We start from the raw sequence: 54,563 nt of genomic DNA, 5'->3' as shown, positions 1-54,563 counted from the left end.
GGCTCGCGGGGCCCGATCCGCAGGACACGCCCCGGCCGTCGGCGCAACCGCGCCCACTACCCTGGCCGCACCACGCGAAGTCCGAGAACGAGCAGCGAGGAACCGGTACCGAGATGAGCGTCACCCCCGTCCCCACCGCCGACCTGTACGACGAGTACGGCGAATCCCTCGACATCTGTACCACCGGGTTCCACCAGTTCGGCGGCCGCCGGCTCTTCGCCGGCCCCGTGCGGACCGTCCGCTGCCACGAGGACAACGCCCTCCTGCGCGAACTCGTCCACACGCCGGGCGAGGGCGCCGTCCTCGTCGTGGACGGCGGCGGCTCGCCGCGCACCGCCCTGGTCGGCGACCTCATCGCCGGCGCCGCCGAACGCAACGGCTGGGCGGGCCTGATCATCAACGGCTCGGTCCGCGACAGCGTCGCGCTCGGCGGCCTCGACCTCGGAGTGAAGGCCCTGGGCACCGTCCCGCGCAAGAGCGGCAAGACGGGCGCCGGCGCCGTGGACGAGCCCGTGACCATCGGCGACGTCACGTTCCGGGCCGGGGACACCGTCCACGCGGACGACGACGGCGTGGTCGTCCTGCGCGGCTGACGACGAGGACTCCCGCCCGGCCGCCCGCGCGAACTCCCGCACGGCCGACGACGAGACTCCCGCCCGGCCGCCCGAACTCCCGCACGGCCACGACGAGAACCGGCCAGGGCCGACCCGCCGGCCCTGGCAGCCGCCCGGCGCGCCGGGTTTCACTGCCGGTCCATGAGACGACACAGGATCACGGGCCTGCTCGGCGCGATCGCGCTGGCCGCCGGCACCCTGGCCGCCGCGGGACCCGCGCACGGCCTGCCCCGGGCCGACCCGCCGCCCGCCGAGTTCGGCACCGACTGGCACGACCCCCTCACCGCCGCGCCACCCGTCGCACGACCCGCGACCCGGTCGTGCCGGGTGACCCTCGCCGAGGCGCAGTTCCGCGACTTCACCCCCTACCGCGGCGACTACGCGCCCCCCGCCGCCTGCGGCGCGGCCGACTGGGCCGCCGTGGTGCTCCGCCTCGACGGCAAGGTCAAAGGCCGCCAGTACGACCGGCTGGGCCACCTCTCCCTGGGCGGTGTGGAGATCCTGCGCACCTCCACACCCCAGCCCTCGCCCGACGGCATCACCTGGTCCGTCGAGAAGGACGTCACCCGGTACCGCGACACCCTGGCCCGCCCGCAGCCCGTAGAGATGCTCATCGGCAACGTCGTCGACGACACCTACACGGGCGTCATCGACGTCAAGGTGACCCTGACGTTCTACGCGGCCGAAGGGCGCACCCGGGCGCCCGACACCCCCGACCGCGTGCTGCCCCTCACCACCCCGGTGATCACCACGCCCCGCAACACCGAACGGCTGCTGGCCGAGGTGTATGCCACCGGCTCCGGCGGCGGCTGCGAGGAGTACTGGTACATGACCACCCCCACCGGAGCCCCGTACTCCTGCACGGCGGACGGCGGCCCCCACCGCGAGGTCCGCGTCCTGGTCGACGGGCGGCTCGCCGGCATCGCCGCACCCTTCCCCACCGTCTGGACCGGCGGCTGGTCCAACCCGTTCCTCTGGTACGTCACCCCCGGCCCGCGCGCCTTCGACGTCCAGCCGATCCGCTACGACCTCACGCCCTACGCCGCCCTGCTCAACGACGGGCGCCCGCACCGCATCGAGGTGGGCGTCGCCGGGCTGCCCGCCGGACAGAGCGGCTGGAGCACCCCCGCCAACCTGCTGCTGTGGCAGGACGGGGCCCGCCAGGTCGTCACCGGTGCCCTCACCCGGTACGAGGAGAGCGAACCGTCGGGCCACTCCCGCTGGACGCCCGCCGGCCCCGGCGGACAGCACCGGGTGGACACCGAGGGCGCACACCGCCTGACCGCCGCCGGGTACCTGAACACCTCGCACGGGCGGGTGGACACCACCGTCACCCGCTCCGTGCACCACACCTCCGCCCACCGTTGGACCGAGGGGGAGAGCATCGACGCGCTCACCGCGAGCTGGACCGACGAGGAGAGCGTGACGCAGGGGCCGACGAGCACCCGGACCGACCGCACCTACACGATGGACGGCGAGACCACCCTCGGCGCCGGCGACCGCCTGCGCACGGTCCTGACCCTCGGCGACCGCGCGGACACCGTCACCCTGCGCGGCGGCCGGACCGTCGACGCCTCCCGGCTCGACGACCGGTACACGGGCGACGCCACCTACACCGCGAACGTCCCCCGGGACCAGCGCCACGCGGTCGCCACCACCTCCGCGCGCTATCGGCTGTACGGGTCGCAGGTGCCCGGCGGGTGCTACGACCGCACGGTGGGCACCGCCCAGGGAACGGTCACGGTGGACCGGCGACGCTGCTGACGGCGGCGGCGCCTACGATGATCCGCCATGGACACGAGTGAGGCCGGCAGACAGCTGATCGACGGGCGCTTCGAACTGGTCGCGCCCCTGGGCAGCGGCGGCATGGGTACCGTTTGGCGGGCGCGCGACATCGCCCTGCACCGCGAGGTGGCTCTCAAGGAGGTGCGCCCGCCGGACCCGGCGACCGCCGCCGCCCAGCCCGGCCTCGCGGACCAGATGCGCGAACGCGCCGTCCGCGAGGCCCGCGCCCTCGCCCGTCTCGCCCACCCCCACGTCGTGACGATCCACCACATCGTCGAGCCCGCGGAGGGCACGGACGGGCACCCGTGGATCGTCATGGAGATGGTCCGGGGCGGCTCCCTGCACGACCGCCTGGAGTCCGGCCCCGTGCCGCCCGCGGAAGCGGTGCGCCTCGGCCTCGACGTGCTGTCCGCGCTGCGCGCCGCGCACGCCGAGGGGATCCTGCACCGTGACGTGAAGCCCGCCAACGTGCTGCTGCGCCCCGACGGGTCTGCCGTGCTGACCGACTTCGGCATCGCCGCGCTGCGCGACTCCACCGGACTCACCGCGACCGGCGTGCTGATCGGCTCGCCGGAGTACATCGCACCCGAGCGGGTCCGTGGCGAGGAGGGGCTGGCCGCCTCCGACCTGTGGTCGCTCGGCATGCTGCTGTACGTGGCCGCCGAGGGGGCCAATCCGCTGCGCCGGGCCACGAGCCTGGCCACGGTCGTCGCCGTGCTCGACGAGCCGATCCCCGCGCCGGTGCGGTCCGGCCCGCTGGGACCCGTACTGGAGCGGCTGCTCGTCCGGGACCCGGCCGCGCGGCCCGACGGCGCACAGCTGGAACAACTGCTCCGGGACGCGAGCGCTGCTCTCGGTGCTGGTGCTGGTGCTGGTGCTGGTGCCGCGCCCCTTGCCGCGCCGCCCGCCGCCTCCCCGGCCGTTCCGGGCCCGTACGGGCAGTTCGGCCCCTACGCGCCCAGGCCCACCAGCACCCCGCACGCCCCGCACACCCCGCCGCCGTACGGCTCGGGCGCCACCCCGTACGCGGCCGCCACCACGCCCGTCCCGGTGGGGTCCGCGCCGCGCCGGCGCCCGGCCCTGGTCGGTGCCGCGCTCACCGCGGTGCTGGCGGCCGGCGTGATCGGCATCGTCCAGCTGCTGCCCGACGGCAACTCCGGCGACGACAAGGCGAAGGGCGGCGCCGCCACCACCTCCGCCACCCCGCCGGCGCGGGACGCCTCCTCGGCCCCCGCCCCGAAGGCCAGCGCGCAGAAGGCGGACGCGCCCCGCGGCAGCATGATGACGCCGGGGAACGTCCGCACCGCCCTGGAGGCGTTCAAGAAGCAGACCGGCACGACCACCTTCGTCGACATGACGCTCTACGACGGCTACATCCTCGCCTCCATCCCCACGGCCGCCGGCGCCGAGACCGTCGACTCCTGGCAGTACCGGGACGGCGTGGCCGGCCGCACCGGCCCGGACGGCACGGTCAAGGAGGGGGAGCCGCTGATCGACATGGCCACGGTCAACTGGGACGCGCTGCCCGGCCTCCTGGAGCAGTCCAAGAAGGACCTCAAGGTCGAGAAGCCGACCTCGCGCCACGTCATCATCGACCCCTGGATGATGGACCAGACCCCCTCCATCCGCACCTACCTCAGCGACGAGTACGGGCGCGGCGGCTACGTCCTCTGGGGCATCGACGGCAGCCTCAGGAAGGTCTACGGCCCCTGAGACCCACGGCCCCTGAGCCGCGTGCCCGTACCGTCCCCCGCCCAGGCGTACACCGAGGAGCCCCACCCACCGTGCCCAGCTGGCGCACCACCCTCACGACGGCCGGGACGTCCGGCACCCGTCTGCGGGACGACTACACCCACGCCGCCCGCCGGGTGCTCCGTCGCGAACCCGCCCCGTATCTGGCGCTGCGACTGCTCGCCGCGCCGCCCCTGGTGCCGGCCCTCGCCGCCGGCCTCGCCTTCATGAACCTGGTCGACGACGTGGCCGAGACCGGCACCCCGCAGCAACGGGCCGCGGGCCTGGCCGCGTTGACCGAGCAGGTCGAGGCCGCCCTCAAGACCGGGGACAGCAGCGATCCCGTGCTGCGGGCGTACGCCCACGCGGTGGACTCCCGGGGCCTGCCCGAGCACTGGGTGTCCCGCTTCCTCGCGGGCGCCGCCACGGCGGAGGCCGCCTTCGACGGCTTCGCCGACGAGGCGGACTTCCAGGCCTACCTCGACGCGTACGCCTGGCCCGGCGTCCTCGTCTTCACCGGCCTGCAGTACCAGGGCGGCCCGGATCCCGAACAGGCCGCCGGCTGGCGCCGGTTCGTCGACGCAGCCCAGCGCGTCGACTTCCTCGCCGACCTCCACGGCGATCTGGCCGACGGCCGGCTGTGCCTCCCGCGCGCCCGCCTCGACGAGCACTCTGTGACCCGGGCCGACCTGGAGGCGGCCCGTGACACCCCTGCCGTACGGGCCCTCCTCGCCGACGAGATCCGACGTGCCCGCGCGGCCCTCGACGCCACCCGCGACATCCTCGACCTCGCCGAGCCCGGCCTGCGCCCCGTCGTCGCCACCATGGCGGACCTCATGGCGCACCAGCTGACCGCCGTCGAGCGGGCCGGCGCGGGCGCCCTGCGCCGGGACGTCGGCTACGGGATCGTCGCACCCCTGCGGATCCTGTTGCGCGCCGCCCGCCGCCGCCCGGTGGTCTAGGTCGTGTCGTCGAAGTCCCGCCTGGCCGGCGGGGCCTGGCACGCACTCCCTAGTAGGCGCCGTTGACGTTGTCGATGGAGCCGTAGCGGGCGGCCGCGTAGTTGCAGGCCGCGGTGATGTTGGCCACCGGGTCGTAGGAGTCCAGCGAAGTGCCGGGAACGTGATAGGCCTTGAAGGTCGGGTCGATGACCTGGAGCAGACCCTTGGAGGGGATTCCGTTCCGGGCGTTGATGTCCCAGAGGTTGATCGCCTTGGGGTTGCCCGAGGACTCGCGCATCACGTTGCGGTGAATTCCGTTGTAGCTGCCGGGAATACCGTGCTTGGCCATCACGTCGAGGGACTCGCGGATCCACCCGTCGAGATTGTTCGGGTAGGAGGACGCCGGCTTGGCGGCCGTCTTCACCGCGGTCTTGGCCGCGGTGGCGGCCTTCGCCTGGGCGCCGATGGTCAGTTTGAGACCGGGCCGGATGACCGACGGGTTGTCGCCGACGACCGCGCGGTTCACCTCGTAGAGCTGCTTCCATCCGCCACTGACGGAGTGGTCCGCGGCGATCTCCGAAAGGGTGTCGCCAACGACAACGGAATACGTGGCGGGAGGGGCGGTCACCGCGGTGACCGCGGTGACGGTGGTCACAGCGGCTGCCGGCGCGCTCGTCCCGGCCGCGCCCGCGGTGGTCGCGCTGATCAGCGGGAGCGTGAGGGCAGCGCCACCTGTGCCGGCAAGGGCCAGCTTGCGGGTGATCGGGTTCTGCTTCGGCCGACGGTGCTTACCCTTTGCAGGCATGGGGGAATTCCTCACGTGGGGGGACGGGAGACCCGGTCGGAAGCGCCGTATTCGGCAGCTCGCCACCTGGAGTGAGGTGACGGTAGGTGAGCCCGACGGGCGCGAACAAGCCCCGAATTCCACCCATAGATCGACATCCCGCTATCCGCCCCGGAAATGACCTTGTGGGCATCGCGACGAAAAGGTCGATTCCCTTTCCGGGAAAAGGGAATCGACCTCTTGTGGGAAATGATGTTGACGTGTTCCGCGTGACTGACATCACGGGGTGGCGGCCCGGGGGTCAATAAGGGCAAGTCCACTCTCTGTTGGCCTCATTCGGGCGACTCGTGCTTAGGGGTTAAATCGCCCATCCACGCTCTTTCCGGCGTGTGCGCCCTCCTCATGCCTCCCCGGTCACCGCCCCGGTCGCGGACTCGGTGAGGGGCTCGGAGAGCGCCGCCAGCCGCTTCAGGGCGGCCGTCACCGCCGCCTGCGAGGCCGGCAGCAGGGGAAGCCGCACGTCGGGCGTCGGGATGCGGCCCTGGGCGTGGAGCACGCCCTTGACGACGCCCGGGCTCGGCTCGGTGAAGGCCGCCGCCGACAGCCCGGCGAGCGCGTGGCCCAGCGTCCGGGCGTGTACCGCGTCCCCCGCCCGCCAGGCCGCGGCGAGCTCCGCGAACCGCTGCGTCGCCAGATGGGCCGAGGCCAGGATCCCGCCCGACGCGCCCAGCGCGAGCATCGCCGACACGTGCACGTCGTCCCCGGCCAGGACGTGGAAACCGGCCGGCCGGTCGCCGAGCAGTTCCACCGCGTCCTGGTCGAGGGCGCCGACCGCGTACTTCACCCCGACGACCCCGGGGAGCGAGCCGAGGGCCCGAAGCGTGGCGGCGTCCAGTGGCTGCCCCGTGCGGTAGGGGACGTGATAGACGAGGAGCGGTACGGGGCTGACCGCGGCCAGCCGCTCGAAGTGCGCCAATACCCCGGCCGCCGAAGGCCGTACGAACGACGGAACCGTGACCAGCGCGGCCCCCACCTGCGGCCACCGCGCCAGCCCGGCCAGGGAGGCCTCCGCGGCCCTGGTGCCGGACGCTCCCGCGCCGACGGTCAGCACCGCGCCGCGTTCCCCGCAGACGCGGGCGCACACGCCGGTGACGAGGTCGCGCTCCGCCGCGTCGAGGGCGGCGGCCTCCCCGGTGGTGCCGAGGGCGACGATTCCGGTGGCGCCCGCGTCGAGCACCTCGTGGGCCAATGCCTCCAGGGCCTCGGCGGCGACCGCCCCGGTGGGCGCGAAGGGCGTGACGAGCGGTACGTGGATCCCGTGGAGCGGGACCGCCCGCGCGAGGTCCTCCGGGGCCGCCCCCGCGATGCCCTGCGGGGCCGTTTCTGCGATGTCCTGCGTCGTGTCCTGTGCCATGCCCACGAGCCTGACCCGCCCCGAGCGGCAAATCCAGTTCACGTTCCTTACCCAACCCGTAAGCTGAGCCGATGCTCGACGTACGACGCCTGCGCCTGCTGCGCGAACTCGCCCGCCGCGGCACCATCGCCGCCGTGGCCGAGGCCCTCTCCTTCAGCCCTTCGGCGGTGTCGCAGCAGCTCGGCGTGCTGGAGCGGGAGGCCGGCCTGTCCCTGCTGGAACGCACCGGACGGCGGGTCCGGCTCACCCCCGCCGGGCAGAACCTCGTCCGGCACGCCGAGGCCGTCCTGGAACGGCTCGAACAGGCCGAGGCCGACCTTGCCGAAGCCCGCGGCGGCCTCGCCGGAGCCCTGCGCATCGGCGCCTTCCCCACCGCCTCCCGCGCGATCGTCCCGGCCGCGCTGGTGGCCCTCGCCCGGCGCCACCCTGGGCTGGAGCCGATGGTCTGCGAGACCGATCCGGCGGCGGTCGCCCACGCCCTGCGGGCCGGCGACCTGGACGTCGCCCTCGTCCACGCCTACGACTTCGTACCCGCCGAGCGTGAGCCGGGACTGACCACCGAACCGCTGTACGGCGAGGCGATGTACCTGGCCGAGCCCGCCGCGGGAACGCCCGGGGGCGTCAGGACGGCCGGGGCACTCGGGACGGCCGGGGCGCCCGCGCCCGACCAGGACGCGGTCCTGCGCGCGCACGCCGGATCGCCCTGGATCACCGCCAGCCCCGGTACCCTCTGCCACGCCATGACCGTGCGCGCCTGCCAGGCCGCCGGCTTCACTCCCCGGGTGCGCCACCAGGTGGACGAGTTCGCCACCGTGCTCGCGCTGGTCGCGGCCGGCCAGGGCGTGGCCGTCGTACCCCAGCTCGGGGTGACGGGCCCCGCCGACCCGTCCGTGCACCTCACCCGGCTGGCCATGCAGCGGCGCACCAACCTCGCCTTCCGCAGCGGAGCCGGCGCCCACCCGGCCGTGGCGGCCTTCGGCGCGGCGCTTCGCGCCGCCGTGCCACCGGATCTGGCCGGGTCGCGCGCCGAAGCGTGACACAACTCCCTTACCGGATGCCGTCCGTGTACGTTCGTTGATCCAGACCGAACCGATCAGAACGGGGTACGACGTGACGCATCGCGTACGAGGGGTCATCGCCCGGAGCAAGGGCGCACCGGTGGAGACGACGACGATCCTCGTGCCCGACCCGGGGCCGGGCGAGGCGCTCGTCCGGGTGCAGGCCTGCGGGGTCTGCCACACCGACCTGCACTATCGCGAAGGCGGGATCAACGACGAATTCCCCTTCCTGCTCGGCCACGAGGCCGCCGGCATCGTGGAGTCCGTCGGCCCGGACGTCACCTCCGTGGCCCCCGGCGACTTCGTCGTCCTCAACTGGCGTGCGGTGTGCGGCACCTGTCGGGCCTGCAAGCGCGGACGCCCCTGGTACTGCTTCGCCACGCACAACGCCACCCAGCCCATGACCCTGGAGGACGGCACCCCGCTCTCCCCGGCCCTCGGCATCGGCTCCTTCGCCGAGAAGACCCTGGTCGCGGCCGGCCAGTGCACCAAGGTGGACCCGGCAGCCTCCCCGGCCGCCGCCGGACTCCTCGGCTGCGGGGTGATGGCCGGTCTCGGCGCCGCCCTCAACACCGGCAACGTCGGACGGGGCGACTCCGTCGCCGTCATCGGCTGCGGGGGAGTGGGCAACGCGGCCGTGGCCGGTGCCCGGCTGGCGGGCGCCTCGCGGATCATCGCGGTGGACCTGGACGACCGCAAGCTGGAGTGGGCGCGCGGCCTCGGCGCCACGCACACCGTCAACGGCCGCACCGAGGACGTCGTCAAGGCCGTCCAGGCCCTCACCGGCGGCAACGGCGCCGACGTGGTCATCGACGCCGTGGGCCGCCCCGAGACCTACCAGCAGGCCTTCTACGCGCGCGACCTCGCCGGGACGGTGGTCCTGGTCGGAGTGCCGACCCCGCAGATGAAGCTCGAACTCCCGCTCCTGGACGTCTTCGGCCGCGGGGGCGCCCTGAAGTCCTCCTGGTACGGCGACTGCCTGCCCGAGCGCGACTTCCCCCTGCTGATCGACCTCTACCTGCAGGGCCGGCTCGACCTCGACGCCTTCGTCTCCGAGACCATCCCGCTGGACGGGGTCGAGGAGGCCTTCGCCCGGATGGGACGCGGCGAGGTGCTCCGCTCGGTCGTCGAGTTCTGACGCAGCCCCGCCGAGCCGGCCATCGGCGCCTGCCCGGGTGACCCGGCCACCGGCCTTCCGTGCGCTGCGGCCCCCGCCGCCGCACAGAAGGCCGGTAAGGCCCCCCGGGCCCCTGCGCCCCGGACGGGTCATAGACTCGGGCGGACCGCCGCGCCCGCCCGCGCCTCACCCGGCCGGGGTGCGCCATCTCCGTACCTCGTATCCCTGGGGGCCGTCCGTGACCGTCGTCCACAGCTACCGCCAGCCCGGCACGATCCTCACCGACCACCGGTTCTCCGTCCCCCTGGACCACGCCCGCCCGGACGGGGAGCGGATCGAGCTGTACGGCCGCGAGGTGGTCGCCACCGGCAAGGACCCGGAGTCCCTGCCCTGGCTGCTGTACCTGGAGGGCGGCCCGGGCTTCGGCGCCCGCCGCTTCGTCGGCCGGCAGGCCTGGCTGGAGCGCGCCCTGCAGGACTACCGGGTGCTGCTGCTGGACCAGCGCGGCACCGGCCGGTCCACCCCGGTGAACCGGCAGACGCTGCCCCTGCGCGGCACTCCCACCCAACAGGCCGACCACCTGGCCCACTTCCGCGCGGACTCCATCGTCCGTGACGCCGAGGCCATCCGCCCCGGTCTGACCGGCGGCGCGCCCTGGACCGTGCTCGGCCAGAGCTTCGGCGGCTTCTGCACGGTCCGCTACCTCTCCAGCGCCCCCGAGGGCCTCACCGCGGCCCTGATCACCGGCGGCCTCCCGTCGCTGACCGCCACCGCCGACGAGGTGTACCGGGCCGCCTACCCCCGCATCGAGCGCAAGAACGCGGCCCACTACGCCCGTTACCCCATGGACGTCGAGCGGGCCCGCCGGATCGCCGCCCACCTCGCGCGGCAGCCGGCCGAACTCCCCGGCGGCCACGTCCTGACGGTCGAGGCCTTCCAGTCCCTCGGCACCCTCCTCGGCGGCGGCGACGGCAGCCACCAGCTCCACTACCTCCTGGAGGACGCCTTCGTCCCGACCCCCGCGGGGCCGGCCCTCTCCGACGCCTTCCTGGAAGGCGCCCGCGCCCTCCTGTCCTTCGCCGGCCACCCCCTCTACGCGCTGGTCCACGAGGCGATCTACGCCCAGGACCCGGCCGCGCCCACGGCCTGGGCCGCCGAACGGGTCCGGGCGGAGAACCCCCGCTTCGACGCCCACAAGGCCCTCGCCGGCGACGAGCCCCTGCTCTTCACCGGCGAGACCATCCACCCCTGGCACTTCACCACCGACCCGGCCCTCGCCCCGCTGCGCGAGACCGCCGACCTGCTGGCCGCCCGCACGGGCTGGCAGCCCCTCTACGACCCGGAGCGACTTGCGGCCAACGAGGTGCCGGTGGCCGCCGCCGTCTACCACGACGACATGTACGTGGACACGGAGGACTCCCTGCGCACGGCCCGCGCCATCCGCGGCCTGCGCACCTGGGTGACGGACGAGTTCGAACACGACGGCCTCCGCGCGGGCGGCCCCCGCGTCCTGGACCGCCTGCTGGCCCTCGTACACGACGACGCCTGAGCGGAAGGGCTCAGCAGGGCTCCACGAAGGCGCGGGTCAGGTGGGCCGTGGCCAGGAGGGCGCCGCGTCGGGCCGCCTGCGCCAGCAGGTGCTCGCGGGAGGCGCGGGCGGCTGGCCGGTCGCGTTCGTGTGAGTACGCGACCGCCGGATTGCCCAGCTGCACGGCGTGCACCAGCACGTCGCCGGTGACCAGTACGTCCCGGCCGGCCGGGCCCTGCTCCACCAGCACCGACTGGTGGCCGGGGGTGTGGCCCGGCGTCGGCAGCAGCGTGATCCCCGTCCCCAGCCGGTGCGTGCCGTCCACCTCGTGCAGCTGTCCGGTCTCCCGCAGCGGGGCAACCGTCCACTCCCACACCGGGTCGGCCCGGTCCAGGGCGACGACCTCGGCCCGCTGGACGACATGGCGCGCGGCGGGGAAGAAGGGCTCGCCGCCGGGCCCCGAGGTCCAGCCCGCATGGTCCTCGTGCAGATGGGTCAGCACCACCGTCTCCACGTCCGCCGCATCGATACCGGCCTCCGCAAGGGCGGCCGGCAGCCGCCCGGGTACCGGCGCCCACCCGGCGGCGGGCCCGTCCGCCGGTCCGACGCCCGCGTCCACCAACACCCACCGGCCCCCCGGCCGCGCGACGGCGAAGCACCGGAAGTCCAGCCGCCAGGAACCGCCGGGACCGGCCGCGCCCGGATCCAGCAGCGCGGCGCGCGCCCAGTCGGCCTCGTCCGCGCCGGGGAACGCCGTTGCGGCGGGCTCGAAGAAGGTTCCCGTGGTATCCAGGAGGGCCACTACCAGTCCGTGTCGGTCCATTCACCTATGGTGCGACGTATGACCGAACAACGTGATCAGCAGGCCCCCTTGGAGCCGATGCCCACCGACTGGCAGCGCGCCCTCGCCGTCGTGGCCCACCCGGACGACCTGGAGTACGGGTGCGCGGCCGCCATCGCGGACTGGACGGACGGCGGCCGAGAGGTGGTCTACCTCTTGGCCACCCGCGGCGAGGCGGGTATCGACTCCCTGGCCCCCGCCGCGTGCGCCCCGCTGCGCGAGGCCGAACAGCGTGCGAGCGCCGCCGTGGTCGGGGTGTCCGCGGTGGAGTTCCTCGACCACCGCGACGGCATCGTCGAATACGGTCTCGGCCTGCGCCGGGACATCGCGGCCGCCATCCGCCGCCACCGCCCCGAGCTGGTCATCACCCTCAACCACCGCGACACGTGGGGTGGGGAGCAGGGCGGCGGCTACTGGAACACCCCCGACCACAAGGCCGTCGGCCGGGCCACCCTGGACGCGGCCGCCGACGCCGGCAACCGCTGGATCTTCCCGGAGCTCGTCTCCGAGCAAGGCCTGGAGCCGTGGAACGGAGTCCGCTGGGTGGCGGTGGCCGGCACCAGCACGCCCACGCACGCGGCCGACGCCGGCCCGGGCCTGGAGCGTTCGGTCCTGTCCCTGCTGGAGCACAAGGCCTACATCGCGGCGCTGACGGACCAGGACCCGGAGGAGTACGTCCGTACCTTCCTCACCGGCAACGCCGAACGGGTGGCGGCGCGGTACGACGGCCGCCCGGCGGTCGCGTTCGAGGTCTTCCCCCGCTGACCGCCACACCCCTAGTCTGACGGCCTGTCAGTACATGGGCAGCTGTCGAGCCGGGGGTGCGGAAAAGGTGATCGACACCATCTCCACGGAGATCGCGGAGGGTGAGGAGCGGATCCGCCTGGAGATCGCGGAGGGCGTGGCCGTCCTCACCCTCTGCCGCCCCGCCCAGCTCAACGGCTGGAGCTGGGAGTCCAGCCGCCAGCTGGGTCTGCTCGCCGACCGGATCCGCTTCGACCCTTCGGTACGCGCCGTGCTGCTGCGGGCCGAGGGCCGGGCCTTCTGCGCCGGCATCGACGTGACCGCGCCGGGCGGCGCCATCACGGGCGGATCCACCGCCGAACGCACCCGCAACTACTATGAGGGCATCCGCTGGGTCCACGAGCGCTTCACGGTCCTCGCCCGGCTCCCGCAGCCCGTGGTGGCCGCCGTCCAGGGCTACTGCCTGGGCTTCGGTTTCGAGCTGGCGCTGATGGCCGACGTCCGGGTGGCGGCGCGGGACGCCGTCTTCGCCCTGCCCGAGGCCCGGCTGGGCGTGGCGGTCGACGCGGGCGGCGACCTGCGCATCGCCCGCGAGGCGGGCGCGGGCTGGGCGAAGTTCCTGGCCCTCACCGGTCGGCGGATCGACGCGGCGACCGCCGAACGGCTCAACCTGGTCCAACTCCTCGTCGAAAGAGAGGATTTGGAGGAGGCCTCCCGCGCCCTCGCGGCGGAGGTCGCCGCCAATGCCCCGCTCGCGGTCCAGGGCATCAAGCGTGCGGTCGACGCCTACGCCGACGCCGCCCTCCCCGCGGCCCTCGACCGGGTGGCGATGACCGCGGCCCTCACGCTCGCCTCGGACGACGCCCGCGAGGGCTACACCGCCCAGGCGGAGCGCCGGCCGCCCCGCTTCACCGGCGGCTGACCCGCCGGGCACCCATGGAACCCTGGAGCGTGCGTGCCAGGCCCCGCCGGCCTTCGACGACACGACCTACGCGCCGCCCGCGGGCGGATCCGTCGGGCGGGGCCCGCCCGGCCGGGTGGCGAAGGGACCGCGCCCCAGCTGCTCCCGTACCGGGACGACCTCCGGACCGACCACCGTCCGGCGCTGCCAGTTGGCGCCGTCGACGACCAGGGTGTGGCCGGTGACGAACCGGGCGTACGGCGAGGCCAGGAAAGTCGCGGCCCAGCCCAGTTCGCGCGGCACCCCGACCCGCAGCGCCGGCTGCCGGGCGTCCCTGGCGCCGGGCGCGGCGTGTTCGAGGCCGCCCCGGATGTCCGCGGTCATGTCGGCGTGCGGGAACAGGCCCGGGACGAGCCCGTTGATCTGGATGCCGTAGGGACCCCACTCCACGGCGAGGGTCTCCACGAGGTTCTTGACCCCGGCCTTGGCGGCGGCGCTGTGGGCGAAGCCCGGCCCGCCCGTCCAGGCGTACGAGGCGCCGATGTTGATGATCGACCCGGGGGCGCCGACCGCGAGGTGACGGCGGCCGAATTCACGGGTCATGAACCACGTGCCGGTCAGGGTGATGTCGACGACCGCCCGCCAGGCGTTGGGCGAGAGGTCCTCCGCGGGGGAGGGGAAGTTCGCGGCCGCGTTGTTGACCAGTACGTCCGGCAGCCCGAGCGCCGCCTGCGCCGCGTCGAAGACCTCCGCGACCCGCTCGGGGTTCCTGATGTCGCAGACGGCGGAGCTCACCCGGCCCGCGCCCGGTACGGCCGCCAGCTCGTCCCGCGCCGCCCGGAGCTGCTCGGGGCGCCGGCCCGCTATCAGCAGATCGGCGCCGAGCCGGGCGAACTCGGTGGCCACGGCCTTGCCCAGCCCGGTGCCGCCGCCGGTCACCAGGACCACCTGCCCGGCGTACGTACCGGCGGGCAGGGCGGCGGCACCGAGGGGCGGCGGCGCGGGAAGGCCGTGCTGAGGGTTCTCCATGCGCCCATCGATAGCGCGCGGGCGCTCAGATCACCAGGGCGCGGACACCCCCTGGGGTGTCTCGCCGATCCCGCCGGGCTCGCGGCGCATGGCACCGCTCCCTGATCCGCCCTGACCGACAAGACACCCTTAGCTGCCCGGGTTGTACGCCTGCTGGGGCGCGCAGGTCCAGATCACCGGCTTGAGCCTGCCCTTCGCGTTCACGGCGGCCCCGCCGACGCGGTCGTCGTCCGACACCGCATCGGCCATGCTCGCCCCGCTCGCGGCCAGCCGCGGCAGGGCCTTGACCGGGCCGGAACCGGCACGCAGCAGCGCCTGGTCCGGCAGGGTCATCTCGTCCGGGTGGAACTTGGCCGTGCCGACGCTGACGTTCGTGGTCGGGCTGATCGCCTCGAACGTGGCGTACGGGTGCGAACTCAGGCCCCCGGGGCTGGTGCCTGGACCGGTGAGCGGGGGTTCCCAGACCCACGTCCGGTACTCGTGCCACGGCCCGGCCCAGTCGTAGCCGACGATCCGGCCGCTCTCGTCGAGGTCCTGGACGTAACTGTCGTTCATCGTGGGATCCAGCAGCCGGGCGGCGGTCCCGTCCCCGGGCCACAGCACCGGGTGGGTGCCCTCCAGGTGCGCTCCGGTCTCGGGGACCTCGTAGTCCTGGGTGGCCATGCCGAGGATGTCGCCCCGGTTGTTGATGCCCGTGACCATCGTGATCCGGGTGCCCGGGCCCGCGTCGGCCGGGACGGCCAGTTCCCGGACCTTCTGACCGTCCTTCCAGACGGTGCCGAGCCCGCCGTCGGAGCGGGAGACCACGTACCCGGCGTCGTTGACGTCGGCCTCGATGTCGTAGCCGTAGCCGTCCGGCAGCGGGGTGATCGCCGCGGCGCCCGCCTGGTAGGTGAACAGGGAGGCACCGCCGGAGCCGTGGAGGACGCCCACCATCAGTCCGTGCGCGTTGACGGCGACGACCTGCCCCGTCCGGTTCGGGTCGCCCAGCGGTACCTGGTGGACGGTGGTGCCGGTCCAGTACACGGGCTTGTGGCCCGACACGCCGACGGCGAGGCCGTCCGGGCCGAGGTCGAAGACGCCCTGGCCGCGCTGCATGTCGCGCACGTACGTCTCGTCCCCGATCGAGCCGAGCACCTGGATCTTCGGCGTGCACCTCGCGTCGGCCGCCACGGCCGGGCCGGCGGCGGTGATCAGGCCCGCCAGAACGACGGCGGCTGCGGCCGCGGACATGCTTCTTCTCATGTGGTGGTCCCCCTGGACAGGTGCAGTTCCCCGTTGAGTCATGACACGTGCACGCCACATATTGCCTGATGGTGGGTCGGATGCGGCCTGAAATGACGCCTGTTGTTTCGGACCGGGTGACGGTCCACTCGTCCCGGCGATTCACAGAAGGGCAAGCGACCGCTTAGTATGCGCTCGGAGCGTGATTCCTCGACGGCGGCTGGAGGCCCCGGATGCAGGCTTGGCGAGTACATACCCCCGGCGAGCCCCGCGAGGCCATGCGCCTCGAAGAGGTACCCGAACCGGTCCCCGGCGAGGGCGAGGTGAGACTCAGGGTGCTCGCCGCCAACGTGAACTTCCCCGACGCGCTGCTCGTCCGCGGGCAGTACCAGATCACACCCCCGCTGCCCTTCACCCCCGGCGTCGAGATCTGCGGCGAGACCGAGGACGGCCGCCGCGTCATCGCCAACCCGAGCCTGCCGCACGGCGGGTTCGCCGAGTACGTCACCGCACCGGCGCGCGCCCTGCTCCCGGCCCCGGAGACCCTGGACGACGCCGAGGCGGCGGCCCTCCACATCGGCTACCAGACCGGCTGGTTCGGCCTGCACCGGCGCGCCGGCCTCCGGGCCGGCGAGACCCTCCTCGTGCACGCCGCCGCCGGCGGCGTCGGCAGCGCCGCCGTCCAGCTGGGCAAGGCCGCCGGGGCCACCGTCGTCGGAGTCGTCGGAGGCAAGGACAAGGCCCGTACCGCCGAGGAGCTCGGCTGCGACCTGGTGATCGACCGTACGGCGGAGGACATCGCCGCCCGCGTCAAGGAGTTCACCGGCGGACGCGGCGCCGACGTCGTCTACGACCCGGTCGGCGGCGGCGCCTACACCGCGTCGACCAAGTGCGTCGCCTTCGAGGGCCGGATCGTCGTCGTCGGCTTCGCGAGCGGCACCATCCCGGCCCCCGCCCTCAACCACGCCCTCGTGAAGAACTACGCCGTGCTCGGCCTGCACTGGGGCCTGTACGCGTCCAAGGACCCCGCCGCCATCCTCGCCTGCCACACCGAACTCACCCGGCTCGCCGCCGAGGGCGCGGTCAAACCGCTGGTCAGCGAACGCGTCCCGCTCGCAGGCGCCGCCGACGCGGTGCAGCGCCTCGCCGACGGGACCACCACCGGCCGCCTGGTGGTCCTGCCGGGCCTGGACGGAGCCGCCCGATGACCACCGGAGCCACCCCCGCCGCCCCCATCCCTCCGGTCACTCCCGTCACCGCCGAGACCGTACGCGCCCGCACCAGGCAACTACTCGCCGCGCACCCGCCCGCCGGCACCGACCGCACCGCATTCCTCCGCGCCCGCTTCGACGCCGGACTCGCCTGGGTGCACTACCCCGAGGGACTCGGCGGACTCGGCGCGCCCCGTTCCCTCCAGGCCGCCGTCGACGCCGAACTGGAAGCCGCCGGCGCCCCCGACAACGACCCGCGCCGGATCGGCATCGGCCTCGGCATGGCCGCGCCCACGATCCTCGCGTACGGCACCGAGGAGCAGAAGCGGCGCTTCCTGCGCCCCCTGTGGGTGGGCGAGGAGGTCTGGTGCCAGCTCTTCAGCGAGCCCGGCGCCGGATCCGACCTCGCGGCGCTCGCCACCCGCGCCGTCCTCGACGAGGGTGCCGGCGAGTGGGTCGTCGACGGCCAGAAGGTCTGGACCTCCAGTGCCCACAACGCCCGCTGGGGCATCCTCGTCGCCCGCACCGACCCTGCACTGCCCAAGCACCAGGGCATCACCTACTTCCTCTGCGACATGCACGACCCCGGCGTCGAGGTCCGGCCGCTGCGCCAGATCACCGGCGAGGCCGAGTTCAACGAGGTCTTCCTCACCGGCGTCCGCATCCCCGACGCCCACCGCCTCGGCGCCGTCGGCGAGGGCTGGGCGGTCGCCCGCACCACCCTGATGAACGAACGCGTCTCCATCGGCGGCATGCGCATCCCGCGCGAGGGCGGCATGATCGCACCCGTCGCCGCGGCCTGGCGCGAACGCCCCGGCCTGCGCACCCACGCCCTCCACCAGCGGCTGCTGGAACTGTGGGTGGAAGCCGAAGTCGCCCGCCTCACCGGGGAGCGGCTGCGCCAGCAGCTCGCCGCCGGCCAGCCCGGACCCGAGGGCTCGGGCATGAAGCTGACCTTCGCCCGCCTCAACCAGGAGATCAGCGGCCTGGAGGTGGAACTCCTCGGCGAGGCGGGACTGCTGTACGAGGACTGGACCATGCGCCGTCCCGAACTGGTCGACTTCACCGGCCGCGACGCCGGCTACCGCTACCTGCGCGCCAAGGGCAACAGCATCGAGGGCGGCACGAGCGAAATCCTCCTCAACATCGTCGCCGAACGCGTCCTCGGCCTGCCCCCCGAGCCGCGCGACGACAAGGACCTCGCATGGAAGGACCTGTCCCGATGACGGCACCGACAGCGCCGACGGCGCCGGCCGACCTCCTCTACTCCGAAGCCGAGGAGGAGCTGCGCGCCGCCGTACGCTCGCTCCTCGCCGCCCGCTGCGACGCCGAGGCGGTCCTCACCCGCGCCGAGACCGGCCGGCCGCACGACCCCGCTCTGTGGCACACCCTCGCCGCCGAGATCGGCACGGCGGGGCTCCTCGTGCCCGAGAAGCTCGGCGGGCAGGGCGCGGGACACCGGGAGGCGGCCGTGGTGCTGGAGGAGCTGGGCCGTGCCGTGGCTCCCGTCCCGTACCTCACCAGCGCCGTGCTCGCCACGGAGGTCCTGCTCGGCTGCGACACCGCCGAAGCCGCCCCACTGCTGGCGGAGCTGGCCTCGGGTCGCACGGTGTGCGCCCCGGCCGTTCCGCTGACCCTCGCCCCCGGTGCCCGCCTGCCCGCCTCCGTACGGGACTCCGGCGGGGGGAGCCTGACCGGCACGGTCAGCGCCGTGGCGGACGTGGTGGCCGCCGACGTACTGCTCGTCCCGGCCGACACCGGGCTGTACGCGGTCCGGGCGACTGACGCCGCCGTGACCCCGCTGGTCCCGCTGGACCTGACCCGCCCGCTCGCCACCGTCACCCTGGAGGCGGCCCCGGGCACCCGTCTCGCCGACCCCGCCACGGCCCGGGCCGCCGTCGCCGGAGCCCTGCTCTCCGCGGCGGGCCTCCTCGCGTCCGAGCAGGTCGGACTCGCCGAGTGGTGCCTGACCGAGACCGTCGCCCACGTCAAGGGCCGCTACCAGTTCAACCGGCCCGTCGGCTCCTTCCAGGCCCTCAAACACCGCCTGGCGCGGCTCTGGCTCGACGTGGCCTCCGCCCGCGCGGCGGCCAGGGCCGCGGCCGACGCCCTCGCCACCGGGGCCTCCGACGCGCCCCTCACGGTCGCCGTCGCCCAGGCCTTCTGCTCGGGGGTCGCCGTCCGCGCCGCCGAGGAATGCGTCCAGCTCCACGGAGGCATCGGCATGACGTGGGAGCACCCCGCCCACCTGTACCTCAAGCGGGCCAAGGCAGACTCCCTCGCCCTCGGCACCGCGGGCCACCACCGCGGCCTGGTCGCCGACTTCGCGGAACTCCCGGCGCCGTAGCTGCGGCCGCGGGGGCGGTGCCGGACTGGATCCATGCCCGCACGACGCGGGCCCCGCCGTCACGCGCCGCGGCCATCGCGGCCGCGGCCCTCTCGGCGTCGCGGCCCTCGCCCCGGCCGGTCCGGCAGCGGCCGGGCCCGCGGCCGGGGACGGTACGGCCCCCCCGCCGACGGCGGGCGGGGGGACGTCGAGGGCACGGTTCCCCTTCCCGGCGGCCGCCGCACCCACGTCGAGTGCCGGTGGACGGGCACACCGGCGGCCGACGGCACAGCCGTCTGCGCAGGTCCGGTCCCCGCAGGGCCGGTTCCCGCCCTACGCACGGCGCGATCTTCCGCGACCTGGACCGGGACCTGTACCGGCGCCGCTCCGGGGCCTGCACCAGCACGGCTCCGCGGCCTGCACAGCACCGCTCGACGACCTGCACCTGCCCCTGCACCTGCACCGCTCCGGGACCTGTACCCGGCACCGCTCAGGGGCCTGCACCTCACCGCACCGGCACCGCTCCGGGACCAGTACCCGGCACCGCTCAGGGGCCCTGCACCTCACCGCACCGGCACCGCTCGGCGACCTGCACCTGCACCGCTCTGGAACCTGTACCGGCACCTGTACCGGCACCTGTACCGGCACCGGCACCGGCATCGGCACCGGCATCTGCCCCGCCTGAGGCGCGCTCCCGGCCGATCCCTATGCTCGCCCCATGACCGCTGTGATCACCGCTCTGTCCGCCGCCGGACTGCGCACCCACCGCGACGAACTCGCAGCCCTCCTGCACGCCGTGGTCCGCGACGGCTCCTCGCTCGGCTTCCTCGCGGGCCTCGACCACGCGACCGCCGCCGCCTGGTGGGACTCCCTGCTGCCCGCTGTCGAGGACGGATCCCTGGCCCTGTGGGTCTCCCGCAGCGGCGCCGACGGCCCCATCGACGGCACCGTCAGCTGGTACCGGGAGTCCAAGCCCAACGGCCGCCACCGCGCCGAGCTGCGCAAGCTCATGGTCCACCCGGCCGCCCGGGGCCGCGGCACCGCCCGCGCCCTCCTCGCGCACGCCGAGACCGAGGCCTCCCGCGCCGGGGTGCTGCTGCTGTTCCTGGACACCGAGACCGGCAGCGGCGCCGAACACGTCTACCGCTCCGCGGGCTGGACGGAGGCCGGCACCATTCCCGACTACGCCACCGACCCGGCGGGCCGGCTGCACCCGACCACCCTCTTCTACAAGCAGCTGCGCGGCGCCCACGGGTGACCTCGCCCGCCGCGCGGCGTTAGACCCGTAGCCGCCGGCCACCGAGCGAGGGAGACCGTATGTCCGCAGCAACCGACGCCGCACCTCTGACCCGACGCGCCCTCCTGCGCACGGCGTTCACCGCGGCCGTGCTCGCCGGTACGGGCGCGGTCCTGGCCCCCGTACTGCGCGCCCGCCGGCCCCGGCAGACCCTCACCCCCGCGCCGCTCACCGAGGAGACGTACCGCGGCCGGCACATCGCCGTCGACGTCGCCGGGGTCCGCATCGACGGCCGCCCCCTGCACGTCATGCGCCGCGCCGACGGCAGCTACCTGAGCGGGATCAACCACTTCCAGTCCTATCCGACCCCACTGGAACTGGCCCGTGCCGCTGTCGACGAACTGGGCACGACCCAGCTGGCGTTCGCGGCGCCGCACCACGGCTGACAGACCCACGGGAACGGGAGGACCTCCGCTTTGCACGTCCGGCAGAACCAGAAGAACCTCACCAGCGCCCAGAAGAAGCGGTTCACCGCGGCGGTGCTGGAGCTCAAGCGCAGCGGCGCCTACGACGCCCTGGTGCGCACCCACGACAAGTACTTCGTGCCCGACCGCGACCGCAAGCTGCGCGTCGGGCACATGTCCCCCTCCTTCTTCCCGTGGCACCGGCTCTATCTCCTGGAGTTCGAGAAGCAGTTGCAGCAGATCGACCCGGGCGTGTCCGTCCCGTACTGGGACTGGACCACCGACACCAGCCCGGTGTCCTCGCTCTGGGCGGACGACTTCCTCGGCGGAACCGGCCGCGCGACCGACCGCAAGGTGATGACCGGGCCGTTCGCCTACGACAAGGGCAACTGGACGGTCACCGTGGGCATCACGGAGTCCGCGTTCCTCACCCGCAACCTGGGCAGGCCGCAGAACCCGATCACCCTGCCGACCCCGGCCGAACTCCAGTGGGCGATCGACGACCCGGTCTACGACGTCTCGCCCTGGGACTCCACGGCCACGGCCGGCGGCTTCCGCAACAAGCTGGAGGGCTGGGCCGCCCCAAAGAGCGAGCGCTGGCGCAACCACAACAAGGTCCACCAGTGGATCGGCGGTCACATGACCGGCGGTACGGCGCCCAACGACCCGGCGTTCTGGCTGCACCACGCCTTCGTGGACCTGATCTGGGACCGCTGGCAGCGGCAGCACCCCCGCTCCGGTTACCTGCCCGCCGCCCCACTGGCGAAGGGCGACCTCCAGCGCGGCCGGGTGATCGCCCTCGACGAGCCGATGCCGCCGTGGAACGTCACGCCGCGCGAGGCCCTCGGCCACCGGGGCCTGTACCGCTACGAGTGACCCGGCGGTCCCGGGAGCGAGCGGGGGCACGGGCACAGGGCACTGCGGGCCCCCAGCGGGCAGGGGGCACAGGGGAAGGGCCCCCGCCGAGCGGCGGGGGCCCTTCGGTCGAGCCGGCGATCAGTGGCCGTAGCCCTCGTCCTCGGTGTGGTGGTCGGCGCCGCCGCCCGACGCGTTGACGCAGGTGTTGCCGAACGCGGGGTTCAGGAGGGCGATCACGTTCACCGTGTTGCCGCAGACGTTGACCGGGACGTGCACCGGAACCTGGAGCAGGTTGCCCGACAGGACACCGGGGGAGCCGACCGCCGCACCGTGCGCTCCGGCATCGGCGACAGCCAGGCCCGCACCGGCGACCACGGCGCTACCGGTGACAGCGGTGATGGCGAATGCCTTCGCGATACGCGACATCAAGATCTCCTCGTGAGATGTAAGGCGCCACAGAATCCGTGGCATTTGACATGGCATACAACGCGGGGACGGCCGCGGGGTCACGGCCCCTACGCCTACCCGGTGACGGGAAAGGCGACGGAGGCGAAGTACGGCCGCACCTGAGCCACCTCCCCGGGCCGCAGCGCGCCGACGACCCGGCCCGAGCAGCGTGGGCCCTGGTAGAGGGTCGCCGAGCCGCGGGTCGTGTTGGTGACCGCGCGCCCGCCGCCGCCCTCCGCCGCCACGCAGCCACGCGGCGCGGTGAGCCCGTGGACCCGGTCGTCCCGGCCCACGTACTGGAAATCCGGGCCCGCGGCGTGGGCCGGACCGGTGACGCACGAGATGCCCGCCAACAGCAGGGCGGGCACAGTGTGGGGGATACGCAGGATTCGCATGCCCGTCCAACCGGGCCGGTCCCCGGCCCGGTCACGCCTTGTCACCTGTTGGACGGCTGTGCGACCGTGCGGGACCGGCACCAGCTGCAGGAGGATGGATGAGCACAGAGGGCGTCGCCGCCGGCGTCGGCCGGCCGCGGGTCAGGACCGGGGCCGGCCTGGTCGAGGGCCGTACCGGGACCGATGGGATCGCGGTCTTCCGGGGCATCCCGTACGCGGCCCCGCCCGTCGGCGCCCTCCGCTTCGCGCCACCCGCGCCCCCGGCCGCCTGGGACGGCGTACGCGAGGCCGCGGCCTTCGGCCCGACCGCACCGAAAGTGCCCTACCCGGCCACCTTCGCGGCCCTGCTGACCGACCCGGAGATCCCCGGCGACGACTGCCTCAACGTGAACGTGTGGACCCCCGACCCGGCCCCCGGGGCCGGGCTGCCGGTCATGGTGTGGATCCACGGCGGGGCGCACACCCGGGGCTCCGCTGCCGTGCCCGTCTACGACGGCACGGCCTTCGCCCGCGACGGCATCGTGCTGGTGTCCTTCAACTTCCGCCTCGGCGTCCTCGGGTACGGGCTCTTCCCCGACGCACCCGCCAACCGGGGCCTGCTGGACCAGATCGCCGCCCTCGAATGGGTCCGCGACAACATCGAGGCCTTCGGCGGGGACCCGGCCCGCGTCACCGTCTTCGGCGAATCAGCCGGAGCCATCAGCATCGGCGCCCTCCTGGCAGCACCGCGCGCTGCCGGCCTCTTCCACCGGGCGGTCCTGCAGAGCGGAGCCCCCGAGGCCCTGCCGCGCCCGAGGGTGCGCGCCATGGTCCGTCGGATGGCCTCGCTGCTGAAGGTGGACGCCACCGCCGGGGCCTTCACCGCCGCCTCCCTGCCCGACCTCATGGCCGCCCAGGCCGCCGTCCTGCGCAGATCGGGCCCCCTCCTCGGCGGCCCCGCCTTCGGCCTGGTCGTCGACCCGGACACGCTCCCCGTCGACCCCCTCGACGCCCTGACCGCCGACGCGGACGCCGCCTCCGGCGCGGTGCCGCTGCTGTTCGGATGGACCACCGAGGAGTACCGGCTCTGGCTCGTCCCGACCGGCGGGATGCGGCTGCTGGACCGGCTGGGGCCGCTCGCCGTGGCGCTGGCCCGCGCCCGTGCCGGCAAGGACCGCGATGCCGTACGGGCGCTGCGCACGGTCCTGCCGGGGGCCGGGCCGGCCGAGCTCGCCGGGCAGCTGCTCACCGACCGGCTGCTGCGCGATCCGCTGCGCAGGCTCGCGGGGGCCCGCCGGGCCGCGCCGAGCTACCTGTACGAGTTCGCCTGGTGCTCGGGCGTCCCGGGCCTCGGCGCCTGCCACGCCCTGGAGCTGGGCTTCGTGTTCGACACGCTGTCCGTGCCCGAGGCCGCGTGGCTGGCCGGGAACGAGGCGCCGCAGGCACTGGCCGACGAGATGCACACGGCGTGGGTGCGGTTCGCGACGACGGGCGACCCGGGCTGGGCGCCCTGGAACGGCGACGGCCCGCCGAAGGTGTTCGGCGGGCCGGAGCGCGATCGGACGGAGGTGCCGGTGGCTATTCGACCGGTCCTTCCATGACCTTGCTGATGTACTGGATCGGGCCCTCGCCCATGTTCGGGACGTAGGTCTTGGCGTTGTGCTGGCCGCCCGGTATCACCCGCAGGCTGGTGTGAACGGGCCCCTTGTTGCCGAAGGCGGCGACGAACTTCTGCACGTCCGGCAGGGTCTTCTTGTTGCTTTCGTTGTCGCCGACCTGGAAGGCGATGTAGACGTCCGGACCCTTGGTGTCGATGAGCTGCTTGGCCAGCAGCTCCGGGTTGTTCTCGGCCTTCTCCTTGTCGTGGCCCTTCCACAGGGAGGAGTCCGGGACGATGTCCGGGCCGGAGGCGATCACGGCCTTGAACTTGTCCGGGTGCTTGAGCACGGCCTTCATGCCCGCGAAACCGCCGGTGGAGGAGCCCATGAAGGCCCAGCCGTCACGGGACTTCACGGTGCGGAAGTTCGCCTTCATCAGGTCCGGGACGTCCTCGGTCAGCCAGGTGCCCATCTTCGGCTGGCCGGGGATGTCGGAGCCGTCCCAGTAGACGCCCTTGTCGTCCGGGCCGGGGTTGAGCACCGGCATGGCCAGCAGGAAGGGCTTGCTCTTCCCCTCCGCGTACCACTTGCTGATGCTGGTCTGGAGGCCGAGGTCCGTGCCCATCCAGTAATTGTTCGGGTAGCCGGCGCCGCCCGGCAGGGCGATCATGACCGGAAAGCCGCTCTTGGCGAACTTCGGGTCGTTGTACTCCTTGGGCGCCCAGACCCAGACCTTGCCCTTGAAGCCGGACTTCTTGCCGTCCAGGGTGGTCACGGCCACGTGCGTGCCGTCGGCCAGGGTCATCGAGTTCTTGAAGTCGGCGGTCGGCCCGGTCGGCATCAGCATCTTGGAGTTCGCCGGCTGCTGGGCCCCCGCGCCGCCCTGCCCGGAGCCCTTGCCGCCGGGCTGCTGCCCGAAGGAGACCGCGGAGCCCTTGTCGGTGAACGGGGGTATCTCGTAGTGGTTCATGACGCCGGCGGCTATGCCGGCGAGCGCGAGCACGGTGACGCCGGCGATCAGCCAGCGCCTGCCCCGGCGGCGCGGGGGCTCGGGCTGCTCCTGCTCCCAGGGACCCTGCGGCTGCTGCCCGTACGGCCCGCCGTGCCGGTCCTGCCGGGCGTACTGCTCCCCGTACGGTTCTCCGTACTGCTCTTGGCGCGGGGACTGTCCGTGCGGCTGCCCGTACGGACGGCCGTACTGATCGCCGTGGGGCGGCCGCGGGCCCTGCCCTCCCGGCCCGTACGGCTGGTGCTGCTGCCCCTCGGGTGCGTACGACATGTGCGGTGGCTCTCCGGCTGGTGCTGCCCCCAGGGGGGCGGGGTGGTCCGACGACTCGGTTCTTCCGTTCGGAAGATGAACGTAAGTACGTCAGGGTTCCGCATTTTTCCTTTTCTTGGGGTGCCCTAGGCCAGCGCATTGCCCGATTGCCGGGCCGGGTGCCGCGAGTTCCCGATCCGGTGGCCGCGCGTGCCTGGTATCCGCACAGGCCGCTGGGTAGGGTGCCCCCGCCCCGCCCCGCCCCGCCCCGCCCCGCCCCGCCCCGCCCCGCCCCGCCCGGAACGCCCACCCCGCCCGGAGTCGGTCCATGACCCTGCAGCGCCGGATCCTGCTCTTCGCCGCCGCCCTCGCCGTGCTCACGGCCGTGGGCCTGATCGCCGTCGTGCGGGCCTCCTCCGCCGCGGACGAGAAGGACCGGGCGCGCGCCGACGGCCCGCGGACCGGCCGGGGCGAGGTCTCCCTCGTCCCGGACGGCGGCGGCCGGCGGATCGTCTTCCGGAACATGGCCTGGGGCCCGCACCGGGACGCGCTCGCCACCGTCGCCGCCGACGCGCCCGAGCGCGCCCGCACCGTGTCCGGGGTGAGCTGCCTGCGCTTCCACGCGGCCGGCGGCACGGGGATCTGCCTCCAGGCCGACAGGAGCGGGGTCCAGGACGGCTACCGGGCCGTCGTCCTCGACGCCCGCCTCAAGGAGGTCTCCGCCCGTCCGCTGGCGGGGATCCCCACGCGTGCCCGGGTGTCACCCGGCGGCCACCTGGCCGCCTGGACCGTCTTCGTCGGCGGGGATTCGTACGCCGGTACGAACTTCTCGACGCGGACCTCGGTGCTCGACCTGCGCACCGGCAGGTTCGACGCCTCGCTGGAGGACTTCACGATCCACAAGGACGGCAAGCCGTACCGCAGCGCCGACGTGAACTTCTGGGGTGTGGCCTTCGCCGCCGACGAGCGGACCTTCTACGCGACCATGGCCACCGGCGGCCGGACCCACCTGGTCCGCGGCGACCTGGCCGAGCGCACGGTGACCAGCCTGCGCGATAACGTCGAGTGCCCGTCGCTGTCGCCCGACGGGACCCGGGTGGTGTTCAAGAAGCGGGTGCCGGGCCTGCCGGCCGAGGCGCCCTGGCGGCTGCACGTCCTGGACCTGGCCTCGGGTGCCGAGACCCCGCTCGCCGAGGAGCGCAGCGTGGACGACCAGGTGGTGTGGACGGACCGCGGGACGGTCGTCTACTCCCTGCCCGGGGACTTCGGCGCCGACCTGTACGCCGTACCGGCGGACGGGAGCGGCGCCCCGGCCCGGTTGATGGACTCGGCCCTGGCCCCGGCCTTCCTCGGATGAGGGGGCCGGGACACGGGTGGTGCAGGACCGCTTTTCCGTTCTTCCGTCCGGCGCAGGGGTGTCTTGCCGATCAGGCCGGGACCAGGGTCTTGCGGCGGCGCTTGCGCTGCGTGCCCGCCGACAGCCTCAGCTCGATGATCGACCGTACGGCCGGCCACTCCTCGTCGAGGATCGAGTAGAAGGCGGTGCTGCGGACGGCGCCGTCCAGCCCCCGCGAATGGGCCCGGCGGACCCCTTCGCAGGTGAAGCCGAGACGGTCCATCGCGGCCCGCGACCGGCCGTTGCGCGCGTCGGCGCGCAGCGAGATGCGCCGGACACCCCAGGTCTCGAAGGCATGGCGGAGCATGAGCAGCTTCGCCTCGGTGTTGATGCCGGTGCCCTGGGCGGTCGGGGACAGCCAGGTATTGCCGATCTCGGCGGCATCGGGAACCGCCGTCGCCGGATCGCCGAACGGGACGCCGGGCACGGCGGGCCACACCAGTGGCCCCTGCCAGTAGTCGAGTTCCAGGAACCGGGTCGAACCGACGACGCGCCCGTCAGTGGCTCTGACGATGGCGAAGGGGAGCGATCGACCCGCAGCCTGATCGGCGAGGGCGCGGTCGATGTACTCGTGTGACGCCTGCACCCCATGGGGTACGGGGGTGAAGGCGTAAGTCGTACGATCCTCGGCACCGGCCACGGCCAGGGCCTCGGTGTGGTGGGGTGCGAGGGGCTCGAGCCGCACGGTGCGGCCCGCGAGGTGTACGGGTACGGGCACGGAGCCTTCGGTCCTTCTGGGCGGTGGGGTGGTTGCACAGTCTGCGTCCATGACGTCGCCCCCCGTGCAAAACACGAGTGAAAGGCAACCGGCTGTCGGGTGAACGCGAGTGGCTCAATGTAGCCCCTTAAAGTCCTCTCATGAAGCCCCAATTTGGCAATGGTGTGACGCTGGTTTTCGACGACTCGGGTCCCCGCCTCGGAGCGCCCGTGATCCTGATCCACGGACATCCCTTCAACCGCACCATGTGGGCTCCCCAGACGGCTGCCCTCACGGCCGCCGGGTACCGCGTGATCGCCCCTGACCTGCGAGGATACGGAGACAGCCCGGTGCTGCCGGGCAAGGCCCTGCTCGCCGACCTCGCCGACGATCTCGCCGCCCTCCTCGCCGGACTGGGCCTCGAACGCGTGGTCGTCGGTGGTGTGTCCATGGGCGGTCAGATCGCGATGGAGATGCGGCTGCGCCACCCGGGTCTGGTACGTGCCCTGGTGCTGTCCGACACCTCCCCGGCGCCCGAGACGGAAGCCGGGGCGAAACTCCGCCGGGAGACCGCCGAACGACTGATCGCGGAGGGCATGCGGCCCTATGCCGAGGAGGTGATCGACAAGATGCTGGCGCCCTACAACGTGACCGGCATGCCCGAGGCCGCCGCGCGGGTCACGGCCATGATGTGCGCGACCGACCCGCAGGGCGCGGCCGCCGCCCAGCGCGGCCGGGCCGAGCGCCCCGACTACCGGCCGCTGCTCGCCGGAGCCGCCGAGCCCTGCCTGGTCCTGGTCGGCGCCGACGACGTCTACACCCCGGTCGCGGAGGCCCAGGCCCTGCACGCGCTGCTGCCCCACTCGGTGCTGACCGTCATCGAGGGTGCGGGCCACCTGCCGGGTGTGGAACGGCCCGAAGCCTTCAACCGGGCCCTGCTGGACTTCCTCGCCGGCCTCTGAGCCGGACGGCCCTTCCGAGGAACCGCCCGGGCCCGCCCGGGCCGCCGTAGAGTCGGGGCGGGATCACGTCGAGGAGGGTGCTCATGCTGCGCGGATTTGCGACGATCAACTTCTGGGCCGACGACCTGGAGGCGGCGAAGGCCTGGTACACCGAGGTGCTCGGGATCGCGCCGTACTTCGAGCGGCCCGGGTACGCGGAGTTCCGCATCGGCGACTACCAGCACGAGATCGGCATCGTCGACCGGCGCTACGCCCCGCCGGGCGCCGCCAAGGAGCCGGGCGGCGCCGTGGCCTACTGGGCCGTCGACGACCTCCAGGAGGTCCTGCGGCGGCTCCTGGAGCTGGGGGCCGAGGAGTACCAGCCCGTGACCGCCCACGGCGACGGCGGGTTCGTCACCGCGGCCGTCACCGACCCCTTCGGCAACGTGCTCGGGATCATGCGCAACCCGCACTACGTGGAGGTCCTCGAAGGGGCGACCCCCGACCCCGCCTGACCGGCAACGCGGGTCTCGTGAGCACGTCCCTGCACAGGGCGCCGTACTGAGATCATTCCGGGCATGGACGACGTACTGCGGCGACTGGCCCCCGTGGGCCCCTTCTTCACCGTGCCGTACGGGCAGGAGCCGCCCGGGCCGGGCTTCCGTCCGCTCACCGCGCTGTACGGCGGGCACCTCGCGCCGTACGTGGCCGAGGTGGGCCGCCGGATCGGCAGCGGGCCCGGCAGGGTGGCCGCCTCGACCGCCCAGTTCGGGATCGCCTCCCGGCTCTGGTCGATCGGGCTGGGGTGCGCGGCGCTGGCCGGGCGGGTGCCGGACCTGGCCGCCGACCGGGTGTGGTGGCGGCTGCCCGACGAGGGCTCGCTCCAGCTCTGGCTGCCCGAGCCGGCCGCACGACCGGCCGAGGGCCTCGGGGAGTCGGTCCTGGGCAACCTGGCCCTGCTGGAGACCGGTCTGCGGGGGCTGTACGGCGTCTCCCCGACGGTCCTGCGGGGGAACGCGGCGTCCGGACTGGTCGGCGCGCTGCGGGTGCTGATCGACCGGATCCCCGGGGGCGCTGCCGTCGCGCTCACACGCGCCCTGCTCGCCGAGGACGGCCCCCTGGCGGGCACCGGCACCTTCATCCACGAGGAGGGGCTCGGCGTGGCCTTCGTACGGCGCAGCTGCTGCCTCTACTACCGCGTCCCCGGCGGCGGCCTGTGCGGCGACTGCGTCCTGCGCACCCGGCGGAGCACCTGAAGCCGCCCGCGCGGGAAGCCCGTTCGGAGCAGGGGAGGGCGCGCCACACCCCGGCGCGCGGGGGCGCGCCGTAGCGTCCCCTCCATGACCGCAAGTACACCGCACCAGCCCGCTGCCCTCACCCGCCGCGCCGCCCTGACCGGGCTGGCCGCGGGAGCCGGCGCGCTCGCCGTCGGAAGCACCGCCTGCACCGCGGAGGCTGTGCCCACGCCGTCCGCGACGGCGTCCGAACCGGCGCCGGGAGCCATGCGGCTCTTCACCGATCCCGGCTTCAACTTCGCGGGACTGCTCGCCCTCGGAGCCGCCGGCATGCGCGCCTCCGAGGTCGGCGAGGTGCTCACCGCGGTCAACGTCATCAACGCGGCGGGACTGTCCGAGCAGACCTACACCGACACCTTCCGGTCCTGGGGCGACAAGCTCGCCGCGCCCCCCGCCGCCGGCCGGGACGGCGGCGGGACACCGTCGCAGACCCGCCGCTTCCGCTCGCTGCGCGCCGCCCAGTACTACGCCCAGGCGCTGTTCTACGTGCTCGGCACCGACCGGCCCGGTGACGAGGAGGCGGTCTACCGGGCGGGACGCACGGCCTGGGACACCTTCGCCCGACTGTGCACACCGGCCGCCGTCACCGCCCACGTCCCGTGGGGCAAGACCCGTCTGCCGCTGTGGTTCTTCCGCCCGGACGGTCCCTCCGAGCGGCGCCCCACCGTCATCCTCACCAACGGCAGTGACGGGCAGAACGTCGACATGTGGACCTACGGCGTGTCCGCGGCCCTCGACCGGGGCTGGAACGCCCTCGTCTACGACGGCCCGGGCCAAGGGCAGTTGCTGTTCGTGGAAGAGATCCCCTTCACCACCCGCTGGGAGACGGCGGTCAGCCCGATCGTCGACTGGCTGCTGGGGCGCGAGGACGTGGACGGCGGCCGCATCGCCATCACCGGCCTCAGCATGGGCGGCAACCTCGCCCCGCGCGCCGCCGCCTTCGAGCACCGGCTCGCCGCGGTCGCGGCCATGCCCGGATGCCTCAACCCCTGGCTGGGCTTCGACAAGGAGCTGCGCGACATCGTCACGCCCGACAAGGCGGAGACCAACCGGATCTGGAACGAGGAGGTCGTCCCGGAGCTGACCCCGCAGGCGGCCTTCACCGTCAAGAAGCGTTTCGAGATCTTCGACCGGCAGGCGCTGCGCCAGGCGCGCGAGGGCAAGGTCCTCACCGACCTCTGGACGCCGGCACAGGTGGCCATGGGCCTCGACATCACCAAGGTGGTCGGGAGGATCAAGGCCCCGACGCTCGTACTGGACTACGACTTCGAGCAGTTCTACCCCGGCCAGCCGCGGCAGATGTACGACCTGCTGCGCACCCGCCGCGAGTACGTGAAACTGACGAAGGCCACCGGGGCGCAGTTGCACTGCTCCCCGATGGCCCCTCAGCAGCACTGCGACGTCGTCTTCGACTGGCTCGCCGACGTCCTCCAGCGCTGAGTGCTCCGTGCGCGCCCTCGGAAGGCGACGTCAGAAGGTGGTGTTCCAGGAGTCGATCTTGCCGATGTCGCCGCCGGCGTTGTCGTTGACCCGGAGCTTCCAGGTGCCGCCCGCGACCTCGGAGGAGGCGTTGACGGTGTAGACCTGGTTGATGTTGTCGGTGCTCCCGCCCGAGCGGTTGTGGACCGTGTAGACGGTGCCGTCCGGGGCGATCAGGTCGACTTTCAGGTCACCGATGTAGGTGTGCACGATGTTCACGCCGACCTTGAGGGTGGCCGGGGCGTTGCCGGTCACGCCGCTGACGGTGATCGGGCTCTCCACGGTGGTGTTGTCACCGATGGCGAAGTCCGCGGTGTTCTCGAAGTACTTGCCGGGAGGCGGAGTGCTGCCGACCGCCTTGAGGGCGTCGACCTGGCCCTCGCCGAAGAAGCCGTTCTTCGCCGTGGTGCCCTTGCAGCGGCTGTCCGACGGGCAGGCGACGTCGTTGGCCTGCGTGGCCAGCCTGTCGCGCAGCTGCGCCGGGGTGATGCCCGGGTTGGTGCTGGCCAGCAGCGCCGCCACACCGGCGACGTGCGGCGAGGCCATCGAAGTACCGCTCATGGAGCCGTACTTGCCGCCCGGCAGGGTGCTGTAGATGCCGGTGGTGTCTCCGCCGGGGGCCGTGACGTCGACGACGTTCAGACCGTAGTTGGAGTACGAGGCCTTCGCGGTGGTGCCCATCGCCGAGACGGTGACCACGCCCGGGAGCTCGGTCGGAATGTCGAGGCAGGCGTTGGTGATGGTGCGGGTGACCGGAGTCGAGTCGTTGGGGCTCTCGGTGTCGGTCGTCTTGTTGGCCAGGTCGATGTTGGAGTTGCCGGCCGCCGCGACCTGCAGCGAACCCTTGCCCTCCGCGTACTCCTGGGCGCGCTTGACGCCCTCGATGATCGCGGCCTGGTCGGCGTTGTCGGGGCAGTTGAACTGCCACGGGTCCGTGTAGTAGCTGTTGTTGGTGACCTTGAAGCCGTGGTCGCCGGCCCACATGAAGCCGCAGATGGTGTTCTCGGCGAAGAAGAGCGAGGAGCTCGGCTCGGCGATGCGCACCGAGGAGATCTTCACGCCCGGGGCCACGCCGATGACGCCCTTGCCGTTCTTGGCGGCGGCGACCGTACCGGCCACGTGCGTGCCGTGGGTGCCGACGTCGCGCCAGGCTCCCGTACGGGTGTCGGGCTTGCCGTACGCGCAGGACGCGGAGTCCGCGGCGTTGAAGTTCGGGGCCAGGTCCTGGTGCTGGTCGTCGACACCGGTGTCCAGGATGCCGACCTTGACGGAGGCGGAGCCCGTGGTGACGGCCCAGGCCTGGTCGGCCTTGATCTGGGTCATGTCGGCGCGGACCGGCTCGCCCGAAGGGGTCGTGGACTGGGCCGGGTTGGCGGGCAGCGCCGGGTTGTAGGCGTCCGCCGGCACGTCCGAGGTGCGGGTGGCGCCGACCTGCTGGACCCCGCTCACGCCGCGCATGGTGGCGGCGAAGGAGGCGGACGCGGAGTGGGCGGTGATGACGCCGATCGCGTCGTAGTACTGGAACACCGTTCCGCCGTTGGCGGTGACCGCGTTGCGGACCGCCGTGGTGTCACCGGGGGCGGTGATCACGAGGTAGGCGCGGGTGCCGGCGACCCAGGTCGCACTCTGGGAAGCGGGGGCCGCGGCCTTGGGGGCCGCCGCCGCGGGGGCGGGGACGGCCGAGCCGGAGGGAGCGACGGGGGCGGTGCCGGCGAGCGCGGCGGGAGCCCCGAGGGCGAGCGCCGCGCCGAGCGTGGCAGCCAGCACGAGGGCACGTCGAGGTCGGCTGGATATGTGGGGTATCAATGCGTCCTCCGAAGACCCGGTGGTCAGGCCGGGTCGTACGAAACAAGTGGTGGACGCAAGATGTCATGCACGCGGCCGGTTACGGAAGTACCTTTTACAGCACGGGGGTTCGTTTATCGGTGGCCGAATACCGACTATGGGTGCAAGTGGGGAGAATGCGGCGGGCCGGCCGGGCTGGGCACCGTGGGGGCGAGCCCTGCCCGGCCGGCCCGCATGCGGGCGGACCGGCTGAGCGGGTGCCAGGCCCCGCCGGACGGGCGGGACCTTGACGGCACGACCTAGACCGGCACGCCGTCCTTGGGGTTGTGCGCCGGGACCGGCGCCTCGGGCGAGGCCGGGGTTGAGGCCGGGGCCGGGGCGGTCGTGTCCGGTTCGGTCGGCTCCGTCCGGTATTCGTCGTCGACCAGCGTCTTCTCGTCGAACGGCAGCCGCCCCGCGAGGACTTCCGCGGCCCGGCCGCGGTCGAACTCCTTCGTCCACGTTCCGATGAGCACCGTCGCGACCGCGTTCCCGGCGAAGTTGGTCAGGGCCCGGGCCTCGCTCATGAACCGGTCGATGCCCACGATCAGGCCGACGCCGTCGACCAGTTCCGGCCGGTGCGACTGCAGGCCGCCGGCGAGGGTGGCCAGGCCCGCGCCGGTCACCCCGGCCGCGCCCTTCGAAGCGATGATCATGAACAGCAGCAGGGAGATCTGCTCGCCCAGGGCCAGCGGCGTCCCCATGGCCTCGGCGACGAACAGCGAGGACATCGTCAGGTAGATCGCGGTGCCGTCCAGGTTGAAGGAGTACCCGGTCGGCACCGTGATGCCGGTGACCGGCCGCGAGACCCCCAGGTGCTCCATTTTCGCGATCAGCCGCGGCAGCGCCGACTCCGACGAGGAGGTCGAGAGGATCAGCAGGAACTCCCGGCCCAGATAGCGCAGCAGGGCGAAGACGCTGACCCCCGTGCACACGCGCAGCAGCGTGCCCAGCACGACGAAGACGAAGAGCAGGCAGGTCGTGTAGAAGCCGATCATGATGACGGCGAGGGACTTCAGCGCGTCGATGCCGGTCGCCCCGACCACCGCCGCGATCGCCCCGAAGGCCCCGACCGGAGCCGCCCACATGATCATCGCGAGGACCCGGAACACCAGCTTCTGCACGTGCCCGATGCCCCGCAGCACCGGCTCGCCCGCCGTGCCCATGGCCTGGAGCGCGAACCCGCACAGCAGTGCCACCAGCAGCGTCTGGAGCACCTCCCCGCCGGTGAAGGCGGAGACGAGTGTGGTCGGGATGATCCCCAGCAGGAACTCGGGGGTGCTCTCGGCCCCGCCGGCCTTGGCCTGCGCCTCACCCGCGCTCCGCGCCGCCTCGGTCAGGTGCAGCCCGCTGCCCGGCTCCAGGAGGTTGCCGACCAGCAGACCGATGGCCAGCGCCACCGTGGACATGACCATGAAGTAGCCGAGGGCCAGTCCGCCCACGGCGCCCACCTTGGCGGCCTTGCGTACGGAACCGATGCCCAGCACGATCGTGCAGAAGATCACGGGGGAGATCATCATCTTGATGAGGTTCACGAAGCCCGTGCCGAGCGGTTTGAGCTCGACGGCCACGCCGGGTGCGGCGAACCCGACCGCGATGCCGAGCAGCACCGCGGCGATCACCGCGATGTAGAGATAGTGCGTTCTGTCGCGTCTGGCGGCCACGATGCCTCCTGGTGGTGAAGTCGTCCGGGGAGACCATCACCCAGGGCTGTGACCCCGGTCACCCTTGCGTTCATTGAGTTCACGACCCGGGGCACACTGAGCGCCATGTTCCGCTTCCCTCGTCCGCCGCGCAGCCTCGCCGGCCAGCTCTTCGCCATGCAGGTACTGCTCGTCGCCGTGGTCGTCGCGGGCTGCGCCGTCTTCGCCTACGCCACCGCCCGGGGCCAGGCCGAGGAAGCCGCACGGCGCCAGGCCGGGGCCGTGGCCCGCGCGGTCGCCGACTCGCCCTCCGTACGGGAGGCGGTACGGGGAGCGGCGCGCGGGAGCGACCCCTCGGCCGAGCTCCAGCCCTACGCGCAGAAGGTCCGCGTGGACTCCGGCGTCGACTTCGTCACGATCATGGCTCCGGACGGCAGGCGCTGGACCCACCCCGACCCCCGCCGGATCGGCGAGCCCTTCATGGGCAACACCGCACGGGCCCTGCGCGGCGAGACCTTCAGCGAGACCTACACCGGCACCCTGGGCCCCTCCATCCGCGTGGTCACCCCGCTGGAGGACGACGGCCGGATCGTCGGCCTGGTCAGCGCGGGGATCACCGTCCGCGCCATCAGCGACCGGCTCGGCGCGCAGCTCTCCGCCCTCGCCTGGGTCGCGGGAGGCGCGCTCGCCCTGGGTGGCGCGGGCACGTACGTCGTCAACGCGAGGCTGCGCCGCCACACTCATGGCATGAACGCGGCCGAGCTCAGCCGGATGTACGACTACCACCAGGCGGCCCTGCACGGGGTGCGCGAGGGGCTGCTCATGCTCGACGGGCAGCGCCGGATCACCCTGATGAACGACGCCGGACGCGAGCTGCTGGGCCTGCGCGGCGATGTCACCGGCACCGGGGCCGCCGATCTCGGGCTGCCCGCCCCCCTCACCGGCGTGCTGCTGGCCGACCGGCCCCGGGTGGACGAGGTGCACCTCACCGCGGACCGGGTGCTGGTGGTCAACAGCTCGCCCGTCGCCGGCGGCGGCCGCCGCGGCACCGTGGTCACCCTGCGCGACCACACGGAACTGCAGGCGCTGACCGGGGAACTGGACCACGAGCGGGGCTTCACCCAGGCCCTGCGCTCCCAGGCCCACGAGGCGGCCAACCGGCTGCACACCGTGGTCTCGCTGATCGAACTCGGCCGCGCGCAGGAGGCGGTGGAATTCGCCACCGCCGAGCTGGAACTGGCCCAGGCCCTCACCGACGAGGTGGTCACCGCCGTCGGAGAGCCGGTGCTCGTCGCGCTGCTGCTGGGCAAGGCGGCCCAGGCGCACGAGCGCGGCATCGAACTCGTCGTCACCGCCGACAGCCGCAGCCTCGCAGACCTGGGCGGACTGCCGCCGGCCCGGGACCTCGTCACGGTGCTCGGCAACCTCATCGACAACGCCGTCGACGCGGTGGCGGCCGTGCCGGGGGCCCGCATAGCGGTCACCCTGCGGCCCGAGCGCGAGGAGCTGCTCCTGCGGGTCGCGGACAACGGGCCCGGGCTGCCCGAGGGGGTGGACGTGTTCCGCCGGGGCTGGTCCGGCAAGGGGGAGGGCCGCGGCCTCGGCCTCGCCCTCGTCCGCCAGGTGGCACAGCGCTACGGCGGCGCGGTGACCGCCTCGCAGGGACCGGGCGGCGGCGCGGAGTTCACCGTACGGCTGCCCACGGCACCCGAGCGGACGGCGGACCGGGGCGCGGCCGCGGGAGGCGCGCGGTGAGCGGCGGCGAGGTGCGCGTGCTGGTGGTCGAGGACGACCAGGTCGCCGCCGACGCGCACGCGCTCTACGTCGACCGGGTGCCCGGCTTCACCGCCGTCGGCGCCGTCCACTCGCTCGCCGAGGCCACCCGGGCGCTGGAGCGCACCCGGGTCGACCTGCTGCTGCTCGACCTCGGCCTGCCCGACGGGCACGGCCTGCGGTTCGCGCGCGGACTGCGGGCCGCCGGGCATCCGGTCGACGTGATCGTGGTGACCTCCGCCCGGGACCTGGCCGTGGTCCGTGAGAGCGTCTCACTGGGCGTGGTCCAGTACGTCCTGAAGCCCTTCGCGTTCCCGACGCTGCGTGAACGGCTGCTGCGCTACGCCGAGTTCCGTGCGACGGCGGGCGAGGCGGCCGGCCAGGACGACGTCGATCGGGCGATGGCCGCCCTGCGCGCGCCCCGCCCGGCCGAGCTCCCCAAGGGGCTGAGCGCGCCGACCCTGGACCGGGTCGCCGCCCTGCTGCGGGCGGCGGCCGAGGGGCTGACCGCGGCGGGGGCGGCCGAGGCGGCCGGGATCTCCCGGATCACCGCCCGCCGCTACCTGGAGCACCTGGTGGACACCGGCCGTGCGGACCGTACTCCCCGGTACGGCCAGGTCGGTCGCCCCGAACTGCACTACCGCTGGCTGGCGGCGGCCGGTTCGGTGTCGAAGGTGTAGAACTTCCGGTGGTCGAGCATGTCCGCCGGAGTCACGTTGTTCCACGGCCGCATGGTGTCGTTCAGGTCGACCACGTTCGTCGTGCCCGCGGCCGGCAGGTACGTGGACTGCGGGTGCTTGGCCTGCCAGTCGGCCCACAGCTTGTCGATGAAGGCGTGGTGCATCCAGAACACCGGGTCGTTGGGGGAGACCCCGGTGGACATCTGCCCGCCGACCCACACGTGCACCCGGTTGTGCAGGTTGGCGCCGCGCCAGCCCTCCAGGTGGTTGCGGAAGCCGTTGGAGGAGCTGTTCCAGGGAGCCATGTCGTAGACCGGCATGGCCAGTACGGAGTCCACCTCGGCCCGGGTCGGCAGCTGGGCGACGCCCGCGCCGAGCGCGCGCCGCAGGTAGGGGCGCCCGTCCACGCGTACGTCTACGTTCCACCGGCCCGTCGCATAGGCGAAGGGGCCGTCGATGACCTGCCCGTCACGGGCCCGCCCGGTGCCACCGAGGAAGTCGGGGGCCCAGAGGGAGGAGCGGGTGGTGCGGTCGACGGTCCAGTCCCAGTACGGGAGCGCGACGCTCGCGTCCACTTTCTGCAGCGCCTCCTCGAACTCCAGCAGGAAGCGGCGGTGCCACGGCAGGAAGGAGGGGGAGCGGTGGCCGACGCGGTCGCCCGAGTCGGTGTCGCTCATGATGAAGCCGTTGTGGGTGGTGACGAAGCGGTCGTAGCTGCCGTTGCGCTTGAGCTCCAGCAGGGCCGAGGTGAAGGCGCGCTTCTCGTCGGCGGTCAGCGTGGCCTGGTTCTTGCGGACGGTCATGCCGCACCGCCGAAGGGGACGAGGGGCGCCCCCTGGAGGTCGCGCACGGCGGCGCGGGCGAGCAGCTTGGGCTCGGCGAACGTCTCGTAGTGGTTGATGACGCTGATCCAGCTGCCGTCGGCGTTGCGCATGATGTGCAGTTCTCTGCCGTCTATTCGGACGGTGGGCTGGTCGGGCGCGTGGTGGCCCCCGTGGTGGCCTCCGCCTCCCTTGGTGATCTGGATGCGGCGGCCCTGGTAGACCTCGTCGACCGTGCCCGGGGGTGTGGGCGCGGCGGGGGTCGCGGCGGCGCTCGTGGCGACGCTCGTTGCTGCTGCGGTCAGGCCGAGGACGGTGAGTGCACCGGCGGTTGTCCCCAGGGCCTGACGGCGGGTGATCTTGTTCATGCCCGAAGAGGTATCAGCGCTCGGGGGTGGCTTGGCCGGTATCCGGACATCGGTGGATAAGTTGCCGGTAGAACAAGTTGGATGATCTTCCCGTCCGGGCCGGCTCCTGAGGTCCGAACGGGAAGATCTGCGGTGGTGAGTTTACTGGACGGTAATTTTTTCTGACCGACAGGGGTCGTATGAACGGTGTCACACTGCAGAGTCGGCCGGAAGCAGAGTGTCAGCGGGACCGTCAGGTGGACGCGTCCCGGCCCGGCGGGATGTCTTTGATGAACACCAGTCCGTCGGTCGCCGCCAAGTGGGCGGGGTCGAACGGGAAGTAGCCGAACCAGGCGGACGTACGTGGTGCGGCGAGCGTGCCGGCGAGGGCTGCGCCTAGGCCGGGGGAGTCGACCACGCAGACGTCGTCCGGGAGCGCGTACAGCAGCCCCTCCAGCGTGCCCGGCCGCGGGGTGTCCACTCCCCGGTGCCGGATCGTGCCGAGGGCCGTCGCGAAGAAGGCGTACCGCTCGCCCAGGTGGGCGCTCGCGATCGAACCGGCGCTCCACCACTCCAGCGGCCGGCCGCCCATCCGCATCGAGCTCCTGTCCCGCTGGAGGTGGCTGTTGTGGGCGTGGACCAGGGTGGGGCCGCGCTCGGCGAGGGCGAGGAGGTTGTCGGCCATCATCAGGTCCCGCTGGCCGACCAGTCGCGCCATGCGCCCGGGTGAGGTGTCGGCCATCCAGAAGTGGTAGCCCAGCAGGCCGGTCGCCGTGCGCCCGTACAGCCGGGCCCGCTCCCACGCCTCCCGCGAGGTCGCCGCGATCAGGTGCGGTGCCTGCGCGACGAGCAGCGCCACGAGGTCGTCCGCGAGCAGCCGCAGTTCACCGGCCTCGGTACAGCGGCCCGCCGACCGGGCCGGGTCGGTCATCGCCGCCGGTTCGGTCCACCGGTCGTCGGCGCCGAGCAGGCGGTCGAGCGTGTCGGCACCGCAGGGGAGCAGGTCGGCGTCCACATGCGGTGCGAGGTAGCCGTGGAGCGCGGTGAGGGCCTGCCGGGGGCTCGCGGCGCCGGTCATCTCCAGCGGGCCGTCGACGCCGGCGAAGCGCAGCCGCTCGGGCGCGGGCCGGCCCTCGTTGTACGCGCGCATCCAGCGTACGAGTTCACGGTTGGCCGCGGACTCGCCGAAGCCGTGGCTGAACCCGCGCTCCATAACCTCGTCGAGGCTGCCGGTGCCGGAGGTGACGTACGCGTCGACGGCCAGCCCGGCCATGCAGTCACTCTCGATCGCGATCGTCCGGTAGCCCTCCTCCTCGACGAGCTGCCGGAAGAGCTCGTTGCGCACGTCGAGCAGGGCGTCCTCGCCGTGGGTGGGCTCGCCCAGTGCGAGCAGCCGCGGCCGGGTCGCGAGCAGCCCCATGACGGCAGCGGCCTCGACGGCGTGGACGGCGTCCTTGATGTCAGTAGCCATGCCTTCAACGCTATCGTTGAAGCTCCGGTTGAAACTTTCCCGCGATATCGTCGGGATCGTGGCACCCAACCTTCAAACCGGGATACAGCTGAGGCCGGTCGACCTGGCGCGCGGGCACGGTCTGTCCACGCAGGCCGTCAGGAACTACGAGGAGGCCGGAATACTTCCACCCGCCGACCGCACTCCCCACGGCTACCGCACCTATACCCCCCTGCACGCGCGGGCGCTGGACGCCTTCCTCGCCCTCGTGCCCGGCCACGGCCACCGGACGGCGACGTCGATCATGCGGGCCGTGAACGCGGGCGCCGTCGAGGAGGCGTTCCGCCTCATCGACGAGAGCCACGCCCAACTGCTCGACGACCGGCGGATCCTGCGCGCCGTGGAGAACGCCCTCCGCGATCTGGAACCCGCCCCGGCGGTGCCGGCGTCCGGCGAGTCGTTCATCGGGCCGCTCGCGCAAGAGCTGGGGATCAGGCCCGCGACCCTGCGCGCATGGGAGAGGGCCGGGCTCGTCCGCCCGCGCCGGGACCCGCTGACCGGCTACCGCGTCTACGACGAGGCCGCCGTACGGGACGCCCGCCTGGCCCACCAACTCAGGCGGGGCGGCTACCTGCTGGAACAGATCGCCCCACTGCTCACCCAGGTCCGCTCGGCCGGCGGCCTGGAACCCCTGGAGGCGGCACTGCTCACCTGGCGCGAGCGCCTGTCCTCCCGCGGCCGTGCCCTGCTGGCAGGCGCCGCCGAGCTGGAGGCGTACCTGCGCGCCCGCGGCTGACGGCCCGAAAGGCCGCCGGCGCCGGTGCGGAGTCCCCAGCGTCGGGTTGACTCTCCGGCTCGGGGACTCTGCAAAAGAAGTTCTGCAAAAAGACTTTTGGGAAGCGTGCGGGCCGCTCTAGCCTCCTCCTCATGCCCAGTGAAGATCAAAAACGCGTACTCGATCCCGAACGGGACGCGGCGGCGCTCAAGGCCCTCACGCACCCCCTGCGCATCCGGCTGCTCGGGATGCTCCGGCAGGACGGCCCCGCCACCGCCAGTGAACTCGCGGTCAGGTCCGGGGAGTCGTCCGCTTCCACCAGCTACCACCTGCGGGTCCTGGCGAAGTACGCGTTCGTCACCGAGGCCGAGCACCGTGACGGCCGGGAGCGCCGCTGGCAGGCCGTGCACGCCCTGACCTCCTGGAGCAACGAGGCCATGGAGGCCACGCCGGGCAGCCGTGCCTACGTCAACCTCTCGCGCAGGGCGCAGATCCGGCACCTGGCGGCGTCCCTCGCCCGGCACGAGGCCGACATCGCCGACGGCCGGCTGGGGCGGGAATGGGTGGAGCCCTCCGGGATCAGCGACCTGATGCCCCGGCTGACCCCCGAGTCCCTCACCGAGCTCCGGGAGGCCTTCGACCGTAGGCTGGAGGAACTGACCGCGCGAGACGCGGGCGATCCGCGCGCGGTGCAGGTCGTCCTGCTCACCGCCGCCCTGCCGCTGGCTCCGCGTGAACCGGGGTCCGGCCCGGGCACCGCCGACGGGGGCGGGTCATGAGGCGGGTGGCGGACCTGCCCGCAGCGCGCCGGCGCTACGCCACGGTCTGCGTCCTGTACTGGCTGCCGCTGGGGCTGACCATCGCCCCCCTGATCCTGCTGCTCACCGAGCGCGGCCTCTCCCTGCCGGCCGTCGCCGGCTGCCTGGCAGCGCACTCCCTCACCGCCGCCGCACTGGAACTGCCCACCGGGGGACTGTCCGACGTCGTCGGGCGCCGCGTCGTCCTGGCGGCCGCCGGCATGTCGAACCTGGCCGCACTGATCCTCGTGGCCCTGGGCACGGCCGCCTGGCAGCTCGCACTCGGCATGGCCCTCATCGGCGCGGGCCGCGCCCTGTCCAGCGGGCCGGCCGAGGCCTGGTACGTCGACACCGTCCAGGCCGACGCCGGCCCCGGCGCTGAACTGCGCACCGGTCTGGCCCGGGGCGCCGCCGCGATGTCGGTCGCGCTCGCGGGCGGCACCCTGCTCGGCGGCGCCCTTCCCTGGCTGCTCGGACTCGGGCCCGACCTCGGCGCCCGGCTGAGCGCGGCGACCTCCGGGCTGATCCTGCCGCTCTCCTGGCCGCTGCTGCTGGGCGCGGCGGTCGAGGTCGTCTTCGTCCTGTACGTCTTGGCCGCCCTGCACGAGCCGCCCCGGCCGGCGGCCACGCTGCCCGACGTGCTCCGGGGCGTACCGGCCACGGTGGCGGGCGGACTGCGCCTCGGCGGACGCGACGCGCTGGTCCGCCGGGTGCTCCTCGGCGCGGCGGGCGCCGGCAGTGCGCTGGCCGTGGTCGAACTGCTCACCCCGGGCCGTACCGCCGCCCTGACGGGTGCTCCGGAGTCAGGTGCGGTGCTCTTCGCCGCGCTCGCGTGCGCCGGCTTCGCCTGCTCCGCCATCGGCAGCCACCTCGCGCCCCTCACCGCCAGGCTCGCGGGCGGCGGGCAGCGGGCGGTCGTCGCGGGCCTCGGTGCCAGTGCGGGCGGCCTGTTCCTGCTGGCCGCCACGGCGGCGTCCACCGGCATGGCTCCCGTGGTCCTCGGAGCCGCCGGTTTCGGGCTGGTCTACCTCGGCCGCGGTGCGGCGGGTCCGAGCGAGAACGAGCTGCTGCACCGGCGTGTCGAAGGGTCGGGGCGGGCCACGGCCCTGTCCGTCCAGTCCCTCGCGCTGCAATTGTCGGCAGCCCTCACCGCTTCGATCGCGGGCCTGCTGCCGCCGGGGCCGCTGCCCTGGCTGCTGGGAGGCGTCGCGATGCTGGCCGGAGCCCTTCTGTGGGTCGATCGCGACGGCCGCCGGTCCCCGGCGGCTCCGTCCGCCGCCGACAGCCCTCCGCAGCCGGTCGGCGCGGTGACCGGTGACGGCCCGCCCCACGGCGGCCCCTGACCCGGGGTCGTGTCCGCAAAGTAGCGCCGACCGGGCGGCCGGGCCGGGGTGCGGGCTCACTCCGGGTTCGCGGAGCCCGCCCCTCTTGCAGGACGATCGCCCCTGGGTCGTGTCGTCAAAGTCCCGTCTGGCCGGCGCTACTTTGACGACACTCGCCCCCGGCCGCGGTGTCGGTTCGGGCGGGCCGCTTGGCGCAGCGGACCCTCGGCGCGTGCGCCCGCCGAGCCCCGCTTCGCGCCGATGTCCGGTCTGTCCGGGAATGGTCCGCTTCTTCACCTATAGTCCAGGCATGGCTCTGCATGAGACGAAGGACGTAACCCGCCAGGACGCCGATACGGACGTGTTCGCGTCCACGCTGAGCGGCCAGATCCTCCCCAAGTACCGGATTCCGGAGGACCACTCGCCCACCGAGGTCGTCTACGAACTGCTCCGCAACGAGCTCCTCCTCGACGGCAACGCCGCCCAGAACCTCGCGACCTTCTGCACCACTTGGTCGGACGAGGGCGTGCACCGCCTGATGAACGTCTGTCTCGACAAGAACATGATCGACAAGGACGAGTACCCGCAGACCGCCGAGATCGAGTCCCGGTGCGTCAACATCCTCGCCGACCTGTGGAACGCCCCCGCCGGCACCACCGCGACCGGATGTTCCACCACCGGCTCCAGCGAGGCCGCCATGCTCGGCGGGCTCGCCCTCAAATGGCGCTGGCGCGAACGCCGCCGCGCCGAGGGGCTGCCCACGGACCGCCCGAACCTCGTCTGCGGCCCCGTCCAGATCTGCTGGGACAAGTTCGCCCGCTACTTCGACGTCGAGCTGCGCCAGGTCCCGCTCGAGCCCGGCGCCACCGGTCTGCAGCCCCATCAGCTCGCCGAGTACGTGGACGAGAACACCATCGGCGTCGTCGCCATCCTCGGCGTCACCTACACCTGCGACTACGAGCCCGTCGCCGAGCTCGCCGCCGAGCTGGACCGGATCCAGGCCGAGCACGGCTGGGACGTCCCCATCCACGTGGACGGCGCGAGCGGCGGCTTCGTCGCGCCCTTCCTCCATCCCGACGTGGTCTGGGACTTCCGGCTGCCGCGCGTCGCCTCCGTCAACACCTCCGGCCACAAGTACGGGCTCGCGCCCCTCGGAGTCGGCTGGATCATCTGGCGCTCCCCCGACCTGCTCCCCGCGGACCTCGTCTTCAAGGTGGACTACCTCGGCGGCGACATGCCGACCTTCGCCCTCAACTTCTCCCGCCCCGGCGGCGAGATCGTGGCCCAGTACTACCTCTTCCTGCGCCTCGGCCGGGGCGGCTACCGCCGCGTCCAGCAGGCCTGCGCCGACACCGCCCAGTACCTGGCGGGGCAGATCGCCGACATGGGCCCCTTCACCCTCCTCTACGACGGCAAGGGCGCCCTGCCCGCCGTCTCCTACACCCTCACCGACCCGGCCGCGTCCCCCTTCACCCTCTACGACCTCTCCGACCGGCTGCGCATGCGGGGCTGGCAGGTGCCCTCGTACCCGCTGCCCGCCAACCGCGACGACACCGTCATCCAGCGCGTCCTGGTCCGCCACGGAGTGACCCGCGACCAGATCGCCCTGCTCGTGGAGGACATGCGCCGGGCCGTGGAACACCTGACGGCCACACCCCCGCCCGTGGCGGCCGCCGAGCCCCGATCCGGCTTCCACCACTAGCCGCGCCGGATGGAGGGAGGACCGGCCGACGTCTGGGCGGAAGGCGACGCCTACGAGCGGTACATGGGCCGGTGGAGCCGTCGGGTCGCCGAGGTCTTCGTGGCCCGGCTCGGCGCCCCGGCCGGTCTGCGGTGGCTCGACGTCGGCTGCGGCACCGGGGCGCTGACCGCCGTGGTCGCCGCCCGGTGCGGGCCGCGCGCCGTGGTGGGGCTGGACCGGTCCCCGGGATTCCTGCGCACGGCCCGGGCCGCCGCGCCCGCGCCGGCCCGGTTCGCAATCGCCGACGCCTCGGCGCTGCCGGTCCGCGACGCATCCTTCGACACGGTCGTCAGCGGGCTGGCCCTGAACTTCCTCGAATCGCCTTCAACCGCGGTGGCCGAAGCCGCCCGGGTGGTCCGGCCGGGCGGGCTGGTCGCGGCGTACGTGTGGGACTACGCCGGCGGCATGGCCCTCCTGAGCCACTTCTGGACCGCCGCGGCCGCCGTCGATCCGGCTGCGGCCGCACTGGACGAGGGCCGGCGTTTCCCGCTCTGCCGCCCCGGTCCGCTGCACGCGCTCTGGACCGGGGCGGGGCTGGCCGACGTGACGGTCGCCCCCGTCGAGGTGCCCACCGTGTTCGGCCGCTTCGAGGACGTGTGGGAGCCGTTCCTCTCCGGCCAGGGGCCGGCTCCCGGCTACGTCGCCAGGCTCAACCCCGCCGCCCGGGACCGCCTGCGCACCCGGCTCGCCGCGGCCCTCCCCACCGGCCCGGACGGCTCGGTCTCCCTCACCGCCCGCGCCTGGACGGTCCGCGGCCGCCGCCCGTGACCCACGCGCCCCCCGGCGGACACGGCTGAGGCCGGTACGAGGGGGCCTCCTACTTGGCGCCGAAGTTCTGCGTCCACCAGGGGCCGCCCGCGCCCCGGTGGATGCCCACGCCGATGTCCTTGAAGGAGCAGTTGAGGATGTTCGCCCGGTGGCCCGGGCTCTTCATCCAGGAGTCCATCACCGACTGCGCCGTCTGCTGGCCCCTCGCGATGTTCTCGCCGTACGTCGACCAGCGGTAGCCGGACGCCGTCGTGCGCTGGCCGGGGTCCTCGCCGTCGGGGTTGGTGTGGTCGAAGAAGTTCCGTGCGGCCATGTCCTCGGAGTGCTCCTGGGCCGCGGCCCGCAGCTGCGGGTCCTCCCTGAGGGGGCCGCAGCCGCCCGCCGCCCGCTCGGTGTTGACCAGTGCGACCACCTGGCCGGCGATGCCCGGCGGGGCGGGCGCCGGCTTGGGCGCCGAGGTGCGCGGGCTCGGCGAGCTGCTGCGGCTCTGGGTGGGGCTCGGGCTCGCCGACGGGCTCGCCGAGGCCGAAGCGGAGACGGAGGCGGACGGAGAGGCCGATGCGGACGGAGAGGGGGAGGCCGACTGCGAAGGGGCCCCGGCGGACTCCGTGGCCGAGAGCGCGGCCAGCGGCGCGGCGGACGCGCCGCCCTCGTCCTTCGGGCTCCCGGAGCCGGGGAGCCCGCCGAGGTAGGCCAGGCCGCTGCCCGCGACGCAGGCGGCGACGACGGCGCCGCCGACCACCCGGCGGCGGCTCTGCCGGCGCTTGCGCAGCGCGCCGCGGCCGCCGGTGCCGGTGCCCGTGCCCGCCACCGGAGTGAGCTGGGTCGCCGCGTCGGCGAACCCGCCGTCGGCGCCGCTCGTGCCGTTCATCGCCCCGGTTGCGTCCATGCCGTCCGCGTAGGCCGCCGGCGCGGCCTCGAAGCCGGCCGTGCCGGCCGTGCGTATCCCGGCCAGCAGGGCCGCCGAGACCGGTACGAGGGCCAGACCGGCCAGCAGTCCCTCCGCCGGGACCAGGCCGCTCCACAGGCCGGAGCACCGTACGCATTCCCTCGCGTGACGGGCTATTCGCTTGCGCCACAGCGCCGACGGCTGCCCGTCCCAGCCCGCCAGCACGGTCCTCAGCTCCTCGCACGCCGGCTGGGCGTCCAGGGCGCGCTCCACCACCCGCGCCGCCTCCAGCTGGGCCTTCATCCGCTGCACGCGCACCGCCGTGTGCTGCGGGGACAGCTCCAGCGCCGAAGCGACCTCCGCCCGGGTCAGTTCCCCGGCGCACTCCAGCCACCACAGCGACAGCAGTGCGCGGTCCTCGGGCTCCAGCCAGCGCGTCGCCCGGGCCGTCTCACGCCGCTGGCCCGCCAGGTTGAGGCGTACGACGGTCAGGTCGACGAAGTCCGCGCCCGGGTCGGCCACGTCCCAGGCCGCCTCCAGGGTGCTCTCGCCGAACCCGCTCTGCCGGGCCTGCCAGTGCGCCCGCACCCGGTTCATCGCGATGGCCACCAGCCAGGACCGGAAGGACTCCTCCGCACGCAGGCCGCCCAGCCCGTCCAGGGCCCGCAGCATCGTGTCCTGCACCACGTCGTCCACGTCGCAGGAGCCGTTCAGGGCCCGCCCGACGATGTTGTAGACGAGCGGGAGGTGGGCGCCGACGAGCTCGTCCTGTGCGCGGGGATCGCCCGCGCGAGCCGCTGCCACCAGCGCTGCGGTGTGCTGAGTAGTCATGTGAATGTCCCTGTCCGTACCGGCGGTCGATGATGCCCGATACCTGGGAGACCGTGCAGGGGGGCCTCGATAACAGTTAATCGGAAGAATTTTCCCGGAGACCACTTCCGGGCACCCGCCGGTGTCACAGCAGGGGCGCCAGTGCCTCCGCGGCGGCGCGCAGGGCGGGCGCGTACGACTCGATCTCCTCACGGGAGACGAGGAACGTCACGGTGGTGACGCTGACCCCGCCGACCGGGCGGCCCGACGGGCCGAGGACCGCCGCCCCGATGCAGCGGATGGTGGGCTCGTTCTCCTCGTCGTCGAGCGCGTAGCCGAGGGAGCGGACCGCAGCCAACTGCGCGTACAGCGCATGCGGGGTGGTGAGGGTGTTCGGCGTCCGGCCCGGCAGCCCGGTGGCGGCCACGAGGTCGGCCACCTCCCCGGCGGGCAAGTGGGCCAGTACGCCCTTGCCGATCGCCGTCGTGTGCAGCGGCATGCGCATCCCGACCCGGGATGCCGTCCGGAAGGGCTGGTCGCCCTCCAGCTTGCGGATGTAGGTGACCGTCTCGCCGCTGTGCAGGGCGAGGTGCACCGTCTGGCCGGTGGTCCGCCGGAGTTCACCGAGGACGCGCCCGATACCGGCCGGCTCCCCGCCGTCGACCAGGGCGGACAGAGCGCGCAGCCGGGGCCCCACGCCGTAGCGGCTCTCGGGCGCCTGGCGTACGAACCCCTGGTCGATCAGCGTGGCCAGGATGCGGAAGGTGCTCGACTTGGGTACCGCGGCGGCCGCCGCCACATCGGTCAGCCGGTGCGGGCCGCCCGGCGCCGCCACCGCCTCCAGGACGCGCAAGGACTTCTCCGCCGCCGAACCGGCCGCCGACGACCGGCCCGTACGGACGCCCCCGGAGGATTCCTCGGCATTGGACGGCACGCCAACTCCCGCTGTGTGTAAGGTCTGGACCACATCGTTCCGTCAGACGATACGCAGTTCCACTACACGGAACAAACGGGAGGGTCACATGTCCAGCCACCCGTACGCGGTGCTGGCCGCCCAGCGCCTCCTGCCGGTGCTGCGCAACGCCGGCGCCGACGACGCGGTACGCGCCGCCACCGCCCTGCTCGCCGCCGGCTGCCGCGCCGTCGAACTGACCACCTCCACCCGCGACTGGGCCGGGGCCGTCACCCGTACGGCGCCGCTCGCGGACGCCTACGGGCGTCCCGCCCTGATCGGCGTGGGCACGGTGACCACCACCGCGCAGGCCGAGACCGCCCTGGACGCGGGCGCCGCCTTCCTGGTCTCCCCGTACCCGGCGCCCGAGGTCCGCGAGGTCGCCCGGCGGCGCGAAGCCGTCTTCATCGAGGGCGGTTTCACCCCTGCCGAGATCGCGTCCGCCGTCCGGGCCGCCGGGGCGGCCAAGGTCTTCCCGGCCCACGTGGGCGGCCCGCGGTTCCTCCGCTCCGTCCGGGCCGTCCTGCCGGACGCGGTGCTCGTTCCGACCGGCGGCATCCGGCCCGAGGAGGTCCCCGACTGGCTCGCCGCCGGCGCGACCGCCGTCGGCATCGGCGACGGCCTGCCCGCCGAACCGGCCGAACTCGCCGCCGTGTTCGCCGCCGCGGCCCTGCCGGGCAGCGGCGCCCACGAAGACCCGCGCACCGCCGGCCGCCAGGGCGCCGCCCCGGAGCCGCGGCCGTGACCGGTCGGGCCGCCGCCGACTACGACGTCCTCGTGCTCGGCGAGGTCCTGGTCGAGATCCACGCGGGCACTGCCCTGCGCGAAGCCGCCGACGGCACCCCGGCCCGCATCTCCTACTCCGGCGACGCCCTCAACGCGGCGGCCGCAGCGGCCGCCGCCGGAGCCCGCACCGCCCTGCTCGCAGTGGTCGGCGACGACGAGCTCAGCGTCCCGCTGCTGCGGCGGGCCGCCGAACTCGGCGTGGACGTCTCCCACGTCCGCCGCGCCCCGCATCCCAACGGCGCCTACCTGCTCTCCGCCGACCCCGACGGCGACCGCGAGTTCGTCTACTGGCGCACCCGCAGCGCCGGATCCACCCTCTCGCCCGGGCACGTCGGCTCCTGGCGCGACCTGCTGACCCGCTGCGGGGCGCTCGTCACCAGCGGGATCACCGGCGCCCTGTCACCGAGCAGCCGGGCCGCCGTACTGGCCGCCGCACGCCTGGTCCACGCCGCGGGCGGGCACCTCACGTACGACCCCAACTTCCGCCCCCGGCTCACCGGCCGGGCCGAGGCCGGGGAACTGCTCACCCTTATCGCCCCCCTGACCGGACTGCTCAAGACCTCCTGCCCGGCCGACGCCGAGGCCCTCGTCGGCACCACCGACCAACGGCGGGCCGCCGCCCGCCTGCGCGCGCTCGGCGCCCGTACGGTCGCGGTCACCGCGGGCGCCGGCCGGCTCCTGCTCGACGACGGCACGCGGGCGGACTACCACCCGGTGCCGGTGAACCCCGCACCCGTCGACGCGACCGGTGCGGGCGACTGCTTCACGGGCACCGCGACCGCCCGGCTCGTGCTCGGCGACACCCTCGCGGACGCCGTGGCCCACGGCACCGCCGCCGCCTCCCTGTCGGTGTCCGGCCGCGGCGGCACCGGGCGGGTCCCCGCGTTCAGTGAGACGGCGGCGCTGGCGGCCGCACACCGGAGAAGGGCGGCGGAGGAAGCAGGCCGGCCGCCCGGGGCCGAGGCTGCGCCGCCGGTTCCGGATCGGTGACCCAGCCCGCGGCGAGGACCAGCCGGGAGGCCCGGTGGACGGCCAGGAACCCGAACGGCCGGTCGAAACGGACCGCGGCCCGCCGCGCCCGGTGGCTCGGCTGCCGTGCGGCGCCGCCGGGCCGGGCGGCGACGGCGGTGACGGCCGCCGCCTCGAATCCCTCGGCGTGGAACCGGGCCATCGCCGACTGCCGTGCGGAGCTGATCGCCAGCGGGCTGCCGCTGATGCCGGGGAAGTGCCCGTAGTCGCTGTCCGTCGCCGTCAGCAGGCCGAACAGCGCCGCGTCCTCCAGCAGGTCGTGCTCCGCGGACAGGGAGAAGACCACCGTGGACACGGACAGCATGGGCCGCGGGCTGAACGCGTCCACCGTCCCGATCGCCAGCCCGGGGCCCGCGGTCCCGTCCGGGAGGGCGTCGCCGGCCACGGACGGGAGGGCTCCGGAGACGGCCGCGATGCCGGTCGCCAGGACCTCGGCGGCCGGCGCCGCCGGGCCGCCCAGGAGCAGGTGCACGTCCATGTCCATGTCCTCGGCGCCGGTGACCTCCAGGGCCGTGACCGGCCCCGCGGGGCCCTCGGCGACCCGGACCGGGTCCAGCGAGGACGTGGTGCGCATCAGCTGCCGCAGGCCGCGGCCCGCCCAGGGGCCGTCGGACGGGCGGCCCGGGAACTCCCGGAACGGCTCGGCCCACTTCAGCGTCAGCGCGAGCGCGGTCGCCAGGACGAGGCGGGTGTCCGGCTGGAGGGTGACCGGCATGCGTTCGATCAGGCCGCCGGTCCGGTCCGACGCCCATCCGTCCAGGACATCCCTGTCCGCCTCCAGGTCCCCGGTCAGCGTGCCCCGGGTGCCGGGCGGCAGCTTCGCGGACCAGCCGTCCTCCAGCGGCAGGTCGGCCGCGGCCCACAGGCCGGTCGCCGTACCGAGTCCCCGTACGCCGTCCAGCGCGGCCAGCAGCTCCCGCGCGGCCGCGGCGGCGTCCGCGGCGGGTATGCCCAGCGCCTGCGCCAGTTCGGCGCGGGCCGGCCCGGCGGAGCCGTCCGCGAGCAGGGCGAGCAGCGGCCAGACCCCGGCCGCGGTGAAGACCGTGCCCCCGCCGCCGGAAACGGCCCGCGCGCCCCAGCGCGCGGTGAGGTGGTTGACCGCCCGTACCGTCGAATTCATGTGCGTCATGCGGGGGAGCGTACGTGGAGGGACGCCGCCGGGCCGGACGGATTTCCACGGCCCGGCGGCGCCGGTCAGCGGCCGCGCAGGCCCCGGTCGACGGCCGTCATCAGCTCACCGTCGGCGGTGTCCGCGTCGAGCGACCAGAACATCGCACCGCCCAAGCCGTGTTCGCGGATGTAGCCGGTCTTGGCGCGCAGCACCTGCGGGTCGTCGTACGTCCACAGGGTGGTGCCGTCGAACAGCCAGGCGTGCCCGCCGCGCCGGTCGCGGTGGACCTCGTAGGCCCCCGAATCGGCCAGCTTCTTCAGCGCCTTGTAGTCCTCGTACCCGGCGGCCCAGGTGGCCGGGGCCGGCCCGGTGGCGGGCTGCCCCATGCCGTCACCGCCGCCGCTGACGCCGGTCCAGCCCTGCCCGTAGAACGGCATGCCCATCACGAGCTTGTGCGCGGGCGCGCCGCGCCGCTGCCAGGCCTCCACGGTGCCGTGGACGCTGAAGTCGCCGCGGGCGTACAGCGCGGACTGCTGCGCGGTCCTCGGTTCGCCGGAGACGTGGAAGTCGTAGCCCTGGAGGGTGACGAAGCCCAGGTCGCGCATGATGCGGCGGACGTCGAAGCCCGCGTCGATCTTGGCGGGGGCCGTCGGGACGAAGGCGGTCAGCTCGTACTTCGTGTCCCGCTTCCGGCTCCGCGCGTACGCGTCGAGCTGGGTGCGGAACTCCTTGACGAGCTCGGTGAAGTTGCGCTTGTCCTCGGGCCGGTACTTGGTGTCGGCGTCGCCCGCGGAGCCGGGCCACTCCCAGTCGAGGTCGATCCCGTCGAACACCCCGGCGGCGGCTCCGGCGCCGCCGCGGGTGCCGTCCTGGGGGAGGTTGCCCTTGATGTAGAGGTCGATGCAGGACTCGACGAAGGCCTTGCGGGAGGCCGGGGTCAGCGCGGCGTCGGAGAAGTGGGTGGACCAGCTCCAGCCGCCCAGCGAGATCAGCACCTTGAGGCCGGGGTGCTTGGCCTTGAGCTCGCGCAGCTGGTTGAAGTTGCCGGCGAGCGGCTGGTCCCAGGTGTCGGCGACACCGTCGACGGAGTTCGCGGCGTCGAGCGGCCGGGCGTAGTCGGCCCAGGCGTCGGCCCCGCCCGGGATGTTCCCGGTGAAGCACTTGCCCTCGGCGCTGACGTTGCCGAAGGCGTAGTTGATGTGGGTGAGCTTGCCGGCGGAGCCGTTCGCATCGAGGTCCTGGACCTGGAAGTCCCGCCCGTAGACGCCCCATTGAGTGAAGTAGCCGACCTTCTTGTACGAGCGGCCGGATCCGCCCGCGGCGGCTGCGTCGTCACCGCCGGCGGGGGCGAAGGCGGTCAGCAGGGAGAGGGAACAGGCGGCTACGGCCAGTCTGCCGAGCATGCTGCGGCGCATGGGCTTCCTTTGCGGATGCGAGGAGTGGGCGTGAGCGCGTGCGGCGGTGCATGCCGGAAACTATTGGTCTGGACCAGAGCGGTCAAGGGGGTGGCCGAAACTCGGCCGGGCCGGTCTGCGAGGGTGACCCGATGCTGCTCGACCCTGAGAAGACCCTGTTCGTCCGGGGGGCCACCCCCGTCCTCCTTCTGGCCGACGCCCCCGTGCACGACGCCCTGCCGGTGCTGGCCGCGCCGGACGGCGCGGTGCCCCGGTGCGCGGGCTGGAGCATCGTCCCCAAGCTCACGCTGTGCGTCGTGGACGGTCCCGGCGATGCCGGCCTCGTCGTCCCCGCCATGGTCGCGCCGGTGCTCGACGGATCCGGCGGAAGCCTTCAGCCCGGCGACATGGCCGACTGGTGCGCGGACGCCGAACGCGCCGGCGGGGCGGTGGTGCTGTCCCTGGACGCACTGCCCGAGACGCTCGACTGGCCGCACCTGCTGGGATCCGGCACCGGCCGCGGCGGCTTCCTCCCGGCGCCGTCCTGACGTGGGCCGTGCGGCCGTGCGGCCGTGCAGCCTCGTAGTGTGTGCGAGTGACGCTCACCGACGATCGACAGTTCCCCGCCGCGCTGGCGGCCGCGATGGCGGTTCCCATCGACTACGCGGACGGCGACGGTATCGACTTCGAGCCCTACGAGGCCTTCCTCTCCGCCGAGGACACCACCGACTGGTTCAGGGCGTGGACCGGGAACAACGAACTGGACGGAGATGCCTTCCGCGTCTTCGGCCAGGACGGCACGGGCGGGTACGCGGCGTTCTGGCTGGTCCGGCCGGGCCTGCCGGCGGCCGAACAGCCCGTGGTGTTCCTCGGGTCCGAGGGGGAGACGGCCGTCGTGGCGCGCGACCTGGGCGACTTCCTGTGGCTGCTGGCCGACGGCTGCGGCCCGTACGAGGCGGCCGCGCCGTACGGCGCCGACTGGGCCTCGCGCCCGGACGGCGCCCTGACGGCCGTGGCCGAGCGGTTCGCTCCGGACTCGCGCCGTTCGGCGGGCGCCGTGATCGAGCTGGCGGCCGAGGAGTTCCCCGATTTCGACGGCACCATCATGGAACTCTGCCGCTGACCCGCGCAGCGCCAATCCAGTGGAACTCCCGGCGTGACCGTGCCATCGTTGGTCTCGCCGAAGGGGTGTAGCTCAGCCGGTCAGAGCAACGGTCTCCAAAACCGTAGGCCGCGGGTTCAAATCCTGCCGCCCCTGCCAACAGTTCGGATCACCGCCGTGGGGGGGGGGGGGGGCCGGGGCCCCCCCCCCCCCCCGGGGGCGCCCCCCCCCCCCCCCCCCCCCCACCCCGCCCCCCCCCCCCCGGGGGGGGGGGGGCCCCCCCGCCCCCCCCCCGACGGCGTGTGCCCCCTACGGCGACCACCGCCCCCATACCCGAACCGATCCGGCTCCGGGCGACGGAGCTCGACGTGCTCGACGTCGATCCCGGGCCGGTCGACGCACCCTGGCGGGACACCGCCCGCGGCTGGTTCGCCGACCTGGTACCGGACAGTCGGCACGATGCACCCGCTTGGTCGTCGGCGGCGGGCCGGGTGAGCCCCTGCGCACCGCGGGCATGGCAGGGGTGACGTACCACCTGCCCGGCCCGCGGCGGCCGGACGGGGCGGCGCGGCTACTTCGACGGCATGGTCACGGAGAGCCCCCCGGGCAGGCCGTTCCGGCAGGGGCCGAGGAGAACGCCCCACCTGTGCCGCTGAGCCCGAAAGGGCCGGGGCGGATGCGGCCCCCACCCCACGTGCGCGTTCTGGCAGACTGGACGCGTACCAGGCGGTGCAGGACAGGAAACCGGTGTGATTCCGGTGCGGTCCCGCCACTGTGACCGGTCTCCCCGCGCGGGGAAACCGGGAGTCAGACACTGACGCACCGCCTCTGCTCCTTCACGTCGACCAGGGGACGCGGATCCCCCGGAGAGGCCCGCCATGTCGCGTTCCCGCGCCGCCCTGCGCGCGTTCACCCCCGTCGCGCTCCTCATATCCCTGACCGGCTGCGCCGGTTCACCCGGCGCCGGACAGGACGGGGCGGCCGGGGACCCCGGCGCCGCGCCCGGTTTCCCCTACACCGTCTCCAACTGCGGTGTGAGCAGCACCTACCAGGCGCCGCCCCGGCGGGCGGTCACCATGAACCAGCACGCCACCGAGCTGATGCTCGCCCTCGGTCTGGGCGACCGGATCGCCGGCTCCGCCTACCTCGACGACGCCGTACTGCCCGCCTACCGGCCCGCCTACGACAAGATCAAGGTGCTGGCTGAGGAGTACCCCTCCAAGGAGGTCCTGCTCGGCGCCGACCCGGACTTCGTCT

Annotated in this window: 51 protein-coding genes, 1 tRNA gene and 1 riboswitch (1 of these 53 running past the window's edge); of the genes, 34 read left to right on the top strand and 18 right to left on the bottom strand. The window is 73.7% G+C overall.

Features of this window, described 5'->3' with window-relative positions:
• Positions 1 to 113: 113 nt before the first annotated feature.
• From rraA to ACZ3X1_RS02120, 4 genes are all read left to right on the top strand, one after another.
• Entirely contained in the window at positions 114 to 593 is a 480-nt protein-coding gene (gene rraA / locus ACZ3X1_RS02135; protein WP_356816011.1) for a ribonuclease E activity regulator RraA, read from the top strand.
• A 162-nt stretch (positions 594 to 755) separates the two neighbouring features.
• Entirely contained in the window at positions 756 to 2,378 is a 1,623-nt protein-coding gene (locus tag ACZ3X1_RS02130; protein WP_467275698.1) for a peptide-N4-asparagine amidase, read from the top strand.
• A gap of 27 nt (positions 2,379 to 2,405) precedes the next feature.
• On the top strand, positions 2,406 to 4,112 hold the full coding sequence (locus ACZ3X1_RS02125) for a serine/threonine-protein kinase (RefSeq protein ID WP_467275696.1): 1,707 nt from the start codon (positions 2,406 to 2,408) through the stop codon (positions 4,110 to 4,112).
• A gap of 71 nt (positions 4,113 to 4,183) precedes the next feature.
• Complete coding sequence (locus ACZ3X1_RS02120; RefSeq protein WP_467275694.1) at positions 4,184 to 5,092, top strand: phytoene/squalene synthase family protein; 909 nt, start codon at positions 4,184 to 4,186, stop codon at positions 5,090 to 5,092.
• Positions 5,093 to 5,141: 49 nt separating this feature from the next.
• Here the strand turns inward: ACZ3X1_RS02120 and ACZ3X1_RS02115 are convergent, their stop codons facing one another.
• Positions 5,142 to 5,876: a LysM peptidoglycan-binding domain-containing protein gene (locus ACZ3X1_RS02115; protein ID WP_467275692.1), complete on the bottom strand. Its 735-nt coding sequence runs from the start codon at positions 5,874 to 5,876 to the stop codon at positions 5,142 to 5,144.
• Between the two features lie 379 nt (positions 5,877 to 6,255).
• Positions 6,256 to 7,269, bottom strand: a complete 1,014-nt coding sequence (locus ACZ3X1_RS02110; protein WP_467275690.1) for a dihydrodipicolinate synthase family protein — start codon at positions 7,267 to 7,269, stop codon at positions 6,256 to 6,258.
• Between the two features lie 71 nt (positions 7,270 to 7,340).
• On the opposite strand from ACZ3X1_RS02110, the gene ACZ3X1_RS02105 reads away from it, so the two are divergent.
• The 3 genes from ACZ3X1_RS02105 to ACZ3X1_RS02095 all read left to right on the top strand — a co-directional run bounded on the left by ACZ3X1_RS02105 (position 7,341) and on the right by ACZ3X1_RS02095 (position 10,993).
• Positions 7,341 to 8,306, top strand: coding sequence for a LysR family transcriptional regulator (locus ACZ3X1_RS02105; protein ID WP_467275688.1), 966 nt, complete (start codon positions 7,341 to 7,343; stop codon positions 8,304 to 8,306).
• 73 nt (positions 8,307 to 8,379) lie between these two features.
• Entirely contained in the window at positions 8,380 to 9,465 is a 1,086-nt protein-coding gene (locus ACZ3X1_RS02100) for an S-(hydroxymethyl)mycothiol dehydrogenase (protein WP_356813783.1), read from the top strand.
• A 217-nt stretch (positions 9,466 to 9,682) separates the two neighbouring features.
• On the top strand, positions 9,683 to 10,993 hold the full coding sequence (locus ACZ3X1_RS02095; protein WP_467275685.1) for an alpha/beta fold hydrolase: 1,311 nt from the start codon (positions 9,683 to 9,685) through the stop codon (positions 10,991 to 10,993).
• A gap of 10 nt (positions 10,994 to 11,003) precedes the next feature.
• On the opposite strand, the gene ACZ3X1_RS02090 is transcribed toward ACZ3X1_RS02095, so the two are convergent.
• The gene (locus ACZ3X1_RS02090) at positions 11,004 to 11,795 is read right to left on the bottom strand and encodes an MBL fold metallo-hydrolase (RefSeq protein ID WP_467275683.1); all 792 of its coding nucleotides are present in this window, start codon (positions 11,793 to 11,795) and stop codon (positions 11,004 to 11,006) included.
• An 18-nt stretch (positions 11,796 to 11,813) separates the two neighbouring features.
• Here ACZ3X1_RS02090 and ACZ3X1_RS02085 point away from each other — a divergent pair, with 18 nt between their 5' ends.
• Both ACZ3X1_RS02085 and ACZ3X1_RS02080 read left to right on the top strand, forming a co-directional pair.
• On the top strand, positions 11,814 to 12,578 hold the full coding sequence (locus ACZ3X1_RS02085) for a PIG-L deacetylase family protein (protein WP_467275681.1): 765 nt from the start codon (positions 11,814 to 11,816) through the stop codon (positions 12,576 to 12,578).
• 67 nt (positions 12,579 to 12,645) lie between these two features.
• Positions 12,646 to 13,479, top strand: coding sequence for an enoyl-CoA hydratase/isomerase family protein (locus ACZ3X1_RS02080; RefSeq protein WP_467275680.1), 834 nt, complete (start codon positions 12,646 to 12,648; stop codon positions 13,477 to 13,479).
• A gap of 66 nt (positions 13,480 to 13,545) precedes the next feature.
• Here the strand turns inward: ACZ3X1_RS02080 and ACZ3X1_RS02075 are convergent, their stop codons facing one another.
• Positions 13,546 to 14,487, bottom strand: a complete 942-nt coding sequence (locus ACZ3X1_RS02075; RefSeq protein WP_356813776.1) for an SDR family oxidoreductase — start codon at positions 14,485 to 14,487, stop codon at positions 13,546 to 13,548.
• A 129-nt stretch (positions 14,488 to 14,616) separates the two neighbouring features.
• On the bottom strand, positions 14,617 to 15,720 hold the full coding sequence (locus tag ACZ3X1_RS02070) for a hypothetical protein (protein WP_467275677.1): 1,104 nt from the start codon (positions 15,718 to 15,720) through the stop codon (positions 14,617 to 14,619).
• A gap of 224 nt (positions 15,721 to 15,944) precedes the next feature.
• Here ACZ3X1_RS02070 and ACZ3X1_RS02065 point away from each other — a divergent pair, with 224 nt between their 5' ends.
• From ACZ3X1_RS02065 to ACZ3X1_RS02040, 6 genes are all read left to right on the top strand, one after another.
• Positions 15,945 to 16,919, top strand: a complete 975-nt coding sequence (locus ACZ3X1_RS02065) for an NADPH:quinone oxidoreductase family protein (RefSeq protein WP_467275675.1) — start codon at positions 15,945 to 15,947, stop codon at positions 16,917 to 16,919.
• The gene (locus ACZ3X1_RS02060; RefSeq protein ID WP_467275673.1) at positions 16,916 to 18,148 is read left to right on the top strand and encodes an acyl-CoA dehydrogenase family protein; all 1,233 of its coding nucleotides are present in this window, start codon (positions 16,916 to 16,918) and stop codon (positions 18,146 to 18,148) included. Before ACZ3X1_RS02065 ends, ACZ3X1_RS02060 begins: the two co-directional genes overlap by 4 nt.
• Entirely contained in the window at positions 18,145 to 19,269 is a 1,125-nt protein-coding gene (locus tag ACZ3X1_RS02055; protein ID WP_467275672.1) for an acyl-CoA dehydrogenase family protein, read from the top strand. Before ACZ3X1_RS02060 ends, ACZ3X1_RS02055 begins: the two co-directional genes overlap by 4 nt.
• Positions 19,270 to 19,966: 697 nt before the next feature.
• The gene (locus ACZ3X1_RS02050) at positions 19,967 to 20,506 is read left to right on the top strand and encodes a GNAT family N-acetyltransferase (protein ID WP_356813770.1); all 540 of its coding nucleotides are present in this window, start codon (positions 19,967 to 19,969) and stop codon (positions 20,504 to 20,506) included.
• A gap of 59 nt (positions 20,507 to 20,565) precedes the next feature.
• Positions 20,566 to 20,931, top strand: coding sequence for a tyrosinase family oxidase copper chaperone (locus tag ACZ3X1_RS02045; protein ID WP_356813769.1), 366 nt, complete (start codon positions 20,566 to 20,568; stop codon positions 20,929 to 20,931).
• A gap of 30 nt (positions 20,932 to 20,961) precedes the next feature.
• Positions 20,962 to 21,825, top strand: a complete 864-nt coding sequence (locus ACZ3X1_RS02040) for a tyrosinase family protein (RefSeq protein WP_356813768.1) — start codon at positions 20,962 to 20,964, stop codon at positions 21,823 to 21,825.
• A 120-nt stretch (positions 21,826 to 21,945) separates the two neighbouring features.
• On the opposite strand, the gene ACZ3X1_RS02035 is transcribed toward ACZ3X1_RS02040, so the two are convergent.
• Both ACZ3X1_RS02035 and ACZ3X1_RS02030 read right to left on the bottom strand, forming a co-directional pair.
• Positions 21,946 to 22,233, bottom strand: a complete 288-nt coding sequence (locus ACZ3X1_RS02035; RefSeq protein ID WP_362631505.1) for a chaplin — start codon at positions 22,231 to 22,233, stop codon at positions 21,946 to 21,948.
• Between the two features lie 95 nt (positions 22,234 to 22,328).
• Positions 22,329 to 22,649, bottom strand: coding sequence for a hypothetical protein (locus tag ACZ3X1_RS02030; protein ID WP_356813766.1), 321 nt, complete (start codon positions 22,647 to 22,649; stop codon positions 22,329 to 22,331).
• Positions 22,650 to 22,747: 98 nt separating this feature from the next.
• On the opposite strand from ACZ3X1_RS02030, the gene ACZ3X1_RS02025 reads away from it, so the two are divergent.
• Complete coding sequence (locus tag ACZ3X1_RS02025) at positions 22,748 to 24,229, top strand: carboxylesterase/lipase family protein (protein WP_362631509.1); 1,482 nt, start codon at positions 22,748 to 22,750, stop codon at positions 24,227 to 24,229.
• On the opposite strand, the gene ACZ3X1_RS02020 is transcribed toward ACZ3X1_RS02025, so the two are convergent.
• Positions 24,207 to 25,505, bottom strand: coding sequence for an alpha/beta hydrolase (locus ACZ3X1_RS02020; protein WP_467275667.1), 1,299 nt, complete (start codon positions 25,503 to 25,505; stop codon positions 24,207 to 24,209). The two genes, ACZ3X1_RS02025 and ACZ3X1_RS02020, sit on opposite strands and share 23 nt — an antisense overlap.
• A 307-nt stretch (positions 25,506 to 25,812) precedes the next feature.
• Between ACZ3X1_RS02020 and ACZ3X1_RS02015 the strand changes: the two genes are divergently transcribed.
• Complete coding sequence (locus ACZ3X1_RS02015; protein WP_467275665.1) at positions 25,813 to 26,841, top strand: TolB family protein; 1,029 nt, start codon at positions 25,813 to 25,815, stop codon at positions 26,839 to 26,841.
• A gap of 70 nt (positions 26,842 to 26,911) precedes the next feature.
• On the opposite strand, the gene ACZ3X1_RS02010 is transcribed toward ACZ3X1_RS02015, so the two are convergent.
• Positions 26,912 to 27,598 carry a GNAT family N-acetyltransferase gene (locus ACZ3X1_RS02010; RefSeq protein ID WP_467275663.1) on the bottom strand — a complete coding sequence of 229 codons (687 nt, stop codon included), beginning with the start codon at positions 27,596 to 27,598 and terminating at the stop codon, positions 26,912 to 26,914.
• 140 nt (positions 27,599 to 27,738) lie between these two features.
• On the opposite strand from ACZ3X1_RS02010, the gene ACZ3X1_RS02005 reads away from it, so the two are divergent.
• The 4 genes from ACZ3X1_RS02005 to ACZ3X1_RS01990 all read left to right on the top strand — a co-directional run bounded on the left by ACZ3X1_RS02005 (position 27,739) and on the right by ACZ3X1_RS01990 (position 31,253).
• The gene (locus ACZ3X1_RS02005; RefSeq protein WP_467275661.1) at positions 27,739 to 28,539 is read left to right on the top strand and encodes an alpha/beta fold hydrolase; all 801 of its coding nucleotides are present in this window, start codon (positions 27,739 to 27,741) and stop codon (positions 28,537 to 28,539) included.
• A gap of 83 nt (positions 28,540 to 28,622) precedes the next feature.
• Complete coding sequence (locus ACZ3X1_RS02000; RefSeq protein WP_356813759.1) at positions 28,623 to 29,033, top strand: VOC family protein; 411 nt, start codon at positions 28,623 to 28,625, stop codon at positions 29,031 to 29,033.
• A 63-nt stretch (positions 29,034 to 29,096) separates the two neighbouring features.
• Complete coding sequence (locus ACZ3X1_RS01995; protein WP_467275659.1) at positions 29,097 to 29,774, top strand: (2Fe-2S)-binding protein; 678 nt, start codon at positions 29,097 to 29,099, stop codon at positions 29,772 to 29,774.
• 84 nt (positions 29,775 to 29,858) lie between these two features.
• Entirely contained in the window at positions 29,859 to 31,253 is a 1,395-nt protein-coding gene (locus tag ACZ3X1_RS01990) for an alpha/beta hydrolase family protein (RefSeq protein ID WP_467275657.1), read from the top strand.
• 30 nt (positions 31,254 to 31,283) lie between these two features.
• Here ACZ3X1_RS01990 and ACZ3X1_RS01985 read toward each other — a convergent pair whose 3' ends face one another.
• Both ACZ3X1_RS01985 and ACZ3X1_RS01980 read right to left on the bottom strand, forming a co-directional pair.
• Positions 31,284 to 33,059, bottom strand: coding sequence for a S8 family peptidase (locus ACZ3X1_RS01985; protein WP_467275655.1), 1,776 nt, complete (start codon positions 33,057 to 33,059; stop codon positions 31,284 to 31,286).
• 317 nt (positions 33,060 to 33,376) lie between these two features.
• Positions 33,377 to 34,780: a cation:dicarboxylate symporter family transporter gene (locus ACZ3X1_RS01980; protein ID WP_356813754.1), complete on the bottom strand. Its 1,404-nt coding sequence runs from the start codon at positions 34,778 to 34,780 to the stop codon at positions 33,377 to 33,379.
• Between the two features lie 105 nt (positions 34,781 to 34,885).
• Here ACZ3X1_RS01980 and ACZ3X1_RS01975 point away from each other — a divergent pair, with 105 nt between their 5' ends.
• Together ACZ3X1_RS01975 and ACZ3X1_RS01970 are read left to right on the top strand one after the other, a co-directional pair.
• Positions 34,886 to 36,514, top strand: coding sequence for a sensor histidine kinase (locus ACZ3X1_RS01975; protein ID WP_467275654.1), 1,629 nt, complete (start codon positions 34,886 to 34,888; stop codon positions 36,512 to 36,514).
• Positions 36,511 to 37,212, top strand: a complete 702-nt coding sequence (locus ACZ3X1_RS01970) for a response regulator (protein ID WP_356813752.1) — start codon at positions 36,511 to 36,513, stop codon at positions 37,210 to 37,212. The genes ACZ3X1_RS01975 and ACZ3X1_RS01970 overlap by 4 nt, the downstream gene beginning before the upstream one ends.
• On the opposite strand, the gene melC2 is transcribed toward ACZ3X1_RS01970, so the two are convergent.
• The 3 genes from melC2 to ACZ3X1_RS01955 form a co-directional block, all read right to left on the bottom strand.
• The gene (melC2, locus tag ACZ3X1_RS01965) at positions 37,170 to 38,015 is read right to left on the bottom strand and encodes a tyrosinase MelC2 (protein ID WP_467275652.1); all 846 of its coding nucleotides are present in this window, start codon (positions 38,013 to 38,015) and stop codon (positions 37,170 to 37,172) included. The two genes, ACZ3X1_RS01970 and melC2, sit on opposite strands and share 43 nt — an antisense overlap.
• Positions 38,012 to 38,401, bottom strand: coding sequence for an apotyrosinase chaperone MelC1 (gene melC1, locus ACZ3X1_RS01960; protein WP_356813750.1), 390 nt, complete (start codon positions 38,399 to 38,401; stop codon positions 38,012 to 38,014). Before melC1 ends, melC2 begins: the two co-directional genes overlap by 4 nt.
• Positions 38,402 to 38,633: 232 nt before the next feature.
• The gene (locus ACZ3X1_RS01955; RefSeq protein WP_467275649.1) at positions 38,634 to 39,851 is read right to left on the bottom strand and encodes an erythromycin esterase family protein; all 1,218 of its coding nucleotides are present in this window, start codon (positions 39,849 to 39,851) and stop codon (positions 38,634 to 38,636) included.
• A 58-nt stretch (positions 39,852 to 39,909) separates the two neighbouring features.
• Between ACZ3X1_RS01955 and ACZ3X1_RS01950 the strand changes: the two genes are divergently transcribed.
• The 5 genes from ACZ3X1_RS01950 (at position 39,910) to ACZ3X1_RS01930 (ending at position 45,233) form a co-directional block, all read left to right on the top strand.
• A complete protein-coding gene (locus tag ACZ3X1_RS01950; protein ID WP_467275647.1) occupies positions 39,910 to 40,626 on the top strand; it encodes a TioE family transcriptional regulator in 717 nt (238 codons plus the stop codon).
• Positions 40,627 to 40,757: 131 nt separating this feature from the next.
• Positions 40,758 to 41,384, top strand: coding sequence for an ArsR/SmtB family transcription factor (locus ACZ3X1_RS01945; RefSeq protein ID WP_467275645.1), 627 nt, complete (start codon positions 40,758 to 40,760; stop codon positions 41,382 to 41,384).
• Entirely contained in the window at positions 41,381 to 42,745 is a 1,365-nt protein-coding gene (locus ACZ3X1_RS01940) for an MFS transporter (RefSeq protein WP_467275644.1), read from the top strand. Before ACZ3X1_RS01945 ends, ACZ3X1_RS01940 begins: the two co-directional genes overlap by 4 nt.
• A gap of 289 nt (positions 42,746 to 43,034) precedes the next feature.
• Positions 43,035 to 44,426 (top strand): glutamate decarboxylase, encoded by a 1,392-nt coding sequence (locus ACZ3X1_RS01935; protein ID WP_356813745.1) that lies wholly within the window; start codon positions 43,035 to 43,037, stop codon positions 44,424 to 44,426.
• Positions 44,427 to 44,435: 9 nt separating this feature from the next.
• Complete coding sequence (locus ACZ3X1_RS01930; RefSeq protein WP_467275641.1) at positions 44,436 to 45,233, top strand: class I SAM-dependent methyltransferase; 798 nt, start codon at positions 44,436 to 44,438, stop codon at positions 45,231 to 45,233.
• Positions 45,234 to 45,282: 49 nt separating this feature from the next.
• Here the strand turns inward: ACZ3X1_RS01930 and ACZ3X1_RS01925 are convergent, their stop codons facing one another.
• A complete protein-coding gene (locus ACZ3X1_RS01925; protein WP_467275638.1) occupies positions 45,283 to 46,953 on the bottom strand; it encodes a sigma-70 family RNA polymerase sigma factor in 1,671 nt (556 codons plus the stop codon).
• 124 nt (positions 46,954 to 47,077) lie between these two features.
• The gene (locus ACZ3X1_RS01920) at positions 47,078 to 47,866 is read right to left on the bottom strand and encodes an IclR family transcriptional regulator (protein WP_467275637.1); all 789 of its coding nucleotides are present in this window, start codon (positions 47,864 to 47,866) and stop codon (positions 47,078 to 47,080) included.
• An 88-nt stretch (positions 47,867 to 47,954) separates the two neighbouring features.
• On the opposite strand from ACZ3X1_RS01920, the gene ACZ3X1_RS01915 reads away from it, so the two are divergent.
• Positions 47,955 to 48,629, top strand: coding sequence for a bifunctional 4-hydroxy-2-oxoglutarate aldolase/2-dehydro-3-deoxy-phosphogluconate aldolase (locus tag ACZ3X1_RS01915; protein WP_467275635.1), 675 nt, complete (start codon positions 47,955 to 47,957; stop codon positions 48,627 to 48,629).
• Positions 48,626 to 49,660, top strand: a complete 1,035-nt coding sequence (locus ACZ3X1_RS01910; protein WP_467275633.1) for a PfkB family carbohydrate kinase — start codon at positions 48,626 to 48,628, stop codon at positions 49,658 to 49,660. Before ACZ3X1_RS01915 ends, ACZ3X1_RS01910 begins: the two co-directional genes overlap by 4 nt.
• Here ACZ3X1_RS01910 and ACZ3X1_RS01905 read toward each other — a convergent pair.
• Together ACZ3X1_RS01905 and ACZ3X1_RS01900 are read right to left on the bottom strand one after the other, a co-directional pair.
• The gene (locus ACZ3X1_RS01905) at positions 49,557 to 50,828 is read right to left on the bottom strand and encodes a serpin family protein (protein WP_467275631.1); all 1,272 of its coding nucleotides are present in this window, start codon (positions 50,826 to 50,828) and stop codon (positions 49,557 to 49,559) included. The genes ACZ3X1_RS01910 and ACZ3X1_RS01905 overlap by 104 nt on opposite strands.
• 65 nt (positions 50,829 to 50,893) lie before the next feature.
• Positions 50,894 to 52,225 carry a glycoside hydrolase family 18 protein gene (locus ACZ3X1_RS01900; protein ID WP_467275629.1) on the bottom strand — a complete coding sequence of 444 codons (1,332 nt, stop codon included), beginning with the start codon at positions 52,223 to 52,225 and terminating at the stop codon, positions 50,894 to 50,896.
• Between the two features lie 131 nt (positions 52,226 to 52,356).
• On the opposite strand from ACZ3X1_RS01900, the gene ACZ3X1_RS01895 reads away from it, so the two are divergent.
• From ACZ3X1_RS01895 to ACZ3X1_RS01880, 4 genes are all read left to right on the top strand, one after another.
• Positions 52,357 to 52,752, top strand: coding sequence for a hypothetical protein (locus ACZ3X1_RS01895; protein ID WP_467275628.1), 396 nt, complete (start codon positions 52,357 to 52,359; stop codon positions 52,750 to 52,752).
• Positions 52,753 to 52,799: 47 nt separating this feature from the next.
• Complete coding sequence (locus ACZ3X1_RS01890; protein WP_467275626.1) at positions 52,800 to 53,327, top strand: SMI1/KNR4 family protein; 528 nt, start codon at positions 52,800 to 52,802, stop codon at positions 53,325 to 53,327.
• A gap of 61 nt (positions 53,328 to 53,388) precedes the next feature.
• Positions 53,389 to 53,465, top strand: a tRNA-Trp gene (locus tag ACZ3X1_RS01885).
• 541 nt (positions 53,466 to 54,006) lie between these two features.
• Positions 54,007 to 54,143: riboswitch (cobalamin riboswitch) on the top strand.
• 41 nt (positions 54,144 to 54,184) lie between these two features.
• Positions 54,185 to 54,563, top strand: partial view of an ABC transporter substrate-binding protein gene (locus ACZ3X1_RS01880; RefSeq protein ID WP_356814938.1) — the start only. 617 nt of this gene lie beyond the right edge of the window; the window shows 379 of its 996 coding nt (coding positions 1-379); it begins with the start codon at positions 54,185 to 54,187; its stop codon lies off the right edge, out of view.

The organism is Streptomyces sp. NPDC023541, from assembly GCF_055559995.1.
Note: the sequence above shows the minus strand (reverse complement) of the source record. Positions and strands in the feature narration are given on the sequence as shown.

What these genes read in the sequence shown, in the direction of transcription:
- melC1 (WP_356813750.1), bottom strand. Translation starts at nt 38,401, where the DNA reads ATGAACAAGATCACCCGCCGTCAGGCCCTGGGGACAACCGCCGGTGCA.
- ACZ3X1_RS02125 (WP_467275696.1), top strand. Translation starts at nt 2,406, where the DNA reads ATGGACACGAGTGAGGCCGGCAGACAGCTGATCGACGGGCGCTTCGAA.
- ACZ3X1_RS02130 (WP_467275698.1), top strand. Translation starts at nt 756, where the DNA reads ATGAGACGACACAGGATCACGGGCCTGCTCGGCGCGATCGCGCTGGCC.
- ACZ3X1_RS02075 (WP_356813776.1), bottom strand. Translation starts at nt 14,487, where the DNA reads ATGGAGAACCCTCAGCACGGCCTTCCCGCGCCGCCGCCCCTCGGTGCC.
- ACZ3X1_RS01915 (WP_467275635.1), top strand. Translation starts at nt 47,955, where the DNA reads ATGTCCAGCCACCCGTACGCGGTGCTGGCCGCCCAGCGCCTCCTGCCG.
- ACZ3X1_RS01935 (WP_356813745.1), top strand. Translation starts at nt 43,035, where the DNA reads ATGGCTCTGCATGAGACGAAGGACGTAACCCGCCAGGACGCCGATACG.
- ACZ3X1_RS02035 (WP_362631505.1), bottom strand. Translation starts at nt 22,233, where the DNA reads ATGTCGCGTATCGCGAAGGCATTCGCCATCACCGCTGTCACCGGTAGC.
- ACZ3X1_RS01975 (WP_467275654.1), top strand. Translation starts at nt 34,886, where the DNA reads ATGTTCCGCTTCCCTCGTCCGCCGCGCAGCCTCGCCGGCCAGCTCTTC.
- ACZ3X1_RS02000 (WP_356813759.1), top strand. Translation starts at nt 28,623, where the DNA reads ATGCTGCGCGGATTTGCGACGATCAACTTCTGGGCCGACGACCTGGAG.
- melC2 (WP_467275652.1), bottom strand. Translation starts at nt 38,015, where the DNA reads ATGACCGTCCGCAAGAACCAGGCCACGCTGACCGCCGACGAGAAGCGC.
- ACZ3X1_RS02065 (WP_467275675.1), top strand. Translation starts at nt 15,945, where the DNA reads ATGCAGGCTTGGCGAGTACATACCCCCGGCGAGCCCCGCGAGGCCATG.
- ACZ3X1_RS02085 (WP_467275681.1), top strand. Translation starts at nt 11,814, where the DNA reads ATGACCGAACAACGTGATCAGCAGGCCCCCTTGGAGCCGATGCCCACC.
- ACZ3X1_RS02015 (WP_467275665.1), top strand. Translation starts at nt 25,813, where the DNA reads ATGACCCTGCAGCGCCGGATCCTGCTCTTCGCCGCCGCCCTCGCCGTG.
- ACZ3X1_RS02105 (WP_467275688.1), top strand. Translation starts at nt 7,341, where the DNA reads ATGCTCGACGTACGACGCCTGCGCCTGCTGCGCGAACTCGCCCGCCGC.
- ACZ3X1_RS02005 (WP_467275661.1), top strand. Translation starts at nt 27,739, where the DNA reads ATGAAGCCCCAATTTGGCAATGGTGTGACGCTGGTTTTCGACGACTCG.
- ACZ3X1_RS01955 (WP_467275649.1), bottom strand. Translation starts at nt 39,851, where the DNA reads ATGGCTACTGACATCAAGGACGCCGTCCACGCCGTCGAGGCCGCTGCC.
- ACZ3X1_RS02060 (WP_467275673.1), top strand. Translation starts at nt 16,916, where the DNA reads ATGACCACCGGAGCCACCCCCGCCGCCCCCATCCCTCCGGTCACTCCC.
- ACZ3X1_RS01940 (WP_467275644.1), top strand. Translation starts at nt 41,381, where the DNA reads ATGAGGCGGGTGGCGGACCTGCCCGCAGCGCGCCGGCGCTACGCCACG.
- ACZ3X1_RS01990 (WP_467275657.1), top strand. Translation starts at nt 29,859, where the DNA reads ATGACCGCAAGTACACCGCACCAGCCCGCTGCCCTCACCCGCCGCGCC.
- ACZ3X1_RS02025 (WP_362631509.1), top strand. Translation starts at nt 22,748, where the DNA reads ATGAGCACAGAGGGCGTCGCCGCCGGCGTCGGCCGGCCGCGGGTCAGG.
- ACZ3X1_RS01930 (WP_467275641.1), top strand. Translation starts at nt 44,436, where the DNA reads ATGGAGGGAGGACCGGCCGACGTCTGGGCGGAAGGCGACGCCTACGAG.
- ACZ3X1_RS01925 (WP_467275638.1), bottom strand. Translation starts at nt 46,953, where the DNA reads ATGACTACTCAGCACACCGCAGCGCTGGTGGCAGCGGCTCGCGCGGGC.
- ACZ3X1_RS01900 (WP_467275629.1), bottom strand. Translation starts at nt 52,225, where the DNA reads ATGCGCCGCAGCATGCTCGGCAGACTGGCCGTAGCCGCCTGTTCCCTC.
- ACZ3X1_RS02030 (WP_356813766.1), bottom strand. Translation starts at nt 22,649, where the DNA reads ATGCGAATCCTGCGTATCCCCCACACTGTGCCCGCCCTGCTGTTGGCG.
- ACZ3X1_RS02070 (WP_467275677.1), bottom strand. Translation starts at nt 15,720, where the DNA reads ATGTCCGCGGCCGCAGCCGCCGTCGTTCTGGCGGGCCTGATCACCGCC.
- ACZ3X1_RS01995 (WP_467275659.1), top strand. Translation starts at nt 29,097, where the DNA reads ATGGACGACGTACTGCGGCGACTGGCCCCCGTGGGCCCCTTCTTCACC.
- ACZ3X1_RS02090 (WP_467275683.1), bottom strand. Translation starts at nt 11,795, where the DNA reads ATGGACCGACACGGACTGGTAGTGGCCCTCCTGGATACCACGGGAACC.
- ACZ3X1_RS02050 (WP_356813770.1), top strand. Translation starts at nt 19,967, where the DNA reads ATGACCGCTGTGATCACCGCTCTGTCCGCCGCCGGACTGCGCACCCAC.
- ACZ3X1_RS02045 (WP_356813769.1), top strand. Translation starts at nt 20,566, where the DNA reads ATGTCCGCAGCAACCGACGCCGCACCTCTGACCCGACGCGCCCTCCTG.
- ACZ3X1_RS02115 (WP_467275692.1), bottom strand. Translation starts at nt 5,876, where the DNA reads ATGCCTGCAAAGGGTAAGCACCGTCGGCCGAAGCAGAACCCGATCACC.
- ACZ3X1_RS01905 (WP_467275631.1), bottom strand. Translation starts at nt 50,828, where the DNA reads ATGACGCACATGAATTCGACGGTACGGGCGGTCAACCACCTCACCGCG.
- ACZ3X1_RS01945 (WP_467275645.1), top strand. Translation starts at nt 40,758, where the DNA reads ATGCCCAGTGAAGATCAAAAACGCGTACTCGATCCCGAACGGGACGCG.
- ACZ3X1_RS02020 (WP_467275667.1), bottom strand. Translation starts at nt 25,505, where the DNA reads ATGTCGTACGCACCCGAGGGGCAGCAGCACCAGCCGTACGGGCCGGGA.
- ACZ3X1_RS02055 (WP_467275672.1), top strand. Translation starts at nt 18,145, where the DNA reads ATGACGGCACCGACAGCGCCGACGGCGCCGGCCGACCTCCTCTACTCC.
- ACZ3X1_RS02110 (WP_467275690.1), bottom strand. Translation starts at nt 7,269, where the DNA reads ATGGCACAGGACACGACGCAGGACATCGCAGAAACGGCCCCGCAGGGC.
- rraA (WP_356816011.1), top strand. Translation starts at nt 114, where the DNA reads ATGAGCGTCACCCCCGTCCCCACCGCCGACCTGTACGACGAGTACGGC.
- ACZ3X1_RS01895 (WP_467275628.1), top strand. Translation starts at nt 52,357, where the DNA reads ATGCTGCTCGACCCTGAGAAGACCCTGTTCGTCCGGGGGGCCACCCCC.